Source organism: Ruegeria sp. HKCCA4008 (assembly GCF_013033125.1).
GTDB lineage: Bacteria > Pseudomonadota > Alphaproteobacteria > Rhodobacterales > Rhodobacteraceae > Ruegeria.
In genome coordinates this window covers 1-56,218 of sequence record NZ_WQDM01000006.1, presented here as the reverse complement: position 1 = coordinate 56,218, position 56,218 = coordinate 1, and the positions used below count along the sequence as shown (strand labels likewise).

The 56,218-nt window shown below is 59.0% G+C and carries 55 protein-coding genes and 1 tRNA gene (1 of these 56 cut by a window edge); 30 read left to right on the top strand and 26 right to left on the bottom strand.

Annotated elements, in window-relative coordinates:
* The 4 genes in view from mrdA to GOW60_RS13920 are tightly spaced (at most 58 nt apart) and all read right to left on the bottom strand, a layout consistent with a single transcriptional unit that may run on beyond the window.
* On the bottom strand, positions 1-1,883 hold the 5' portion of the coding sequence (gene mrdA / locus GOW60_RS13935) for a penicillin-binding protein 2 (RefSeq protein WP_171229744.1). 67 nt of this gene lie to the left of the window's left edge; only the first 1,883 of its 1,950 coding nucleotides appear in the window; its start codon is at positions 1,881-1,883; its stop codon lies off the left edge, out of view.
* Complete coding sequence (locus tag GOW60_RS13930; RefSeq protein ID WP_171119657.1) at positions 1,880-2,416, bottom strand: rod shape-determining protein MreD; 537 nt, start codon at positions 2,414-2,416, stop codon at positions 1,880-1,882. Before GOW60_RS13930 ends, mrdA begins: the two co-directional genes overlap by 4 nt.
* A complete protein-coding gene (gene mreC / locus GOW60_RS13925) occupies positions 2,409-3,311 on the bottom strand; it encodes a rod shape-determining protein MreC (protein WP_152456889.1) in 903 nt (300 codons plus the stop codon). Before mreC ends, GOW60_RS13930 begins: the two co-directional genes overlap by 8 nt.
* Positions 3,312-3,369: 58 nt before the next feature.
* A complete protein-coding gene (locus tag GOW60_RS13920; RefSeq protein ID WP_039523195.1) occupies positions 3,370-4,416 on the bottom strand; it encodes a rod shape-determining protein in 1,047 nt (348 codons plus the stop codon).
* Positions 4,417-4,570: 154 nt separating this feature from the next.
* Here GOW60_RS13920 and GOW60_RS13915 point away from each other — a divergent pair, with 154 nt between their 5' ends.
* Positions 4,571-5,356 (top strand): 23S rRNA (adenine(2030)-N(6))-methyltransferase RlmJ, encoded by a 786-nt coding sequence (locus GOW60_RS13915; RefSeq protein ID WP_171229743.1) that lies wholly within the window; start codon positions 4,571-4,573, stop codon positions 5,354-5,356.
* Between the two features lie 177 nt (positions 5,357-5,533).
* Here GOW60_RS13915 and GOW60_RS13910 read toward each other — a convergent pair whose 3' ends face one another.
* Entirely contained in the window at positions 5,534-7,102 is a 1,569-nt protein-coding gene (locus tag GOW60_RS13910) for a 2-isopropylmalate synthase (RefSeq protein WP_171229742.1), read from the bottom strand.
* A gap of 289 nt (positions 7,103-7,391) precedes the next feature.
* Between GOW60_RS13910 and GOW60_RS13905 the strand changes: the two genes are divergently transcribed.
* Positions 7,392-8,057, top strand: a complete 666-nt coding sequence (locus GOW60_RS13905; RefSeq protein WP_171229741.1) for an SDR family NAD(P)-dependent oxidoreductase — start codon at positions 7,392-7,394, stop codon at positions 8,055-8,057.
* Positions 8,058-8,061: 4 nt separating this feature from the next.
* On the opposite strand, the gene GOW60_RS13900 is transcribed toward GOW60_RS13905, so the two are convergent.
* Positions 8,062-9,543 (bottom strand): 2-isopropylmalate synthase, encoded by a 1,482-nt coding sequence (locus tag GOW60_RS13900; protein WP_171229740.1) that lies wholly within the window; start codon positions 9,541-9,543, stop codon positions 8,062-8,064.
* Positions 9,544-9,696: 153 nt separating this feature from the next.
* Between GOW60_RS13900 and GOW60_RS13895 the strand changes: the two genes are divergently transcribed.
* From GOW60_RS13895 to GOW60_RS13885, 3 genes are all read left to right on the top strand, one after another.
* The gene (locus GOW60_RS13895) at positions 9,697-11,355 is read left to right on the top strand and encodes an NAD+ synthase (protein WP_171229739.1); all 1,659 of its coding nucleotides are present in this window, start codon (positions 9,697-9,699) and stop codon (positions 11,353-11,355) included.
* Between the two features lie 188 nt (positions 11,356-11,543).
* Positions 11,544-11,891, top strand: a complete 348-nt coding sequence (locus tag GOW60_RS13890) for a hypothetical protein (protein ID WP_254443963.1) — start codon at positions 11,544-11,546, stop codon at positions 11,889-11,891.
* Between the two features lie 136 nt (positions 11,892-12,027).
* Positions 12,028-13,359 carry an FAD-binding oxidoreductase gene (locus tag GOW60_RS13885; RefSeq protein ID WP_171229738.1) on the top strand — a complete coding sequence of 444 codons (1,332 nt, stop codon included), beginning with the start codon at positions 12,028-12,030 and terminating at the stop codon, positions 13,357-13,359.
* A 4-nt stretch (positions 13,360-13,363) separates the two neighbouring features.
* Here the strand turns inward: GOW60_RS13885 and GOW60_RS13880 are convergent, their stop codons facing one another.
* A complete protein-coding gene (locus tag GOW60_RS13880; RefSeq protein WP_171229737.1) occupies positions 13,364-14,296 on the bottom strand; it encodes an MBL fold metallo-hydrolase in 933 nt (310 codons plus the stop codon).
* A 116-nt stretch (positions 14,297-14,412) separates the two neighbouring features.
* Between GOW60_RS13880 and GOW60_RS13875 the strand changes: the two genes are divergently transcribed.
* The gene (locus GOW60_RS13875; RefSeq protein ID WP_171229736.1) at positions 14,413-14,847 is read left to right on the top strand and encodes a DUF1801 domain-containing protein; all 435 of its coding nucleotides are present in this window, start codon (positions 14,413-14,415) and stop codon (positions 14,845-14,847) included.
* 75 nt (positions 14,848-14,922) lie between these two features.
* On the top strand, positions 14,923-16,248 hold the full coding sequence (gltX, locus tag GOW60_RS13870; RefSeq protein WP_171229735.1) for a glutamate--tRNA ligase: 1,326 nt from the start codon (positions 14,923-14,925) through the stop codon (positions 16,246-16,248).
* Positions 16,249-16,301: 53 nt separating this feature from the next.
* Here the strand turns inward: gltX and GOW60_RS13865 are convergent, their stop codons facing one another.
* Positions 16,302-16,871 carry a gamma-glutamylcyclotransferase family protein gene (locus tag GOW60_RS13865; protein WP_170346429.1) on the bottom strand — a complete coding sequence of 190 codons (570 nt, stop codon included), beginning with the start codon at positions 16,869-16,871 and terminating at the stop codon, positions 16,302-16,304.
* Between the two features lie 93 nt (positions 16,872-16,964).
* Between GOW60_RS13865 and GOW60_RS13860 the strand changes: the two genes are divergently transcribed.
* Positions 16,965-17,411: an Rrf2 family transcriptional regulator gene (locus GOW60_RS13860; RefSeq protein ID WP_170346430.1), complete on the top strand. Its 447-nt coding sequence runs from the start codon at positions 16,965-16,967 to the stop codon at positions 17,409-17,411.
* 2 nt (positions 17,412-17,413) lie between these two features.
* Here GOW60_RS13860 and GOW60_RS13855 read toward each other — a convergent pair whose 3' ends face one another.
* Positions 17,414-19,942 carry an ABC transporter permease gene (locus GOW60_RS13855; RefSeq protein ID WP_171229734.1) on the bottom strand — a complete coding sequence of 843 codons (2,529 nt, stop codon included), beginning with the start codon at positions 19,940-19,942 and terminating at the stop codon, positions 17,414-17,416.
* Positions 19,939-20,634, bottom strand: coding sequence for an ABC transporter ATP-binding protein (locus tag GOW60_RS13850; protein ID WP_171229733.1), 696 nt, complete (start codon positions 20,632-20,634; stop codon positions 19,939-19,941). Before GOW60_RS13850 ends, GOW60_RS13855 begins: the two co-directional genes overlap by 4 nt.
* A 66-nt stretch (positions 20,635-20,700) precedes the next feature.
* Between GOW60_RS13850 and GOW60_RS13845 the strand changes: the two genes are divergently transcribed.
* Complete coding sequence (locus GOW60_RS13845; protein ID WP_171229885.1) at positions 20,701-21,327, top strand: arylesterase; 627 nt, start codon at positions 20,701-20,703, stop codon at positions 21,325-21,327.
* Positions 21,328-21,345: 18 nt separating this feature from the next.
* Here GOW60_RS13845 and GOW60_RS13840 read toward each other — a convergent pair whose 3' ends face one another.
* From GOW60_RS13840 to GOW60_RS13830, 3 genes are all read right to left on the bottom strand, one after another.
* Positions 21,346-21,900: a L,D-transpeptidase gene (locus GOW60_RS13840; RefSeq protein WP_171229732.1), complete on the bottom strand. Its 555-nt coding sequence runs from the start codon at positions 21,898-21,900 to the stop codon at positions 21,346-21,348.
* Between the two features lie 163 nt (positions 21,901-22,063).
* On the bottom strand, positions 22,064-22,270 hold the full coding sequence (locus tag GOW60_RS13835) for a cold-shock protein (RefSeq protein WP_152456904.1): 207 nt from the start codon (positions 22,268-22,270) through the stop codon (positions 22,064-22,066).
* Positions 22,271-22,884: 614 nt separating this feature from the next.
* Positions 22,885-23,919, bottom strand: a complete 1,035-nt coding sequence (locus GOW60_RS13830) for a fatty acid desaturase (protein WP_171229731.1) — start codon at positions 23,917-23,919, stop codon at positions 22,885-22,887.
* 310 nt (positions 23,920-24,229) lie between these two features.
* On the opposite strand from GOW60_RS13830, the gene rplO reads away from it, so the two are divergent.
* The 17 genes from rplO to GOW60_RS13745 all read left to right on the top strand — a co-directional run bounded on the left by rplO (position 24,230) and on the right by GOW60_RS13745 (position 40,471).
* Positions 24,230-24,703, top strand: coding sequence for a 50S ribosomal protein L15 (gene rplO, locus GOW60_RS13825; protein ID WP_171229730.1), 474 nt, complete (start codon positions 24,230-24,232; stop codon positions 24,701-24,703).
* Between the two features lie 109 nt (positions 24,704-24,812).
* Positions 24,813-26,177 carry a preprotein translocase subunit SecY gene (gene secY / locus GOW60_RS13820; RefSeq protein WP_152456907.1) on the top strand — a complete coding sequence of 455 codons (1,365 nt, stop codon included), beginning with the start codon at positions 24,813-24,815 and terminating at the stop codon, positions 26,175-26,177.
* Complete coding sequence (locus GOW60_RS13815; RefSeq protein WP_152456908.1) at positions 26,174-26,818, top strand: adenylate kinase; 645 nt, start codon at positions 26,174-26,176, stop codon at positions 26,816-26,818. The genes secY and GOW60_RS13815 overlap by 4 nt, the downstream gene beginning before the upstream one ends.
* 200 nt (positions 26,819-27,018) lie before the next feature.
* Positions 27,019-27,387, top strand: a complete 369-nt coding sequence (rpsM, locus tag GOW60_RS13810) for a 30S ribosomal protein S13 (RefSeq protein WP_008757392.1) — start codon at positions 27,019-27,021, stop codon at positions 27,385-27,387.
* A gap of 15 nt (positions 27,388-27,402) precedes the next feature.
* Positions 27,403-27,792 carry a 30S ribosomal protein S11 gene (gene rpsK, locus GOW60_RS13805; protein ID WP_008757289.1) on the top strand — a complete coding sequence of 130 codons (390 nt, stop codon included), beginning with the start codon at positions 27,403-27,405 and terminating at the stop codon, positions 27,790-27,792.
* A 114-nt stretch (positions 27,793-27,906) separates the two neighbouring features.
* Positions 27,907-28,923: a DNA-directed RNA polymerase subunit alpha gene (locus GOW60_RS13800; RefSeq protein WP_117870179.1), complete on the top strand. Its 1,017-nt coding sequence runs from the start codon at positions 27,907-27,909 to the stop codon at positions 28,921-28,923.
* Positions 28,924-29,053: 130 nt separating this feature from the next.
* Positions 29,054-29,476 (top strand): 50S ribosomal protein L17, encoded by a 423-nt coding sequence (rplQ, locus tag GOW60_RS13795; RefSeq protein ID WP_152456909.1) that lies wholly within the window; start codon positions 29,054-29,056, stop codon positions 29,474-29,476.
* A gap of 160 nt (positions 29,477-29,636) precedes the next feature.
* Complete coding sequence (locus GOW60_RS13790) at positions 29,637-31,022, top strand: trypsin-like peptidase domain-containing protein (protein WP_171229729.1); 1,386 nt, start codon at positions 29,637-29,639, stop codon at positions 31,020-31,022.
* A 3-nt stretch (positions 31,023-31,025) separates the two neighbouring features.
* Positions 31,026-32,336: a replication-associated recombination protein A gene (locus GOW60_RS13785; RefSeq protein WP_171229728.1), complete on the top strand. Its 1,311-nt coding sequence runs from the start codon at positions 31,026-31,028 to the stop codon at positions 32,334-32,336.
* A 98-nt stretch (positions 32,337-32,434) separates the two neighbouring features.
* Positions 32,435-33,241 carry a crotonase/enoyl-CoA hydratase family protein gene (locus GOW60_RS13780; protein ID WP_152456912.1) on the top strand — a complete coding sequence of 269 codons (807 nt, stop codon included), beginning with the start codon at positions 32,435-32,437 and terminating at the stop codon, positions 33,239-33,241.
* 120 nt (positions 33,242-33,361) lie between these two features.
* On the top strand, positions 33,362-34,405 hold the full coding sequence (locus GOW60_RS13775) for an RluA family pseudouridine synthase (RefSeq protein ID WP_171229727.1): 1,044 nt from the start codon (positions 33,362-33,364) through the stop codon (positions 34,403-34,405).
* Positions 34,402-35,073, top strand: coding sequence for an HAD-IA family hydrolase (locus tag GOW60_RS13770; RefSeq protein ID WP_171229726.1), 672 nt, complete (start codon positions 34,402-34,404; stop codon positions 35,071-35,073). Before GOW60_RS13775 ends, GOW60_RS13770 begins: the two co-directional genes overlap by 4 nt.
* A 3-nt stretch (positions 35,074-35,076) precedes the next feature.
* Positions 35,077-35,784 (top strand): ATP12 family chaperone protein, encoded by a 708-nt coding sequence (locus GOW60_RS13765; protein ID WP_171229725.1) that lies wholly within the window; start codon positions 35,077-35,079, stop codon positions 35,782-35,784.
* A 205-nt stretch (positions 35,785-35,989) separates the two neighbouring features.
* Complete coding sequence (locus tag GOW60_RS13760; RefSeq protein ID WP_152456916.1) at positions 35,990-37,006, top strand: amino acid ABC transporter substrate-binding protein; 1,017 nt, start codon at positions 35,990-35,992, stop codon at positions 37,004-37,006.
* A 126-nt stretch (positions 37,007-37,132) separates the two neighbouring features.
* A complete protein-coding gene (locus GOW60_RS13755; RefSeq protein WP_152456917.1) occupies positions 37,133-38,365 on the top strand; it encodes an amino acid ABC transporter permease in 1,233 nt (410 codons plus the stop codon).
* 3 nt (positions 38,366-38,368) lie between these two features.
* Positions 38,369-39,667: an amino acid ABC transporter permease gene (locus tag GOW60_RS13750; RefSeq protein ID WP_171119635.1), complete on the top strand. Its 1,299-nt coding sequence runs from the start codon at positions 38,369-38,371 to the stop codon at positions 39,665-39,667.
* Between the two features lie 12 nt (positions 39,668-39,679).
* Positions 39,680-40,471, top strand: a complete 792-nt coding sequence (locus tag GOW60_RS13745; protein ID WP_171119634.1) for an amino acid ABC transporter ATP-binding protein — start codon at positions 39,680-39,682, stop codon at positions 40,469-40,471.
* Between the two features lie 226 nt (positions 40,472-40,697).
* Here GOW60_RS13745 and GOW60_RS13740 read toward each other — a convergent pair whose 3' ends face one another.
* The 13 genes from GOW60_RS13740 to rpmH form a co-directional block, all read right to left on the bottom strand.
* Positions 40,698-41,057 carry a hypothetical protein gene (locus GOW60_RS13740; protein ID WP_217355577.1) on the bottom strand — a complete coding sequence of 120 codons (360 nt, stop codon included), beginning with the start codon at positions 41,055-41,057 and terminating at the stop codon, positions 40,698-40,700.
* Positions 41,058-41,405: 348 nt separating this feature from the next.
* Positions 41,406-41,903, bottom strand: a complete 498-nt coding sequence (locus GOW60_RS13735; protein WP_171229723.1) for a histidine phosphatase family protein — start codon at positions 41,901-41,903, stop codon at positions 41,406-41,408.
* A complete protein-coding gene (locus tag GOW60_RS13730; RefSeq protein WP_171229722.1) occupies positions 41,900-42,586 on the bottom strand; it encodes a ferredoxin in 687 nt (228 codons plus the stop codon). Before GOW60_RS13730 ends, GOW60_RS13735 begins: the two co-directional genes overlap by 4 nt.
* Positions 42,587-42,611: 25 nt before the next feature.
* Entirely contained in the window at positions 42,612-43,475 is an 864-nt protein-coding gene (argB, locus tag GOW60_RS13725; protein ID WP_171119631.1) for an acetylglutamate kinase, read from the bottom strand.
* Positions 43,476-43,535: 60 nt separating this feature from the next.
* Positions 43,536-44,189 carry a ribosome biogenesis GTP-binding protein YihA/YsxC gene (gene yihA / locus GOW60_RS13720; protein ID WP_171229721.1) on the bottom strand — a complete coding sequence of 218 codons (654 nt, stop codon included), beginning with the start codon at positions 44,187-44,189 and terminating at the stop codon, positions 43,536-43,538.
* Complete coding sequence (locus GOW60_RS13715; protein WP_171229720.1) at positions 44,186-44,923, bottom strand: MOSC domain-containing protein; 738 nt, start codon at positions 44,921-44,923, stop codon at positions 44,186-44,188. Before GOW60_RS13715 ends, yihA begins: the two co-directional genes overlap by 4 nt.
* Complete coding sequence (yidC, locus tag GOW60_RS13710) at positions 44,920-46,749, bottom strand: membrane protein insertase YidC (RefSeq protein ID WP_171229719.1); 1,830 nt, start codon at positions 46,747-46,749, stop codon at positions 44,920-44,922. The genes GOW60_RS13715 and yidC overlap by 4 nt, the downstream gene beginning before the upstream one ends.
* A 126-nt stretch (positions 46,750-46,875) precedes the next feature.
* Positions 46,876-48,408: a bifunctional diguanylate cyclase/phosphodiesterase gene (locus GOW60_RS13705; RefSeq protein ID WP_171229718.1), complete on the bottom strand. Its 1,533-nt coding sequence runs from the start codon at positions 48,406-48,408 to the stop codon at positions 46,876-46,878.
* Between the two features lie 61 nt (positions 48,409-48,469).
* Positions 48,470-49,363: a tRNA 2-thiocytidine(32) synthetase TtcA gene (gene ttcA / locus GOW60_RS13700; RefSeq protein WP_171229717.1), complete on the bottom strand. Its 894-nt coding sequence runs from the start codon at positions 49,361-49,363 to the stop codon at positions 48,470-48,472.
* Positions 49,364-49,406: 43 nt separating this feature from the next.
* Positions 49,407-51,023, bottom strand: a complete 1,617-nt coding sequence (locus tag GOW60_RS13695) for an acyl-CoA dehydrogenase family protein (protein ID WP_171229716.1) — start codon at positions 51,021-51,023, stop codon at positions 49,407-49,409.
* A gap of 67 nt (positions 51,024-51,090) precedes the next feature.
* Positions 51,091-51,336 carry a membrane protein insertion efficiency factor YidD gene (yidD, locus tag GOW60_RS13690; RefSeq protein WP_152456928.1) on the bottom strand — a complete coding sequence of 82 codons (246 nt, stop codon included), beginning with the start codon at positions 51,334-51,336 and terminating at the stop codon, positions 51,091-51,093.
* Complete coding sequence (gene rnpA, locus GOW60_RS13685; RefSeq protein WP_171229715.1) at positions 51,333-51,758, bottom strand: ribonuclease P protein component; 426 nt, start codon at positions 51,756-51,758, stop codon at positions 51,333-51,335. The genes yidD and rnpA overlap by 4 nt, the downstream gene beginning before the upstream one ends.
* Positions 51,759-51,783: 25 nt before the next feature.
* Positions 51,784-51,918, bottom strand: coding sequence for a 50S ribosomal protein L34 (gene rpmH, locus GOW60_RS13680; protein WP_005980833.1), 135 nt, complete (start codon positions 51,916-51,918; stop codon positions 51,784-51,786).
* Between the two features lie 295 nt (positions 51,919-52,213).
* Here rpmH and GOW60_RS13675 point away from each other — a divergent pair, with 295 nt between their 5' ends.
* The 4 genes from GOW60_RS13675 to GOW60_RS13660 all read left to right on the top strand — a co-directional run bounded on the left by GOW60_RS13675 (position 52,214) and on the right by GOW60_RS13660 (position 55,909).
* A complete protein-coding gene (locus GOW60_RS13675; protein WP_171229714.1) occupies positions 52,214-52,945 on the top strand; it encodes a TVP38/TMEM64 family protein in 732 nt (243 codons plus the stop codon).
* A gap of 3 nt (positions 52,946-52,948) precedes the next feature.
* Positions 52,949-54,367 (top strand): NAD(P)/FAD-dependent oxidoreductase, encoded by a 1,419-nt coding sequence (locus GOW60_RS13670; protein WP_171229713.1) that lies wholly within the window; start codon positions 52,949-52,951, stop codon positions 54,365-54,367.
* A gap of 18 nt (positions 54,368-54,385) precedes the next feature.
* Positions 54,386-55,768 carry a sensor histidine kinase gene (locus GOW60_RS13665; protein ID WP_254443960.1) on the top strand — a complete coding sequence of 461 codons (1,383 nt, stop codon included), beginning with the start codon at positions 54,386-54,388 and terminating at the stop codon, positions 55,766-55,768.
* Between the two features lie 64 nt (positions 55,769-55,832).
* A tRNA-Arg gene (locus GOW60_RS13660) sits at positions 55,833-55,909 on the top strand.
* Positions 55,910-56,218 lie beyond the last annotated feature (309 nt).

Sequence of the window (56,218 nt, the reverse complement as noted above, 5' to 3'; positions counted from 1 at the left end):
TCCTTGATGCGCTCGCGGTCGGCAACCGGATATGCTTCAAGCGGCGGAGTACCGTTATAGAGCGCCTGAAGCATGATATCGCGGGCGACCGGTGCCGCCGCCTTGGACCCGCCGCCGCCATGTTCAACGACCACGGCAACCGCGTATTTCGGATTGTCATAGGGCGCGAAGCAGACGAACAAGGCGTGGTCGCGACGTTCCCATGGCAGGTCTTCGTTGCGGATCACGCCGGCGGCACGCTCGGCCTTAGTGATGTTGCGGACCTGGCTGGTGCCGGTTTTGCCGGCCATGCGGAACTCGTCTGCGATGATGCGACTGCGATAGGCCGTCCCCCGCCGATCGTTCGAGACCGAGTACATGGCCTTGCGCACCTGTTCCAGATTGTAGGCGTTGATGTCCAGCGGTTCCCCTGCGCCCGAAGGCTGCTCGACACCGTCGATCGATCGTACAAGGCGCGGTGTCACCGATCGGCCGGTGGCTATACGAGCCGCCATGACGGCCAGTTGAAGCGGTGATGCCAGCATGAACCCTTGCCCGATGGACGCGTTGGCCGTGTCGCCCACCAGCCAATCCTGACCGTGTGTCCGCTGCTTCCATTCCTGATTGGGGGCAAGTCCAGCGGCAACCGCCGACATCGGAATATCGTGCTTGACGCCCAGCCCCAATGTACGGGCCATTTCGGATATCTTGTCGATGCCCACCCGTAATGCCACGTCGTAGTAATAGACGTCGCAGCTGCGTTTAAGCGACAGGTTCAGATCGACCGTGCCATGCCCGCCGCGCTTCCAGCAGTGGAACCTGCGGCTGCCGACCTTCAGATGTCCGGGGCAATACACTGTGTTTCCAGGGCCTATTACGCCGGCCTCCAGCGCCGCCAATGCAGTGACCATCTTGAACGTCGACCCCGGAGGATAAGTGCCTTGTACGGACTTGTTGGCCAGAGGGCGATACTTGTCCCCCGTCAATGCCCGATAATCAGCGACCGAGATACCGCGCACAAACAGATTAGGATCGAAACTGGGTGTAGAGCTAACAGCGCGCAGGTCCCCGGTTTCGCAATCCAGAACAATTGCAGCCGCGCTTTCACCTGCCAGCCGCGCTTGCGCATATTGTTGCAGGTCGGCATCGATCGCCAATTGCAAGTCCGCACCCGGCTGACCTTCCTGCCGGTCCAGCTCGCGCATGACGCGCCCTGTGGCATTGACTTCGACACGCTTTGCGCCGGCTTTGCCACGCAGGGCTGTTTCCTGCTTGGCTTCCAACCCGACCTTGCCAATCTGAAACCGGGGAATTCGCAAAACCGGCTCGGGGTCTTCGAGCTTGCTGAGATCGTAGTCGCTGACCGGGCCGACATAGCCGACGATATGGGCGAAATCCTCATAGCGTGGGTATTGCCGTGTCAGGCCGACCTCGGGCGTCACACCCGGAAGGGCCGGAGCATTGACCGCGACTTTCGAGATGTCTTCCCAAGTGACCTGATCCGCCAGAGTGACCGGCAGGAACGGCGCTGATCGGCGCATTTCGGTCCGGGCGCGTTCGATCTCATCGTCGTTCAGCGGGATGAGTTCCGACAATTTGGCAATCACCTTGTCGACGTCTCCCGCATCCTCACGCACGATAACGATGCGATAGGATGGTGAGTTCTGACCGATGATCTGACCATTGCGGTCATAGATACGTCCACGGGTTGGCGGGATCAGTCGAATGTTGATGCGGTTTTCTTCGGCCAGCAGGCGGTATTCGTCGGCCTGATCCACCTGCATGAAACGCATCCGTGCGGCCAGCCCGCCGATAAAAGCCGCCTGCAAACCGCCCAGCAGCAGCGCCCGGCGTGGCAGGCGTTTATAGGCAAGGCCCTGCGACTTGGGTTTGCGTTGTTTCATGTTCCGCCCCCTACGGCTCCGGCATCCGCAGCAGACAGGCGGTGGACGCCAAATACGCTTTGGCTCAACAGCACGATGAACGGGTAGAAGGCGATTGTCAGCACAAGTTGCATCACGACTGGCCACAAAGCGGCCTGCTGCACCGACAAGATCGACAAAACGACTCTGTTCGTCAAAAACACCATGGCAATCACCACACCGACGGACATCCATTCTCCGACAAATCCAGTGTCCTTCATACCCGGAGCGGCAGAGCGCAGATAGGCTGTGCCAAACACCACCAGCGCAGCCAGAAGGCCGGGCGGGCGTTGCAGCAAAAGATCCGCCATCAGCATGACAAACGCGACCAACAGGGTGGGCACATAATCGGGGCGCCGCAATACCCAGGCAAAGGTCAGCGCAACCAATACATCAGGAAAAGGCCAGCGATCCGGTTGCGCATCGAGCGGCAGCAAGTGCATGAACAGCACGACAAAGGCCAGCGCAACGTAAAGGCCGCGCATGGCCCAGTTGTATGAGGCGGGCCTATCCATCGCTGACCTCATCCGGTACAAGCGCAGTTTCGGGCCGAGTTGGCCCGACGATCCCACCCGGATCCTGAATCGGTGGGGGCGAATGGAAGCGCAGAACGCGAAGAAACTCGAGCCGTTCAAAATCCGCTGAAAGGCGAACGCGCAGACGGCCGCCCGGATCCGCGGCGATCTGGCCGATCAAAAGGCCTGCCGGAAAAACGCCTCCGTCGCCGGATGTGATCACCCGATCACCGGGGCGGACCAGCTCTCGGTTTTCCAGGAATTCGACCACTGGGGCCGGAGTATTGTCTCCTTTGATCAACGCGGTCTGGCCAGAAGGCTGAATCGTTGCCGGAATGGCACTGGTGGCATCCGTCACCAGGATCACCCGAGCCGTATCTGGCCCGACGCCGGAAATTCGGCCAACCAGCCCGATGCCATCCATCGTGGCCCAGCCATCAACGATCCCGTCGCGTTCCCCCACATTCAACAGGACGGACTGCCGGAAGGGTGACCCGCTGTCGGCCATCACAACACCCGTGATGTATGTCAGGCGCGGGTCGAGGCGGACATTGTTCAGATCCAACAGCCGCGCATTTTCCTGCTCCAATTGCAGTGCGGCCTCTTTCCAGGCACGCATCAGGCGCAGTTCGCTGCGCAGCTCGCGGTTTTGCTCGCTCAGACGCTGGTAGCTTTGGAAATCACGCACAAGGTTCACAGCGGCAGTCACGGGCACCATGGCCCAATCCATCGACGGTACGACCGCGTCCACCACCTGCGCGCGGAACCGCTCGACGCGTGGGCTGTCGATCCGCCAAACCAGAAAGATACCCAGCAAGCACAGGATGATGATCCCCAGCAACAAGCGGCGCAGAGGGGTCGTGTAGTCATCGCGCTGTGATCGGTCTTTTGCCACAGGTTACCTTCCCGTGCTGCTCGTGCCGAATTCAGACTGCCCCTAAAAGGTGCGCGCCTCAGCTTTCGTAGTCAATCGCATGGCGCAGCTGTTTTTCGTATTCTAGCGCCTTGCCGGTGCCCAAAGCCACACAATTCAGGCTTTCGTCGGCAATCGACACGGCCAGGCCGGTCTGTTCGCGCAGGGCCAGATCCAGATCACCCAGCAATGCACCACCGCCTGTCAGCATGACGCCGCGATCCACGATATCGGCGGCCAGATCGGGCGGAGTGGTTTCCAGCGCAGTCATCACCGCTTCGCAGATCTGCTGGACGGGTTCCGACAGCGCCTCGGCGACCTGGGCCTGGCTGATCTCGATTTCCTTGGGTACGCCGTTCAACAGGTCACGACCCCGGATATGCATTGACTGGCCGCGGCCATCATCAGGCATCCGCGCCGTGCCAATTGTCGTCTTGATGCGTTCCGCAGTGGATTCACCGACCAGCAGGTTCTGCTGACGGCGCAGGTATGAGATGATGGCTTCATCCATGCGGTCGCCACCTACGCGGACCGAGCGGGCATAGACGATGTCGCCCAGCGACAGAACCGCCACTTCGGTTGTACCACCGCCGATGTCGACGACCATGTTGCCGGTCGGGTCGGTGATCGGCATGCCCGCGCCGATGGCGGCGGCGATCGGTTCGGCGATCAGGCCGGCGCGGCGGGCACCAGCGGACAGAACCGACTGACGGATCGCCCGCTTTTCAACGGGTGTCGCGCCATGGGGGACGCAGACGATGATTTTGGGTTTCGAGAAAGTCGAACGCTTGTGAACCTTGCGGATGAAGTGCTTGATCATTTCTTCGGCTGTATCGAAGTCAGCAATCACACCTTCGCGCATGGGGCGGATGGCTTCGATCGAACCGGGCGTCCGGCCCAGCATCAGCTTGGCATCTTCGCCGACAGCCAGAACTTTCTTCACGCCGTCCTTGACGTGATAGGCAACCACGGAAGGCTCAGACAGGATGACACCGCGCCCCTTGACGTAAACCAGCGTGTTTGCCGTTCCAAGGTCGATGGCCATGTCCGCTGTGAACAGGCCGCCCAGATTGCCAAAGATCCCCATGTTTCCCCTGATCCTGTATGTCGGTTTTCTACTGCCCGCGACTCGACGGTTCCGGGACGGATGACTTATAGGGTGCCATCACGCCCGGTAAAAGGGCTGATTCCGCGACAATCAGCACCTTTCCGCCTTATTGAATGGGACTTTAGAAGGCAAAATGCTCTCTTATCAACATATTTACCACGCCGGGAATCTGGCTGATGTCCAAAAGCACGCATTGCTGGCCTGGGTGCTGAATTATTTGACGCAGAAGGACAAGCCGCTCAGCTATGTCGAAACGCATTCCGGGCGGGGGCTGTACCAGTTGGACGCGGACGAATCCATGCGGACGGGCGAGGCGGCAGCGGGAATCGAGCGCGCGAAACGAGAAGGGTGGTTCGGCCCCGGACATCCGATGGCGCGGGTTCTGAAAAACATACAGGCCCGGCACGGCGACGCGGCCTATCCGGGATCGCCGATGATTGCAGCACATCTGTTGAGGGATCAGGACAGTCTGCATTTTGCCGAGCTGCACCCCCAGGAACATGCCGCGCTGTCCTTGGCAATGTCACCGTTCGGGGCGAAGGTGTATCGGCAGGACGGGTTTGAACTGGTGCAATCCCTGCTGCCTCCGACGCCGCGACGGGGGCTTTTGCTGATAGACCCAAGCTATGAGGTGAAGACCGATTACGATCGACTGCCCGGAGTGATTGCCAAACTGCACCGGAAATGGAATGTCGGGGTGATCGCGCTGTGGTACCCGGTTCTGTCGGACAAACGCCACGCCCGGATGATCGCGACGCTTGAAGCGCAAAACTTCCCCAAAGCCATTTGTCATGAGGTGACATTTCCACCGGTGCGCGAAGGGCATCGGATGGTGGGATCAGGGATGTTCATTCTGAACGCACCATTCGGCATCGAGGAAGAAACGACACGCCTGTCGCAGCTATTTGCAGGTCTCTGAGGCCAGCCAAAGAAATGCAACCGATACTCCCGCCCTGTTTGCCTGCATCAGAGATGCCGTCAAACATGTTGGGCCCGGCAGCGCGCCGCAGGCGCGCTGCCGGGCCCAAAGCTGCAAGGGTGCTCGGCGCAGCTGGGCAACCGCAGATGCGGGAGCCCCTCACCGCGCCACTTTGGATCAGGTCAAGTCTTTGTAACTGATTTCGCGGGCATCCGCGCCCGGGCCGGTCTTTTCCCGGCGCACGATCAGGCGGTTCAGCGCGTGGATATAGGCTTTGGCCGAAGCCACGACGGTATCCGTGTTCGCCGACTGACCCGTGGCGATCATACCATCTTCTTCCAGCCTGACCGAAACCGTGGCCTGCGCATCGGTGCCTTCGGTCACCGCATGAACCTGATACAGCTGCAAACGGGCCGTGTTGGGGTGAATCGCACGGATTGCCTTGAAGGTCGCGTCTACCGGCCCGTCGCCATGTTCAGTTGCGATGACGTCCTTGCCGTCGACTTCCAGCTCAACCGTCGATTCCGCCTGCCCGCCGGTGCCGCAGGTGACTTTCATCGACACCAATTGCAGATAGTCGTCCGCCTCGTCCAACGTCATCAGCGCAATGAGATCGTCGTCGAACACTTCTTTCTTGCGATCCGCCAGATCCTTGAACCGCACGAAGATGTCTTTGAGTTGATTGTCGCCAACTTCAAAGCCCAGCGTTTCCAGTTTGTCGCGCAGAGCCGCGCGGCCCGAGTGCTTGCCCAGAGGCAGGGATGTGCCCGACAGGCCGATATCTTCGGGGCGCATGATCTCGAAATTGTCGCGGTTCTTGAGCATGCCGTCCTGATGGATGCCGCTTTCGTGGGCAAACGCGTTCTTGCCGACGATGGCCTTGTTGAACTGCACGTTGAAGCCCGACACCGTAGCGACCCGGCGCGAGATATGCATGATCTTGGTCGTGTCGATCCCGGTGTGGAAGGGCATGATGTCATTGCGCGTGCGCATAGCCATTACGACCTCTTCCAGGGCGGTGTTGCCGGCGCGTTCGCCCAGGCCGTTGATGGTGCATTCGATCTGGCGTGCGCCACCGATGACCGCCGCCAGCGAATTCGCTGTCGCCATGCCGAGGTCGTTGTGACAATGGGTGGCGAAGATCACCTCATCTGCGCCCGGAACCGTTTCGATCAGGCGTTTGATCAGGTCAGCGGATTCCAGAGGCGCAGTATATCCCACGGTGTCGGGGATGTTGATGGTGGTTGCCCCGGCCTTGATCGCGATTTCGATGACGCGGCACAGGTAATCCCATTCGGTCCGGGTCGCGTCCATCGGCGACCACTGCACGTTTTCGCACAGGTTGCGCGCGTGGCTGACCGTTTCGTGAATTTTGTCAGCCATCTCGTCCTGTGTCAGGTTCGGAATGGCGCGGTGCAGCGGAGAGGTGCCGATGAAGGTGTGAATGCGGTTCTGTTCCGCGTGTTTGACCGCCTCCCAGCAGCGGTCGATATCAGCGAAATTGGCGCGGGCCAGACCGCAGATACGGGCGTTCTTGGCGTTCTTGGCGATCTCGGACACCGCTTTGAAGTCACCTTCGGATGCGATCGGAAAACCGGCTTCGATGATGTCGACGCCCATGTCATCCAACAGTTCGGCAATCTCGAGCTTTTCGTCATGGGTCATGGTCGCGCCGGGGCTCTGCTCGCCGTCGCGCAAAGTGGTATCAAAGATCAAGACGCGGTCTTGGTCGGTCACGTTGGTCATGGGAATCTCTTTCTTGTCTGTCCTAAAGCCTTTTGGCGCGCTGGCGTCCTCCTCTGAGCGGGCGCGCCGGATGGCACGCTCAGAGGCGGATTAGGATCAGTAGGCCACGCAGAACCGCGCCGCGAGGGGCGGCTTTGGCAAAAGGGATATCTGCGCAGTTGATCATGGGTTTGAGGTTATACAGACGCCGCCGGGAATGAAAAGAACCAATTTTCGACAAGTTGCGGTGTAGGGGGTTGGAAATTCCCTGTCCCTTGATTGATCCGTCCTTGCCGCTAGCTGGTCACAGATGGATACTGCTTTGATCATTGGTGCGTCCGGCGGGATTGGTGCGGCCGTACGCGAGCAATTGGAGGCGCAGGGCGTTGCGGTGACGTGCCTCTCGCGCTCTGTCGAGGGGTTCGATCTGATTGAGCCAGATCGAGCAAGCCGGATGCTTGATCGCCTATCGGGCCCGTTCGATCTTGTTCTTGTCGCGTCCGGGGCGCTGGAAATTTCAGGCAATGCGCCCGAAAAGACCATTCGGTCTGTTTCGGCAAGGGCAATGATGGACCAGTTTGCTCTGAACGCTGTTGGTCCGGCGTTGGTGCTAAGCCGGGCCCATCAGTTGTTGCCGCGACAGCGGCGTTCGGTATTTGCTGTATTGTCCGCGCGGGTCGGGTCCATTGGCGACAATCGGATGGGCGGCTGGATCAGCTACCGCGCGGCCAAGGCCGCGGTCAATCAAATCGTCCATACTTCGGCAATTGAATTGGCCCGGACCCATAAACAGGCGATATGTGTTGCGCTGCATCCCGGCACGGTCAAAACAGAGTTTACTCGGAAATATCTGGGCCGGCATCCCGCCGTTGAACCCGGTGAAGCCGCGCGCAACCTGATGTCCGTGATCGGCGGGTTGCGCCCGGCGGATACCGGTGGGTTCTTTGACTGGGCCGGAAAACCTGTTCCCTGGTGAACGATCATTCGCCAGACGGATCTGGTTGTGCCGTCTCTGAATCCGGGTCTATCTGCTGTGCCGGAGCGTCTGCGTCGCCCTGCTGGTCCTGGGTTTGATTTGGCAAAACCCCGTTTTCCCAGATACCGGTTTCTTCTTGCCCGTTGGCATAGCGCATGGTTCCGCTGCCCTGCCTTTTGTTGTCGACAAAGTTGCCCTCATAGACGTCGCCGTTCGAATAGGTCGCTATGCCTTCGCCGTTGATTTTGCCTTCGGACCAGTCGCCGACATACTTGAACCCGGCAGGGGTCACGATTTCTCCTTTGCCGTGGCGCTTACCGTTCACGAAATCCCCGGTGTATACCGTGCCGTCAGAGTAGGTCGCCTTGCCTTTTCCCTGACGAACCCCGTTGACCCAGTCTCCGTCATAGATCGAACCGTCCGCGCGGGTCATCACACCCTTGCCGTGGCTTTGCGCGTTTTTGAACTGGCCCTTGTAGATCATGCCGGTGGCATAGGTCGCCGTACCCTGGCCTTCGATGACGCCAGCGATCCACTCACCCTCGTAAGTGGAGCCGTCGGGATAGGTGATGCGGCCGTTTCCTTCCGCCAGATCGGCCACGAAATCGCCCACGTAAACCGAACCGTCGGGATAGGTCAGCTCACCCAGGCCTTCTATCTGACCCTGGTTCCAGTCGCCGGTGTACACAAATCCATCGGTTCCGGTGAACGTGCCTTTGCCATGGCGGCGATCATCGACAAAGTCGCCCTCATAGACGTCCCCTGACGCGTGAGTTACTTTGCCTTTGCCCTGACGGCGCCCCTGCACAAGCTCGCCTTCATACACATCACCATTGGCATAGGTCAGGCGACCTGTCCCGGTGATCTGGTCCTGCGTCCATTCGCCTTCGTATACCATTCCGTCAGGCATCGTCTGGGTGCCCGTGCCATCGCGCAAGCCGGCGTTGACATCGCCTTCGTAAACGCTGCCATCGGCATAGGTGATCGTGGCCTTGCCTTGCCGCTGACCGTCCACCCAGTCGCCATCGTATACATATCCGTCGGGAAAGGTCAGTTTGCCCTTGCCGTGCCTTTGTGCGTTCCTGAACTCACCCTCATAGCGCGAGCCATTGGCAAATTCAGCGATGCCCGTGCCATTGATGGATCCGTTGGACCATTCTCCATCATAGCTGCTGCCATTGGCGTAAACGATCTTGCCGCGTCCTTCCGGCTGACCTTTGACGAACGCGCCTTCATAAACCGATCCATCCGGGTACTTGGTGACGCCTTGGCCTTGAATCTCGCCTTCCACCCACTGGCCGGTGTATTCGAACCCGTTGGGCAGCCGATACGTACCCGTCCCGTGGCGCAGGCCATTCTCATAAGTGCCCTCGTAGACGCCGCCCACTTCGTCATCCTTGACGATAATCGTGCCGTCCTGCGCAAAAGCGGTCGCAGCTGCCAGGCTCATGGCCACAGCCCCAATTGAGTTTCGGATCACGTTCATTTTGGTCCTGCCTGCCGGATCATCGTTGGTTGCATCCCTGGGCGCAAAACTAGGGTACCGTCGCGGGCAGGGCAACGGGTTTTGCCGCATTGGCCTTTTACTCGCGCGATGATCTGCTAAATGGCAATAGGACTGACGAGGCAAGAGGGCAGCATGGCCGACCGTTTCCGCATCACTCTGGCGCAACTGAACCCGACCTTAGGGGATATCGACGGCAATGCGGCCAAGGTCGTTTCCGCGTGGGAACAGGGCAAGGCGGCGGGGGCCGATCTGGTGGCGTTCCCCGAGATGTTCATCACCGGATACAACACGCAGGATCTGGTGCTGAAGCCGGTATTTCATCGCGCGGCCATGGATGCGGTCGAGTCTCTGGCCGCGACATGCGCCGATGGGCCCGCGATTGCCCTGGGTGGCCCGTGGGTCGATGATGGCAAGTTGTACAATGCCTATCTGATCCTGAAGGGGGCGCGGATCACCAGCAAGGTTCTGAAGCACCACTTGCCGAATGAGACTGTTTTCGACGAAGTGCGCCTGTATGATGCGGGTCCTCTGGGCGGGCCGTATTCGGTTGGCAACTTCCGGATCGGCAGCCCCATCTGCGAGGATGGCTGGCACCCGGATGTGGCGGAAACGCTTGAGGAAACCGGTGCCGAGTTTCTGCTGATCCCCAATGGGTCGCCCTATTTCCGGAACAAATACGATGTACGTCTGAACCATATGGTCGCGCGCGTGGTCGAAACGGGCCTGCCGCTGATCTACCTGAACATGGTCGGCGGGCAGGACGATCAGGTCTTTGACGGCGCCAGCTTCGGTCTCAACCCGGGCGGAGAGCTGGCCTTCCGGATGCCGGTATTCGACGAAGTGGTTTCTCAGGTGGATCTTGAGCGCGGCGATCATGGCTGGCGCATTGTGCCGGCAGAAATCGTGCCCCAGCCGGATGTGTGGGAGCAGGATTACCGCGCGATGGTGCAGTCCCTGCGGGACTATATGGGCAAGACCGGTTTCAAAAAGGCAGTTCTGGGACTGTCCGGAGGGATCGATTCCGCCTTGGTGGCGACCATCGCGGTGGATGCCATCGGGGCCGACAATGTTCGCTGTGTGATGTTGCCGTCGGAATATACCAGCCAAGCGTCATTGGACGATGCCGAGGCCGTCGCCAAGGCGCTGGGTGTGCACTATGACCATGTGCCGATTTCGGAAAGCCGGGCTGCCGTCACCAACACGCTCGCTCCGCTATTTGCGGGGTTGGATGAAGGCTTGACCGAGGAAAACATTCAGTCGCGCCTGCGCGGGCTTTTGCTGATGGCGATTTCGAACAAATTCGGCGAAATGCTGTTGACCACCGGCAACAAGTCCGAGGTCGCGGTGGGCTATGCCACGATCTATGGCGACATGAATGGCGGGTACAACCCGATCAAGGATCTGTACAAGACCCGCGTGTTCGAAACCTGCCGCTGGCGCAACGCCAACCATCGAGACTGGATGATGGGGCCTGACGGAGAGGTCATTCGCCCGTCCGTCATCGACAAACCCCCCAGCGCCGAACTGCGCGAAGATCAGAAGGACAGTGACAGCCTGCCGGACTATCCCGTGCTGGACGCGATACTTGACATTCTGGTCGATCAGGATGGCTCCATCGCGGATTGCGTCGCCGCCGGATTTGACGAGGCGGACGCGCGAAAGGTCGAGCACCTGATCTATATGAGCGAGTACAAACGGTTCCAGTCCGCTCCGGGCACGCGCTTGAGTAAGCGGGCATTCTGGCTGGACCGGCGGTACCCGATCGTAAATCGCTGGCGTGATCGTCGCTGAAATCGAAGCCAAGCCCGCCAGATCGGAAACAGTGAAGTTTCCGTGTTGTACATTGTTCCCTGATCGAAGGGCAAAGCCCGTGCAACCGGGCGAAAAAGGCCATCCCTGGCTTGCTTGGGTGACATTTTTCTGACACATTTTTGCTTGGAAGTTGCCCAATGTGGGGCGGATGCGACGCATTGCCGTTGATGGCGAAGGCCGAATGTGGCGAACGCAGCGTATCCGGGGTTGGATGTCTGAGTGAATGGTTTGGTGTTAAAATGTACGAGGATTATGAAAAATCGCTTCATGCGCCTTTGAAATGGCGCACAATGGAATCTCCGCCGCAAGAATTGGATGAAAAAAAGCTGGATACAGCAATTGCCGATCTGTTGAATGAGCAGCGGCAGTCGGAAGATCAGAAAGCGGCCATGTTGCGGCCAGAGTTTCCGCAATTGCTTCCTCAGGAAGACGTATCCGCGCAAGCGGCGCTGAAGGAAAACCGGTTGTCCGCGATCTTGCGCCAGAAATGGGCGGAACTGTCCGGCGCAGCGTAACCTTCGGCCCGCGCTTTAAACCTCAGGCGTCTGGGTCACAGATGCCGAAAATCGTATGTTGCGGTGGCAGTTTGTATTGCCCATGCTTTGTCTTTTGGTCTCCATAGCGGTCCAAGCGACAGAGTAAGGCCTATTGATGACCGCGCCCAAACCGACTCCTGTAGAACCTGATCTTGCCCTGCCCAAAACCGTTGATGTCGTGGTCATCGGCGGCGGAATCATCGGCGTTTCAACCGCGTTGGAACTGGCAGAGAGGGGCGCTTCGGTTCTTGTGTGCGAAAAAGGGCAGATTGCAGCCGAACAAAGTTCACGCAATTGGGGTTGGGTCCGTCTTGGGATGCGGGACCCAAGAGAGATACCCCTGATGCAGGAATCGTTGCGCATCTGGCAGACGCTCGATGACCGGCTGGACCGCAAGACAGGTTACACCCGCTCCGGTATCCTTTTTGGCGCATCCGGCAGGCGGGATGCCGGCAACATGGAACGTTGGCTGCACCATGTCGAAGGAATGCAGACCGGCGCGCGGATGGTTTCGGGCGGAGAGTTGGCAGACCTTTTGCACGGCAACCAATCGGGCTTTGAATCCGGTTTGTACATGCCGCAGGACGGTCGTGCCGAACCTCAATGGACAGCCCCCGCTATCGCCGAAGCCGCGCGGGCTCGGGGCGCAGTGATCATGACGAATTGCGCCGTGCGCAGTGTGGACGTTCAGGCTGGACGTGTCGCCGGTGTTTTCACCGAGCGCGGCAAAGTTGCCAGCGGCCGCGTCGTTCTGGCCGGGGGTGCGTGGTCGCGCCTGTTTGCAGGCAATGCGGGGATCGAACTGCCGCAGCTGAAGGTTCTGAATACGGTCCTGCGCACATCCCCCATCGCAGAGGGGCCCGAGACGTCGTTGTGGTCGGATGACTTTGCGATCCGAAAACGGGCCGATGGCGGTTACACAATTGCATCCGGCCATGAGAATACCGTGGACATCGTGCCGGACAGTTTTCGATTGGCGATGCAGTTTCTGCCGGCTTTTGTGCAGGAGTGGAAATCTCTTCGCTTTCGCCTGTCCAAACGCTGGACGATCGAAGCACAACAACACCGGAGATGGCTGCCAACCGATGTGACCCCGTTCGAAAAGTGCCGGATCCTGGACCCTGAGCCGTCTCAAAAAACGTTGCGACGCGCCTGGGCCAGTGCATGCAAGGGATACCCCGCTGTGCAAACAGGCGAGATCGTACAAAGTTGGGCAGGTATGATCGATGTGACGCCGGATGCCATTCCCGTCATCTCGGGCGTGGATGATCTGCCGGGAATGTACATTGCCACGGGGTTTTCAGGCCATGGCTTTGGAATCGGCCCCGGGGCGGGGCAGCTGATGGCTGATCTGGTTGCCGAAACAACGCCTTGCGTCGACCCGGCCGCCTTTCGCCTGTCGCGGTTCAGCGACGGTTCAAAAGTGCGACCGGATCCGGGGTACTGACAGCCTAACCCATCATCTGGTAGCTGACCGGGACAAAGCGGAAGCCTTCTCCGCGCGCCTCAACATAGCCTGCACCGGGGAAAGGCATGTGATAGCCGACCATGGGCACTTTGTCGGCAGCCAGCATGCCAAGGACATTGCGACGCGCGGCAGTTGCTGCGGCCTTGTCCATGTCAAACCGGACTTCCCATTCGGGATGAGCGAAAGACCAGACATAGTGGTTGGCCAGATCCGCCGTCAGCACCAGACGTTGCCCGTTGCTTTCCAGATGATAGACCGTGTGGCCCGGTGTATGGCCATAAGCGGCAACCGCGGTAATGCCCGAGGCGACCTCGCCCCCGTCTTCGACAAAGGTCATTTTCTCGGCCAGTGGTGTGACTTTTTCAGCGACCAGATCGCCCACGCGATTGCCTGCGTCCTGCGCAGCCCAGAAATCATATTCCGGAGAAGCCGTCACGTAGCGCGCATTGGCGAAGGTGGGCGCGCCTTCGGTCGTCATGCCACCGATATGGTCAGGGTGCATATGCGTTATCACGACCACATCGATCTGATCCGGGGTTACACCCGCATCTGCCAGCGCGGCCTGTATGCCACCTTGCCCCAGACCGGTATCAAACAGAACCAGCTCTGAGCCTGTATTGACCAGCGAGGGGGTAAAGAAAAACTGTGCGACGTCTGCGGGAATGAAGTTCTCAGCCGAAACCTTGGCGAATTCTTCGTCCGTCGCTCCGCCCCCAAAAATCTCTTTGGCTCCGTCGCGTGGAAAACTGCCATCCAGCAGGGTCGTGACCGTGAAGTCGCCAACATGAAATGACTTGGCGATGGTCGAGTTTGCTTTGGTTTCCGGGCTTGCGGCCAGAACCGGTGCGGCTGCGGTTGCAAACGGCAAGGCGGCGGCAGTTCCCAAAGCGGCGCGGCGCGTAAGTTTTATTGTCATCTTCGTTCTCCCTGTCAGGACATCATTGTTGCAGTTAGGGCGTCGAGAGTCTGTTGCCAGTGTATACGCCATTCAGATGGGGTGCATGGATGAATAATACGTGTTAATTTTTGTTCATGGCGCGATCAGACAACAAGACAGTTCCGACGGATCAAAGCGTCGAGCATTTCCTGACAACGGTTCAACCTGCGCGCCGTGCCGAAGACGCGCACCAGCTTGAAAAGCTGTTCCGCGCCACCACCGGGTTTGAACCGCTGATGTGGGGGCCGTCGATCGTCGGGTATGGCCGCTACCACTATCGCTATAAATCGGGTCGGGAAGGGGACTTTCTGGCAACCGGTTTTTCGCCGCGCAAATCAGCTTTGGTGATTTACATCATGCCGGGTTACGCAGATTTTGCGGATCTCATGGCCAGATTGGGAAAGCACAAACTGGGCAAGTCCTGTCTTTACGTCAACAAACTGGCGGATATCGATACGGGCGTTTTGGGCGAACTCATTCGCGCCGGATTGGACGACCTCGACAGGGTGTGGCCGGTGAAACCATTCTGAATCACCTGATGGATCAAGCGGCGGCTGGACAAAAACGCCCCCATGTGACAAGAGCCGCGCCAACAGGAGACACCCATGACAACCACCCGTTTCGCCCCGTCGCCCACCGGTTACATCCATGTGGGCAACCTGCGCACCGCCCTGATGAACTATCTGATTGCCCGCAAGGCAGGAGGTACGTTCATCCTGCGCATCGATGATACCGACCCCGAACGGTCGAAAGAAGAATATGTCGATGCCATCAAGCAGGACCTGGAATGGCTGGGTTTGCATTGGGACCGGGTCGAGCGTCAGTCGGACCGTCTGGACCGCTATGCCGAAGCGGCCGACAAGCTGCGCGCGATGGGTCGTTTGTACGAAGCGTTCGAAACGCCGACCGAACTGGATCTGAAACGCAAGAAGCAACTGAACATGGGCAAGCCGCCGGTCTATGACCGCGCTGCGCTGAACCTGTCGGAGGCCGAAAAAGAAGCCTTGCGCGCCGAACGTGGCAACGGCGTCTGGCGCTTCAAGCTGGATCATGAACGTATCGAATGGAATGACGGCATTCTTGGCGACATCTCGATTGATGCGGCTTCGGTTTCCGATCCGGTTCTGATCCGTGGCGATGGTCAGGTTCTCTATACGATTGCGTCGGTTGTGGATGATACTGAAATGGGCGTAACTGATGTCGTACGGGGTTCGGACCATGTGACCAACACGGCGACGCAGATCCAGATCATCGAGGCGCTGGGCGGGCGTTGTCCGCGTTTTGCCCACCATTCTCTGCTGACTGGTCCGCAGGGTGAGGCATTGTCGAAACGGCTGGGCACGCTGGCTTTGCGCGATCTTCGCGAACAGGGTGTGCAACCGATGGCGTTGCTGAGCCTGATGGCGCGTCTGGGCTCGTCTGATCCGGTTGAGCTGCGCTCGGAAATGGCCGAGCTGATCGACGGATTTGATGTGAACCGGTTTGGTGCCGCGCCGACCAAGTTCGATGTACAGGACCTGTTCCCGCTGACCGCCAGGTATTTGCAATCGCTGCCGCTGTCCGATGTGGCCGGTGCCGTTGCGGATGCCGGTGTTCCCGATGAATTGGCAGAACCTTTCTGGGCCATGGCCCGTGAAAACATCACCACCCTGGCCGATCTCAAGGGCTGGTGGGAACTGTGCCGTGACGGGGCAGATCCCCTGATCGCCGATGAAGATCAGGAATTCATTGCCCAGGCGATGGCTTTGCTGCCCGAAGGTCCGTTCGACGGTGAGACCTGGAGCACCTGGACCAAAGCCGTGAAAGAAGCAACCGGTCGCAAGGGTAAAGGCCTGTTCATGCCGCTGCGCAAAGCGCTGACCGGCAAGGAGCGCGGCCCGGAAATGGCAGCGCTGATGCCGTTGCTACAGGTGATCCGCGCGCGCGGCTAACGTGGTGGCACATCAGATTTCTGGGCCACGTCTTTGGCGTGGCCCTTTTTTGTTTACGCTGGTTGCACAAATCGAACCGACAAACTGGTCAGGCGGTCATCGACAAAATCACGTTCGACAGGTTTGAGTTGCTGGTGGCGTGGATAACGCGGTTCGGCGCGATCATTCAGGATCGGGGCATCCCATCCGGTTGTCGTCTCAAAGAATCGATCCGCGCCGTCCTCGCCGAATGCCCGCAAGTAACCCTGCACGACAACGTCGATATAGCTGAGCAGCAATGGATGGTGATTGCTGGGCTCGCTGTGCCGATCCTGAGGGACGGCGTAGACAGCTATTTCGACATCGTGCGTCAGGGGATGCGAAACCGACTGCGTTGCAGGAATTCGGTCATACGCCCATTCCCGTTCATCCAGCGCGGCCCAGTCATTTTTTGGAACATGCGCAATCATGCCTTCGATCTCTGACTCCGGGTCGGGCACGGCAGTCAGAAACGCCACGGGTCGCAGATCGGTATGCCGCCAGGCCCGCCGCCAACCCTTCAGTCGCGCGGGGCGCGGATCGGGGAAATCATGCGTCGCGAGGTTCACGAGGCTGCCATAGCCAAAGAAATAGGGGTCGGCCATCCAAGAAGTGTCCTTTGGGTCGATTGATGTATGTCAAACCGCTTTTTTCCCGGACATGCAATAAGGTTGCATCTTGTATTTAGGGAGGCCCTCATGCGGATTACCAAAAGGACGAATATCGCTGTGCGCCTGTTGATGTATTGCGCAGCTCACCCGGACAGGCTGGTCACGAAATCCGAAATCGCCGAAGTGTGCAACATTTCGGAAAACCATCTGGCGCAGGTGATCAATCAGCTGAGCCAGCTGAACTATCTGAGCACGCAGCGCGGTCGAAACGGTGGCATGTCGCTGGCGCGCCCGGCGGATCAGATCCGCATCGGTGCGGTGTTCCGGCATGTTGAAGGGGCTTTGCCCATTGCCGAGTGTTTCGCCGATGCAGACAACACGTGCCCTCTTACGGATGCCTGCCGGCTGAGGCTTGCGCTTCAGGACGCGGCAGAGGTGTTCTATGCGTCCCTGGACGATGTTACCCTGGATGCGCTGGTATGTGACAACGATCCGCTGCTGAGGCTCTTGCAGCCCGTGGCCTGCGTGCGCTGATTTCAATCGCTCGCACGCAATATACGCGCCGGACGCACCGCAAGCGGACGCAGGGCAAATGCCAGCCCAGCGCATAACGTGACGCCTATCCCGGCCAGTACGATGCCGAAGGCCGATGACCAGATGACCGTGAACTCTGTGTCGAAGATGTAGGTGGCAACGGCCCATCCGCCCAGAATACCAACGAACAGCGCGACGCAACCCGCAGCGGCCCCAAGCAAAACGGATCGCAGGCCAAAGCTGCGCAGGATACTGCCACGATCTGCACCCAATGTCCTGAGGATCGCTGCTTCGTATCTGCGGGCAGGTTCGCCCGCCGCCGCTGCGCCGATCAGAACCAAAAATCCTGTCAGCAGCGATACTCCTGCACCGTACGAGGTCGCTGCGGCGATGCCTGCCAGCAGGCCCGAGACGCGATCAATGGCGTCGCGCACCCGGATGGCCGTGATATTGGGGAACTGGCCGGCAAGATCCCGCAGGATGGCCGCCTCGGCCTGTTCTTCGGCATAGACCGTCGCGATAAAGCTGTGCGGCGCACCAGCCAGCGCAGAGGGGTTCATCGACATGACAAAGCCGATTCCCGCGGTAGAGAAATCCACCTCGCGCAGTGACGTCAGCTCTGCCGTGATGTCACGTCCCAGGATATTGACGGTCAGTTGGTCGCCCAGGTTCAGGCCCATCTCTTCGGCTTCTTCGGCGGCAAAGCTGACCTGCGGCGCACCTGCGTAATCTTCGGCCCACCACTCCCCTGCGGTCAGGCGTGCGTTCGGCGGCGGTTGAACCGAATAGGTCACGCCGCGATCCCCTTCCAGCACCCAGTGATCTCCGGCCACGTCCCGAGCGGGCTGGCCGTTGATCTGCGTGATGATCCCGCGCAACATCGGCGCGCTTTCAATGCGGCTGACCGCGGGGTCGCTTTGCAGGCGTTCGGTAAAGCCGGGCATTTGATCTTTCTGGATGTCTACAAAGAAGTACGACGGCGCAACATCCGGCAGGTTGCCCGAAATGGCGTTGCGCAGGGTCCCGTCGATCTGCCCGACCGCAGCCAGCACCGACAGGCCCAGTCCCAGTGACAGAACCACAGATCCTGCACCTTCGCGTGGGTCCGAGATGGCCGACAACGCCCATCTGACCGTGGGTCGCCCGCGGGCCAACGAAGTCCCAGCCCGGGCCAGTTTGCGAATGGCATAAGCGGCGAGGGCCAACAGCGCCAGTGCACCGACAAGCCCGCCGCCGGTCCAGACAGTAAGCCGCGTCGAGCCGCTGAACCATGATGCCAGGGCGATCAGCAACAACAGCCCGGCACCGGTTGCCACGACGTAAATCAGACGTGGAAAGGGGCGGGCCGAGCTTAACGCGTCGCGAAACAACGTCGCGGCGCGCACATCCTCGGTGCGGGCCAACGGCCAAAGGGTGAACAGGAACGCTGTGAGCAGACCGTATATTGCTGCCTCGATCAGCGGCTGTGGATAAAGGGAAAACACTGCTGGAACCGGCAATTGACTTTCCAGCAGCGGGGCCAGAACAAGCGGCGCCAATCCACCCAGCGTCAGGCCGATCACGATCCCGAAGACGGACAGAACGCCAATTTGAATCATGTAGGTTTGAAAAATGGTGGCGCGATCGGCCCCCAAGGTACGCAGAGTCGCAACGGTTTCCGTCTTCTGCGCCAGATAAGCACGCACGGCGGCAGAAACCCCGATGCCTCCGACGGCAAGCCCGGACAGCCCGACAAGGACAAGAAATGCACTCAGGCGATTGACGAACTCGGATATCCCGGGGGCACCGTTGCGTGCATCCGTCCAGCGCATTCCCGTGCCTTCGAATGCCGCGTCAGCCCTTGCGGATACCTCTGAAAGATCTGCGTTCCGGGGCAGGATCATCCTGTATTTTGTCGTAAACAGCGTTCCGGGTTCCAGCAGACCGGACGCCTGCAACGCCTGGGTTCGCACCAGAGTGCGCGGCCCAAGGCCAAACCCATCCGCCGCGCTGTCGGGCTCGTCCAGCAAGGCAGCCGTCAGGATGAACTCTTGCGTCCCAAGTGAAAACCGATCACCGACGGACAACCCAAGCCGGTCCATCAGCACAGGTTCCATCACGGCCCCGGGCAAGCCGAAACTGCCGTTCAGGGCGTCTTCCAGCGGGATTTCGGGTTCCAGCCGTACCGAGCCGACAAGTGGGTACGCGTTGTCGACCGACTTGACCTGAGTCAGCGCTCGTTCCGGACCTGTCGCGCCGGGCACAACGGCCATCGAGCGGAAATCGACAACCTCGGACATCTGGACGGATGTCTGTTGCATCCAGTCGCGCTCGGCCTCATCGGCAAAACGATAGGTGAATTCAAGTTCGGCATCGCCCCCCAGCAGTGAGGCCCCTTCTTGCGCAAGCCCAGCCTGTATGGCCTGCCGCACCGACCCGACGGCCGCGATGGCTGCGACCCCCAACGCCAAACAGGCCAGAAAGATCCGAAAACCACTCAGGCCTCCGCGCAGCTCGCGGCGGGCGAGCCGCCCGGCCATCCGCAGGCTCATTCCGCAGCCTCCTGCCGGGTCTCTTCGGCGATCCTGCCGTCACGCAACCGAACGACCCGATCACATTTTTCGGCCAATGAATGGCTGTGTGTCACCAGAACCAGGGTTGCATCGTATTTCCGGCGCAGACCAAACAGCAAATCAACAATTGCGGCCCCGTTGGTTTCGTCCAGGTTCCCGGTCGGTTCATCAGCCAACAGGATTTTGGGGCGCGGCGCAGATGCTCGTGCCAAGGCAACACGCTGTTGTTCTCCGCCCGACAGTTGCGCCGGGTAATGATCGCGACGGTGCGACAGGCCAACGGCGTCCAGCTCTTGCTCGGCCCGGTCGAACGCATCCTTGTGCCCTGCAAGTTCCAGTGGGGTTGCCACGTTTTCAAGCGCGGTCATCGTCGGGATCAGGTGGAAGTTCTGAAACACCACCCCCATACTGTCGCGTCGAAACCGGGCCAGAGCGTCCTCATCCATGTCGGTCAGGTCCTGACCCAGCGCCATGATTTGACCGTGCGTCGCCTGTTCCAACCCCGCCATCAACATCAGCAGCGAAGACTTGCCCGAGCCAGAAGGCCCGATCAGCCCCAGCGTCTCGCCCTTGTTCACAGTCAACGTAATGTCATGCAGAATATCGACCCGCCCGGCATTGCCATCCAGGGACAAAGAGGCATCTTGGAGGGCGAGAACAGCAGTCGTCATGGGTCTACCCGAAAAAGGAGCGGTCTTTTGGGATATGGAGCGATCACCACGTTGCGCAAGGCTTTGATGGCAGGCCTTTTCACGTGGTGCGGTTTTGCGGCCACAGCCGAACAAGTGGTGATTGCGGCATTGGGGGACTCGCTGACTCAGGGTTATGGGCTGGTGGAGGAAAGCGGGTTTGTTCCGCAGCTTGAACGCTGGTTGCAGACGCAGGGCGCGGATGTCCGCGTCATCAACGCAGGTGTTTCGGGTGACACGACGGCGGGCGGGGCCGCGCGTGTGGACTGGACCCTGACACCGGATGTGGATGGCATGATCGTTGCCCTTGGCGGCAACGACCTGCTGCGGGGGATCGACCCTGCAGTATCAAAGGCCAATCTGCGCAGGATCCTGGACGTGGCGCGGAGCGCGAATGTACCGGTTCTGCTGATCGGTATGCAGGCGCCGGGCAACTACGGGGCCGATTACAAGCAAGCTTTCGACGGAATGTACCCAGACATTGCGAAGGAGTTCGACGTCCTCTTCGCCGCCAGTTTCTTTGAAGGGCTTGCGGCCGAGGGCGACCCCGGTGCGGTATCGCAGTTCATGCAGCCGGACGGAATACATCCAAACGCGGATGGGGTGGCAAAGATCGTTGAATCACTGGGGCCGTCCGTTCTGAAGCTTGTTGATCAGGCGGGGCAAGCGGAATAGGCGCCCATCCATGGGCGCCTAGACGACCGTGACAACTGTTCCGATCGGGACCCGGTTGTACAAATCGATCACATGCTCGTTCAGCATTCTTATGCACCCGTTGGACACTGCCCGGCCGATGGTCTGCGGCTGCGTCGTGCCGTGGATGCGGAAATACGTATCGACACCGTTCTGGAACAGATACAGCGCGCGCGCGCCCAGCGGGTTATCTCCGCCGCCGGGTTGGACATAGTCGTTGTCCTTGAATTTGGCGTAAGCGACGGGATCACGTTCGATCATCTCATCGGTCGGGCGCCAGGTCGGCCATTCCTTTTTCACATCGATGGTGGCCGTGCCGGTAAACTCCAACCCCGCTTTGCCGACGCCGCATCCATAGCGGATCGCCTTGCGAGGTTCCGTGACGTAGTAAAGGTAGAACGACCGGGGCGCGACCAGCAGCTGACCAGGTACGAACTGTTTCTTGATGCGCACGAATTGCGGTGCCGGATCATACTCGACCGCCTTTTTGGCGCTGGCGATGCCTGGCAACATGCTTGCTGCTGTTCCGGCCAGAAAAATACGGCGTGTAAACATCGAAACCCTCGTCGAATGACCAATGAAACTGAAACCAATTTCATCATGATACGATATTTGGTCAATTCTAGGGCAGACATCACGTGGACGTGATGTGTCCTGCCTGCCACCCGAGGTGGTGGCGGGAAAGGGGCGAGGGGGATCCCCTCACCCGAAATCAAGCTCAGGCCAGCTGGATGCTGTCGGCGCTTTCGCGGCCGTCACGACCGGCGCGCAGCTCGTACGTGACTTTCTGGTTGTCGGCTAGGCCGGTCAGGCCCGAACGTTCGACAGCCGAGATGTGTACGAATACATCTTTGCCGCCCTCTTCCGGTGCGATGAAGCCGAAGCCTTTGGTGGTGTTGAACCATTTTACGGTGCCTGCTGGCATATCCGTGTCTCCTGTTTGAGTGCTGCCCACGGAGTTGCGGCAGCCTGGCGTCGTCGGTCTGTATCGATAGACTGACTGCCGATGAAGGAGACAGTAGGTCGAATAGAAAAACGTAAGCACTTTGCATATGGCATCGGGGCGGGGGTGTGACAAGGGATTTTGTTTGATTTGTGCAGGGGCATGAGGGATTTCCGCCGTGCCCACAGCCCCGGGGAGGCTAGTTTTCTTTCACGGTGCCGCAGCCTTGCCCAGCATCGACGAACAGGTTGAACGGTCAATCCTAGTTATCACTGATGTCGTGCAGAGTGGTGTTCATGTCACCAGATGGTCACCGCCTTTTTCACTGCAATGCAGGGCGCGATGCGGCTTGCGTCAATCGCGATCGCTTTCCCGTCCAGGCGCGGGCGATCAAGCCAGCCAAGATCCGGATGAAGGCACCTTAGTCGCGCCTGCGTTTGCACCGGTTGAATACCGGTTTGTGACGCGCGCATTCTTTGTCAAAATCGCGCCCGAGAAAGTCGTCGTGATGGATAGAGGCTATCCCGCGCCACACGCCTGCCGTTGACGCAAGGCATGCGCTGCGATTCCAGAAACGAAAGCGCCGGGCATGCCCGTTACCCATAAAGTGCGCGGGCCTCGGCGAAGGACAACAGACGACGGTTCTTCTCGTCCCACAGGTGAAGCCGCGCATTGGCGAGGCTTTCCCGGATGGTCATCCGGTTGCTGTTTGCCAGTTCTTCATGATCGCGCAGCACCTCGGTCAGGCGGTAGAACGGAATGCGGCTGTAGAGGTGGTGTACATGGTGGATGCCGATATTGGCGCTGAACCATTGCAACACTGAGGGCAGGATATAGTGCGAACTTCCGTGCAGCGCTGCTTCATGCAGTTGCCAGTCTGCATCGGCGTCCCAATGCGTGTTCTCGAACTGGTGTTGTACATAAAACAGCCAAACTCCGGCCGTTGCGGCAATCAGAGTCGACGGCAGAAAGATCAGCAACATCGGCATCAGCCCGCCAAAATAGTAGATGGCCACAAGGGCAATCAGAATGGCAAGATTGGTCGCCATCGCGCTGACCCAGAACCTGACGCTGTTTGTCAGGCCCAGCGGAAGGCGGTTTTGAAACAGAAACAGATAACCGGGGCCAAGCACGAACAGAGTGATCGGGTTCCGGTACACGCGGTACCAGAACCTGTTCAGTGGTGTTTTGGCGCGGTATTCCGCCACGGTCAGGGTGTGGACATCGCCCATCCCGCGCTTGTCCAGGTTGCCGGAACTGTTGTGATGCGTGGAATGCGTGCGGCGCCAGACATCATATGGTGTCAGTGTCAGAACTCCGATGCCGCGCCCGATCCAGTCGCTGACGGCCCGGTTTTTGAAGAATGCGCCGTGCCCGCAATCATGCTGGATGGCAAACAAGCGCAACAGAAAGGCCGCATTGAGGGCGGAAATCACAAAGGCCAGCCAATAGCTGACTGAAAGTGACATCCAGGACAATGCCCACAGTCCGATAAAGGGGATAATGCTTACACCCAGCTCAAAAGCGCTGCGCATTTGGTCCGGTTCGCGATATTTGGCAAGCGTTGTTACCCAGTCACGTGCGGCGGTGGTCTCCGGCTTGTCGCGGAGCGAGAGAGAGGGTTCAGTCATACGCCTGCCAGTCTAGTGTTTGTAGGCCACCGGATAGACGACCACCCCGACATAGCAAGCGGTTTTTCTTAAAGGCGCTGCATTTCACGGTCACTTTTCGGTCAAAGGCCGGCAGAGGTGCCCTTTGCGTAACACCTGGCTCAAGACCTCATGCCGGCGTCCCGGGGCGCAGGGCAATCTACAGGCTTGTCAAGTGCGGTTATCGGGCCTATACGCCTGCGGTGGCTTTCCGCCACGAGAATCAAAAACCAAGAAATGCCGTGTTTGGCCCATCACGCTTCGGGGTCATATCCGGCTTAGGAGAAGCGACATGAAACTGAACGAACTGCGCGACAATCCAGGCGCCAGCCCGAAACGCACCCGCGTTGGCCGTGGTCCGGGTTCCGGCAAAGGTAAAATGGGTGGCCGTGGTATCAAAGGCCAGAAATCCCGTTCGGGTGTGGCCATCAACGGCTACGAAGGCGGTCAGATGCCATTGTACCAGCGTCTGCCAAAGCGTGGCTTCAGCAAGCCGAACCGCAAAGCATTCGCCGTTGTTAACTTGGGCCTGATCCAGAAATTTGTCGAAGCCGGCAAGCTGGATGCTTCGGCTGCGATCACCGAAGACGCTCTGGTTGCGTCCGGTCTGGTCCGCCGCAAGCTGGACGGTATCCGCGTTCTGGCCAAAGGCGAAATCAGCGCCAAAGTGAACCTGGAAGTAACCGGTGCTTCGAAGTCTGCCGTTGAGGCAGTTGAAAAAGCGGGCGGTTCACTGAAGGTCACAAAAGCTGCTGCGGCAGAGTAATCGCTTGTGAGCGGGCAAAGACCCGCTTACATAGACCTCAGAGTTTTCCAAGACGCCGTCCGAGCCGGAAAACGGTTCCGGGCGGCGTTTGCATAAGAGAGACCGATTTATGGTATCAGCAGCAGAACAAATGGCAGCCAACACAAGCTGGGCTGCTTTGGGCAAGGCCACCGATCTGCGCAACCGCATCCTGTTTACGCTGGGTTTGCTGATCGTCTATCGTCTGGGCACCTTTATTCCGGTGCCGGGGATTGACGGAGCGGCTTTGCGCGAATTCATGGAGCAGGCGGGGCAGGGCATCGGCGGCATGATTTCGATGTTCACCGGCGGGGCGCTGGGGCGGATGGGCATCTTTGCCCTCGGCATCATGCCTTACATCTCGGCCTCGATCATCGTTCAACTGCTGACATCCATGGTTCCCGCGCTCGAACAGCTCAAGAAAGAGGGCGAGCAGGGGCGCAAGAAGATCAACCAGTACACCCGGTTCGGCACCGTGGCTCTGGCCACCGTTCAGGCTTATGGTCTGGCCGTTTCGCTGGAATCGGGCGATCTGGCGACTGATCCGGGGCTCTATTTCCGCATGTCGACCATGATAACGCTGGTTGGCGGTACCATGTTCCTGATGTGGCTGGGTGAGCAGATCACTGCACGCGGGATCGGCAACGGTATCTCTTTGATCATCTTCGTCGGCATCATTGCCGAAGTTCCGGCTGCTCTGGCGCAGTTCTTTGCAAGCGGCCGCAGCGGTGCGATCAGCCCTGCCGTGATCGTTGGCGTGATCGTCATGGTGATCGCCGTGATCACCTTCGTGGTGTTCATGGAGCGCGCCCTGCGCAAGATCCACATTCAGTACCCGCGTCGTCAGGCCGGTATGAAAGTCTACGAAGGCGGCTCAAGCCACCTGCCGGTCAAGGTCAACCCTGCGGGTGTCATTCCGGCGATCTTCGCCAGCTCGCTGCTGCTGCTGCCGGTCACGATCTCGACCTTCTCGTCCGGTGCTGCCAACGGGCCGGTCATGTCGTGGCTGCTGGCCAATTTCGGCCCCGGACAGCCGCTTTACCTTCTGTTCTTTGCCTCGATGATCGTGTTCTTCGCCTATTTCTATACGTTCAACGTGTCGTTCAAACCGGATGATGTGGCGGACAACCTGAAAAAGCAGAACGGTTTTGTGCCCGGCATCCGGCCCGGCAAGAAAACCGCCGAGTATCTGGAATACGTGGTCAACCGCGTGCTGGTTCTGGGTTCGGCCTATCTGGCGGCGGTCTGTCTGCTGCCCGAAATTCTGCGGGGCCAGTTTGCCATTCCGTTCTATTTCGGTGGCACCTCGGTTCTGATTATCGTCTCTGTGACCATGGACACGATCCAGCAGGTCCAGAGCCACCTGTTGGCGCATCAATACGAAGGGCTTATCGAAAAGTCCCAGCTGCGCGGCAAAGGCAAGAAACGCGGCAGAAAGGGAGCTGCTCGCCGATGAACATCATTCTTCTGGGCCCCCCGGGGGCAGGCAAGGGAACGCAGGCGCGTCACCTGGTAGAGACCCGCGGGATGGTGCAGCTCAGCACCGGGGATATGCTGCGCGAGGCCAAGACCAGCGGAACCGAAATGGGCCAGAAGGTTGCCGCGATCATGGACGCGGGCAAGCTGGTCACCGATGAGATCGTGATCGGCCTGATTGAGGAAAAACTGACCACCGAAAAAGGCGCCGGTTTCATCTTTGACGGCTTCCCCCGCACTTTGGCACAGGCCGACGCGCTGTCGGCTCTGCTGACCAAGCTGGGCCAGTCCCTGCATACCGTGATCGAGATGCGCGTGGATGACGATGCTCTGGTGGAGCGGATTACCGCGCGGTCAACCTGCGGCGGATGTGGTGAGGTCTATAACGACAAGACCAAGCCGATCCCGGCTGACGGCAAGTGCACCAATTGCGGCAAGGAAAATGACTTCGTTCGTCGCGCCGACGATAACGAAGACAGTCTGCGCACTCGGTTGATGGAATACTACAAGAAGACCTCACCGCTGATTGGCTATTACTACGCCAAGGGCGATCTGCGCCCCGTGAACGGGCTGGCGGACATCAAGGAAGTCACAGCGTCGATCGAGGCCATTCTCGGCTGATTTCAATATGGGCTTGACGGCACCGCCAAAAGCCCATATCGACCCCCATCCCTAAAGGGAATCAAGACCGCGTGCGGGATTCGTCCCAACCGCCCCGACCACCTCGAATAATGCTGAACCCTCTGGCCACACTGCCACGGTAAAGCGTTGTGAAAAAAGGTTCTGGAGTTACGGAACCGCAACGAAAAGGAAAGTGACACGTGGCACGTATTGCCGGCGTAAACATCCCGACTGCAAAGCGGGTACCTATCGCCCTCACATATATCACCGGTATCGGAAACACCTCGGCCAAAGCGATCTGCGAAGCCGTGGGCATTGAAGCGCACCGTCGCGTCAACGAACTGTCCGACGCCGAAGTTCTGGCCATCCGCGAGCACATCGACGCAAATTTCACCGTTGAAGGTGACCTGCGTCGTGAAGTTCAGATGAACGTCAAGCGCCTGATGGACCTGGGCTGCTATCGCGGTCTGCGTCACCGCCGCAACCTGCCGGTTCGCGGGCAGCGTACCCACACCAACGCTCGTACCCGCAAAGGCCCCGCAAAGGCCATCGCTGGTAAGAAGAAATAAGGGAGGGTCTGACCGATGGCACGTGACAAGACTCGCGTTAAGCGCAAAGAGCGTAAGAACATCGCATCGGGCGTTGCCCATGTGAATTCGACCTTCAACAACACCAAGATCCTGATCTCGGACGTACAGGGCAACGCCATCTCGTGGTCGTCTGCCGGTACCATGGGCTTCAAGGGATCGCGGAAATCGACCCCCTACGCCGCTCAGATGGCTGCGGAAGACGCAGGCAAGAAGGCGCAGGAACATGGCGTCAAGACGCTGGAAGTCGAAGTTCAGGGCCCCGGTTCGGGCCGTGAATCGGCACTGCGCGCGCTGGCTGCCGTGGGCTTCAACATCACGTCGATCCGCGACGTGACACCGATTGCTCACAACGGCTGCCGCCCGCCGAAACGTCGTCGCGTCTAAGCGATTTTGAATTGAGCTGGGGCTGTGTTTCTGCACGGCCCCAGCACGTCATTTTGAACCTCGGGCGTCTGCACCTTGTTGGTCATGGGGCGCGGACAGGAATGGAGGGATTACATGATCCACAAGAATTGGGCAGAATTGATCAAGCCGACCCAGCTGGAAGCCAAGCCGGGCAATGATCCTGCACGTCAAGCCACCCTGGTTGCCGAACCGCTGGAGCGTGGCTTTGGTCTGACCTTGGGCAACGCCCTGCGCCGCGTCCTGATGAGCTCGCTGCAAGGTGCGGCCATCACCAGCGTCCAGATCGACAACGTCCTGCACGAGTTTTCGAGCGTGGCAGGCGTTCGTGAAGACGTCACTGACATCATCCTGAACCTCAAGCAGGTTGCCCTGCGCATGGAAGTCGAAGGCCCCAAGCGCCTGTCGATCAATGCCAAAGGCCCCGCGGTTGTCACTGCGGGTGACATCAGCGAAAGCGCCGGCATCGAGGTTCTGAACCGCGATCACGTCATCTGCCACCTCGACGATGGCGCTGACCTGTTCATGGAGCTGACCGTCAACACCGGCAAGGGCTATGTCTCGGCCGAGAAGAACAAGCCCGAAGACGCACCCATCGGCCTGATTCCGATTGATGCGATCTATTCGCCGGTCAAAAAGGTCGCTTATGACGTTCAGCCGACCCGTGAAGGTCAGGTTCTGGACTATGACAAACTGACCCTGAAGATCGAAACCGATGGTTCGATCACGCCGGAAGACGCACTGGCCTTTGCCGCTCGTATCCTTCAGGATCAGCTGTCGATCTTCGTCAACTTCGACGAGCCGGAATCGGCAAGCCGTCAGGACGAGGACGATGGTCTGGAGTTCAACCCGCTGCTGCTGAAGAAGGTGGACGAGCTGGAACTGTCGGTCCGTTCGGCAAACTGCCTGAAGAACGACAACATCGTCTATATCGGCGACCTGATCCAAAAGACCGAAGCCGAGATGCTGCGCACCCCGAACTTCGGCCGCAAGTCGCTGAACGAGATCAAGGAAGTGCTGTCCGGCATGGGCCTGCACCTGGGCATGGATGTCGAGGATTGGCCGCCGGACAACATCGAAGATTTGGCCAAGAAATTCGAAGACGCGTTCTAAGCGCGTCTTCCCCAATGCCCGGCCCAAAGTGGGAATATCCGGGGACCATATGGGCATTCCCGCCCCAAGGAGAGCCGGTGACACGCATCGCCGGCCAGACAAAGCAAAACGCAAAAGAAGGAACTAGAAAATGCGTCACGCACGTGGTTATCGCCGCCTGAACCGTACTCATGAGCACCGCAAGGCGCTGTTTGCGAACATGGCTGGCTCGCTCATCGAGCATGAGCAAATCAAAACAACTCTGCCCAAGGCAAAAGAACTGCGCCCGATCGTTGAAAAACTGATCACTCTGGGCAAGCGCGGCGACCTGCACGCCCGCCGTCAGGCCGCAGCACAGCTGAAGGAAGACAAAGACGTCGCCAAGCTGTTCGAAGTTCTGGGCCCCCGCTACGCCGAGCGTCAGGGCGGTTATGTCCGCATTCTGAAAGCTGGCTTCCGCTATGGCGATATGGCCCCGATGGCGATCATCGAATTCGTTGATCGTGATCTGGACGCCAAAGGTGCGGCTGACAAAGCCCGCGTTGCCGCCGAAGAGGCAGCAGACGAAGAATAAGATCTGACCCAAGGTCACGGTCGAACCTCCGTTCGGGAAACCGGACGGAGGTTTTTTCGTTATGGCATGTCCGACATGTTGCGGGGCATACCCGACCGCCGACTTGCAATTCAGATTTTGTGTCAGCATATCTGGGCCAATCGCAAAAAACGGAGCCACCATGATCCGCGTAATGCTGACCCTTGTTGCCTTGACCTGCGCGACGCAAGGAATGGCCGAAACGAAAGTTCCGCAGTCACAGGCCGAGATTTCGTTGGGATTTGCCCCGGTCGTGAAACAGGCATCGCCGGCGGTTGTGAACATCTATGCCAAGATCGTCCGGCAGGGCCGGGCAAGCCCGTTTTTCTCGGACCCGTTCTTTCAGGATTTCTTTGGCCGGGGGTTTGGCGAACCACGTCAGCGGGTTCAAAACTCGTTGGGTTCCGGGGTTATCCTGTCTGACGATGGGTATGTTGTTTCCAACTATCACGTGGTCGGGTCCGCGACCGAGATCCGGGTTGTCACCACGGATCGGCGCGAGTTCTCGGCCGAGGTTGTGCTGGGCCATGAGGAAAGCGATATCGCGATCCTGCGTTTGAAGGAGGCCGAAGACCTGCCCTATCTGACCCTTCGCGATTCCGATCAGGTCGAGGTTGGAGAGCTGGCCCTGGCCATCGGAAACCCGTTCGGGGTGGGGCAGACGGTGTCGTCCGGAATCATCTCGGGGCTGGCGCGCACGGGCACGGCAACCGGGAATGGTCGCGGGTATTTCATCCAGACGGATGCGGCAATCAATCCGGGCAACTCCGGCGGGGCGCTGATCGATGTGAATAGCCAACTGATCGGGATCAATACCTCGATTCTGACCCGATCGGGTGGGTCAAACGGAATAGGCTTTGCCATCCCCGCCAATCTGGTGGCGCAATTCCTCAAGCAGGCGCAGCAGGGAAACGAAACCTTCGTCAGCCCGTGGGCGGGAATGTCGGGTCAACACATGAGCGCGGATATCGCGGAATCCCTTGGTCTGGCCATCCCGTTGGGCGTTGTGATCTCTGATCTGCATGAGCTCAGCCCTTTGCGCGACGCAGGGTTCAGAGTGGGAGACGTGGTAACCCATGTGGACGGGGATGAGGTCAATTCACCCGCCGAGATGAAGTTTCGGATGTCGGTCGCCGGAGTGGGCGGAACCTCGGTTCTGACCCGTCTGCGCGGCGACCAAAGTGAAGATGTCGAGGTGGCGCTTATCAAAGCCCCCGATGTTCCGGCCGCCGAAGAAACGACGTTGAATGACAGAACCGTTCTTCCGGGGTTGGTGGTGTCCCGGGTCAATCCCGCGGTGATCACCAGGATGGGATTGTCGCTGTCGCTGACCGGTGTCATCGTGGTGGATCCCGGCCCGTATGGCGGAAGGGCGGGATTGCGAACCGGTGATATTCTTGAAAGCATCAATGCCGATGAGATCCAGCGCCCTCGGGACGTTGAGACCGCGCTGACCGATCCGGGCCGTTACGTGCAGATAGGTCTGGTGCGCGGGGGGCGGTCCGTCTCTTTGCGGTTCCGGCTGTGACCTGTGAGTGATCTGTTCGATACCGGGGCGGCAGAACCTGCCGCTTCTCCTCGCCGGCCTCTGGCTGACCGGTTGCGGCCTCGATCCCTGGCCGAGGTGATCGGGCAGGAGCAGGTGCTGGGCCCCGAGGCCCCTCTGGGTGTCATGCTGGCGGCAGGCAGTTTGTCCAGCCTGATCTTCTGGGGCCCACCCGGAGTTGGAAAGACCACGATTGCACGGCTGTTGGCACAGGAAACCGATCTGCATTTCGTTCAGATCAGTGCGATCTTCACCGGTGTGCCGGATCTGAAGAAAGTCTTCGAGGCCGCGAAGATACGCCGCGAGAACGGGCAGGGCACCTTGTTGTTCGTGGACGAGATTCACCGCTTCAACAAGGCTCAGCAAGATGGGTTTCTGCCCCATATGGAAGACGGGACCATCCTGTTGGTCGGCGCAACCACCGAGAACCCGTCATTCGAGTTGAATGCCGCTGTGCTCAGCCGGTCGCAGGTGCTGGTGCTGGAACGGTTGAGCCTTGCCGATCTGGAGCGTCTGACCCAGCGGGCCGAGAAAGAGTTGGGCCGCGCGTTGCCATTGACGCCTGCCGCCCGCGATGCGTTGCAAGAGATGGCCGACGGCGACGGTCGGGCTTTGCTGAACCTGATCGAACAGGTTTCGGCGTGGAAGGTGGACGCGCCGCTGGCCCCCGACGCGCTGTCAACGCGTTTGATGCGGCGAGCTGCAAAATACGACAAATCCGGTGATGAGCATTACAACCTGATCTCGGCCCTGCACAAATCGGTGCGCGGATCTGACCCCGATGCGGCCTTGTATTGGTTCGCGCGCATGCTGACCGGGGGCGAAGATCCGCGGTATCTTGCGCGCAGGATCACACGCATGGCGGTCGAGGACATAGGCCTGGCCGATCCGCAGGCGCAGGCCATTTGTTTGCAATCGTGGGAAACCTACGAACGTCTGGGTTCACCCGAGGGCGAGTTGGCGCTTGCTCAAGCGCTGGTCTATCTTGCCCTGGCGCCAAAATCCAACGGCGCCTATGTCGGCTACAAGGCGGCAATGCGGCTGGCCAAGCAATCCGGCAGCGAGCCACCGCCCAAGCATATCCTGAACGCGCCGACCTCTTTGATGAAGGATCAGGGTTACGGCGCGGGCTATGCCTATGACCATGATGCCGAGGACGGGTTTTCCGGTCAGAACTACTTCCCCGAGACGATGAAACGCCCGGTTTTGTATCAGCCGGTCGAGCGCGGTTTCGAGCGTGAACTAAAGAAACGCCTCGATTATTTTGCCAAGCTGCGGACACAGCGGAACAGCTAGTAACGTAGGGTCAGTCGTAAAGGTTCCGCCGCGTCACAGGCGACAGGATTGAAATTGGACGCTTCCCTTGGGTCAACGCTTGCAGGGGAGGGCTTGATATGCCGGTTTCAATCGAAAAATCCGAAGATGTCTGGACCGTCATTCATGACAGGCCGGATGCGCGGAACGCCGTTGATACGAAACATGCCGAGGCTCTGGTTGAGGCATTTCTGAGTTTCGAGGCCAGTTCGGCCAAGGCTGCGGTATTCTGGGGCAAAGGTGGCAATTTCTGTGCAGGGTGGGATCTGAAACTTGCCGCATCGCTGGCCGATCCCGAACGGCGCGAGGCGTATTTCGACAAACATGGCTTTCCCATCGGTTCGGCCCCGTCAACGCTGGGGCCCATGGGGCCGTCGCGGCTGGAGCTTTCGAAACCTGTCATCGGCGCGATAGAAGGCGCGGCAGTGGCCGGAGGAATGGAGCTTGCCTTGTGGTGCGATATCCGGGTCATGGCGGAAACGGCTTACTTGGGTGTGTTTTGCCGCCGCTGGGGGATTACCCTGATGGATGGTGGTTCGGTCAGGTTGCCGCGTCTGGTGGGGCAGGGCAAGGCGTTGGAGATTGCTCTGACCGGTCGCAAGGTCGAGGCGGAGGAGTGTTACAGGATTGGGCTGGCGGAAAAGGTCGTTCCGCATGGCGCAGCACGAAAGGCGGCTGAAGACATGGCACATGATATCGCCCGTTTCCCGCAAGAGGCCGTTCGGGCAGACCGCCGGTCGATCATCGAAACCCGTGGAATGCCGGTTCGTGACGCGCTGAAGGTTGAATGGGCCAACGGGTTGGATGCCATTCGCCGCGAAGGAACCGCTGGTGCGGCCCGTTTTCGGGATGGAGCGGGGCGGCACGGCGACTTCTCGAACATCTGAGATCCAGAGCCTGATACCTTGACTCTTGCCGCGTTGCGCGCGACAGACGCCCATGATTTCTGGGACACGGATAAACACGCAATCCGGGCGGATCACCCGCGCGGAAAAAGGGGTAACGGCATGAGTGGCGTGCAGATGATTACAGTCGCCGAAGGGGATGGGGACCAGCGCGTGGATCGCTGGCTGCGCCGCCTGTTTCCGCATGTCAGCCAGGGGCGCATTGAAAAGATGTGCCGCAAGGGAGAATTGCGTGTTGACGGTAGCCGTGCCAAGGCCTCGACCCGGTTGGAGGCAGGGCAGGTTGTTCGCGTGCCGCCTTTGCCGGACGCTGATCACAAACCGGCTGAGGTCAAGCATCACATCTCGGATGCGGATGCCAAGATGATCCAATCCTGCGTGATCTACCGCGACGATCACATTCTGGCGCTGAACAAGCCGCATGGTCTGCCGGTGCAGGGCGGCAGCGGGCAGACAAGGCATGTTGACAGCTTGTCCGAAGCGCTGCGGTTCGGCTATGACGAGAACCCTCGGCTGGTTCATAGATTGGACAAGGACACGTCAGGTGTTCTGCTGCTGGCACGCACGCGTGAGGCCGCCAAGGGTCTGACGGCCGCTTTCCGTCACCGTGATACGCGCAAGATCTACTGGGCGCTGGTTGCCGGTGTTCCAACGCCGTACCTGGGTGAGATCAAGACCGGCCTTGTCAAGGCGCCCGGTCATGGCAAGCACGGCGAGGGTGAAAAGATGATCCCCGTGCATATGAACGAAATTGACAGCACTCCGGGCGCAAAACGCGCGCATACGCATTATGCAACACTCTATCGAGTTGCCGGCCGCGCCGCCTGGGTCGCGATGGAGCCGATCACCGGACGTACGCACCAATTGAGGGCGCATATGGCCGCAATCGGACATCCGATTATCGGCGACGGAAAATACGGCGGTTCGGGTCAGGAAAACCTTGGCGACGGATGGGGCGCGCAACTGGGTGGGATCATCAGCAAAAAGCTGCATCTGCACGCACGGCGGCTGTCCTTCCTGCATCCGGTGACGCGGAAACCAGTGACCGTGACGGCGCCCTTGCCCGAGCATATGAAGCATAGCTGGGACACGTTCGGATGGAGCGAGGATCTGGCGGCTGACGACCCGTTTGAGGCGCTGCAATGAGCGCACCCTTGCGGCTGGTCCTGTTCGACGTCGACGGCACTCTGGTCGACAGTCAGGGCAGTATCGTTCATTGCATGACCGCCAGCTTTCAGGCCGCCTCCGTGCCGGTTCCGACGCGAAAGGCGATCCTGTCCATCGTCGGCTTGTCGCTGCCGCATGCCATCGCCCGGTTGGCGCCGGAACAGCCTCTTTCGGTACAGAACGATCTGGTCGATGGGTATAAAGAGGCCTATCACGCCCATCGTCTTGAATTGGGCGCGGCAAGTTCGCCGCTGTACCCCGGTGCGCGCGAGGCGATTGAAGCGTTGCATGCCGTGCCCGAAGTGCTTCTTGGCGTGGCAACCGGCAAGTCGCAGCGCGGGTTGGACGCATTGATCGAAGCCCACCGGCTGGAACCGTATTTCGTGACCCGGCAGGTCGCGGATCACCACCCGTCAAAGCCGCATCCGTCCATGGTGCAGACCGCATTGGCGGAAACCGGGGTCGATCCGGCCTGCGCAGTGATGATCGGCGACACGAGCTTTGACATGGATATGGCTGCGGCCGCCGGTGTTCGCGGCATCGGCGTCATCTGGGGCTATCATGACCGATCGGCTCTGACCGCAGCTTCTTGCATTATCGAAACCTTTGACCAGTTGCCCAATGCGCTGGCTGGGATGTGGAATTGAAAGATGAGTGACTGGAAACCGAAACGCTTCTGGAAGGACAGCACCGTTGCCGCGGTTGATGGCGGCTTCACCGTCGAACTGGATGGCCGCAGGGTCAAAACACCCGCCAAAGCAGACCTGATCTTGCCAACCCGCCCCATGGCCGAAGCGGTGGCAGGGGAATGGGACGCACAGGAAAAAGAAGTTGATCCTGCCGTGATGCCGTTCACCCGTTCTGCAAATGCAGCGATTGACAAAGTCCGCATCCAGCACGGGGAAGTAGCCGACATGCTGGCCGATTACGGCGATTCCGATTTATTGTGTTATCGCGCAACCCACCCGCAGGAGTTGCAGGATCGTCAGAGCGCCGAATGGGACCCCGCCCTGGATTGGGCCGAGACCGCGCTGTCTGCCCGTCTGGTTCCGGTTGCGGGCGTCTTGCATCAACCGCAGCCGGAATCCGCCCTGGCGAAATTGCGTTCTCGGGTGCACGGGCTGGATGCGTTCCAACTGGCCGCTTTTCACGATCTTGTCAGCTTGTCGGGGTCATTGATTCTTGGCTTTGCGGCTGCCATGAATTGGCGCAATCCGGACGAAATATGGCGCATTTCAAGATTGGATGAAACCTGGCAAATTGAACAATGGGGCCATGACGAAGAAGCCCATCAGGTTGCCGAGGCCAAGAAAGCAGCCTTTATGCATGCCAAACGCTTCTTTGAATTATCGGTTTGATCCTAAATTCCGGTTTTTTGAGCAAATCTGTAAACAGCTTGGGGCCTGATCCATCGATTTCGATGATCCGGCCCTTGACGTTTGTTTATGAATACGCCCAAACTCAGTGCCACTAAAGGGGAGACACCTTTGGGGTAACCTATCCGGCATCCACTTGCCGGGCAGAGCCGTCTCGGACGAGGCGGAAAATCAGGAAGAGGTAAAAATGAAAAAATCCGTAATCTTGGGCGCGGCAACGATTGCCGGTCTTGCTGCTGGCGCAGCCATGGCAGGGACCGTTGACGACGTTAAAGCACGCGGCAAGCTGAATTGTGGTGTGACCACCGGTCTGGTTGGTTTTGCTGCGCCCGACGCAAATGGCGAATGGCAAGGCTTTGACGTATCGCTGTGCCGCGCCGTTGCTGCTGCCGTTCTGGGTGACGCCAACGCCGTTGAATTCGTTCCGACCACTGGTAAGACACGTTTTACCGCTCTGGCCTCGGGCGAGATCGACATGCTGGCAAGAAACACCACCTGGACCTTCAGCCGCGACGTCGACCTGAAGTTCGAATTCACCGGTGTGAACTATTATGACGGTCAGGGCTTCATGGTTCCCAAGGCGCTGGGCGTCAGCTCGGCCAAGGAACTGGACGGCGCCCGTGTCTGCATCCAGACCGGCACCACCACCGAGCTGAACCTGGCCGATTTCTTCCGTGCCAACAACATCAGCTACGAGCCGGTTCCGATCGAAACCAACGCCGAAGCGCAGCAGCAGTACCTGGCTGGTGCATGTGACGTTTACACCACTGATGCATCGGGCCTGGCCGCAACCCGCGCAACCTTCGAAGCGCCGGACGAGCACATCCTGCTGCCCGAAATCATCTCGAAAGAGCCGCTGGGCCCGCTGGTCCGTCATGGCGACCACGAGTGGGGCGACGTTGTCCGCTGGACCCTGAACGCACTGATTTCGGCTGAAGAGCTGGGCGTGACCTCGGCAAATATCGACGAGCTGAGCGCCGGCACCGACAACCCGGAAATCAACCGCCTGCTGGGTACAGAAGGCACTCTGGGTGAAATGCTGGGTCTGGACGCCGACTGGGCGGCCAAAGCGATCAAAGCTGGCGGCAACTATGGTGAAATCTTCGCCAAGAACATCGGTGAAGAAACACCGATCGGCCTGGCGCGCGGCCTGAACGCACAGTGGACCGAAGGCGGCCTGCTGTACTCGCCACCGTTCCGTTAAGGCATCAATGGAAGAGGGCGTGGGGCAACCTGCGCCCTCTTCTACAATAAATTGCTGCGGGCAGATGCAGAGCGGGGAAAACCTCGCCGAAATGAAACAGCTCGCAAGCCACGGGGATCCCAAAATATGTCGACTATGACTGACCCACCGAAAGCTGATTTTCGGTTGTCTATGCTCATAAACGATACCCGCTATCGCTCTCTTACATTTCAGGTGATTGCGGCCATCGTCATTGCGCTTTCCATTTGGTATCTGGGCAACAACCTGATCCAGAACCTCAGGGCCGCAGGGCTCAATATTTCCTATGCTTTCCTCGGCGATTCCGCCGGGTACGACATCAACCAGCGTCTTGTTGAATATGACAGTCAGTCATCGCATGCACGCGCGGCACTTGTCGGTTTGCTGAACACACTGCTCGTGGCCTTCCTGGCCTGTATCACCGCAACGGTTTTCGGTGTGATCGCGGGTGTTCTGAGACTGTCGAACAACTGGCTCGTGTCGAAGCTGATGGCAGTATATGTCGAGATCTTCCGGAACATCCCGGTTCTGATCTGGATCATCATCATCTTCACGATCATGACGGCCGTGTTGCCGGCGCCCAGCGCGTTCCGGGGGGAAAACCCGACGTCTTCAATGCTGTTTGGGTCCTTTGCCTTTACCAATCGAGGCATCTATTTTCCCCGTCCCGAGTTCGCCAATGGCCTGTTTGCATCGACAGCCCTGAACTGGTTGCTGGTCATCGCCGTCCTGATCGGATCGTGGTTCGTCAGTGGCGAAGTCGAAAAACGCGCGACCAAGAAGCAGGAAGAAACCGGCGAGCGCCCCGCGACGCTGTTGCCCAAACTGGCAATCTGGCTGGTGCCTTTTGTGCTGTTGATGATCATCATGGGCCTGACCTGGGATGTCCCCGAGCTGAAGCGCTTTAACTTCAGCGGTGGACTGAATGCCGGTGGTCCTTTGATTGCGCTGTGGTTTGCCCTGTCGATCTATACGGGTGCCTTTATCGCGGAAAACGTGCGTGCGGGCATTCAGGCGATCAGCAAAGGTCAGACCGAGGCGGCCGCCGCGTTGGGCCTGCGTCAGGGACGGATCATGAAACTGGTCATCCTGCCCCAGGCATTGCGGGTCATCATCCCGCCGCTGATCTCGCAGTATCTGAATATCACCAAGAACTCGTCTCTCGCGATTGCCGTTGGCTATGCGGATATCACCGCAACACTGGGTGGTATTACCCTGAACCAGACCGGCCGGGCGATTGAATGCGTTCTGCTGCTGATGTTGTTCTACCTCACGGCCTCGCTGCTGATTTCGACGGGGATGAACATCTACAACGCTTCCGTCAAGCTGAAGGAGCGCTGAGCCATGAGTGATCAAGCAACAAACCCGATCGCCTTCGTGGCCGAAGGCACCATCCCGCCCTCACCGCCGCCGGCAAATGAGACCGGCGTCATCAAATGGCTGCGCGAGAATCTGTTTTCAGGGGTCGTCAATTCGATCCTGACAGTTCTGTCGCTGATCCTGATCTACATTCTTCTCAAGAATACCTTGCCATGGATTCTGAACGGTGTGTGGAATGCCAACTCGCTCGCGGAATGCCGCGAGATTCTGGGGGACAAGACCGGAGCCTGTTTCGCGGTTCTGACGGAACGCTGGCCGCAGCTGATCTATGGGTTCAAGTACCCCGTCGATGCCTATTGGCGGCCGAACCTGGCCTTTGTGCTGATGCTGGTGGCGATTGCTCCGGTGCTGTTCTTTGACTTGCCTCGCAAGATGCTGTTGTTCACTGCGGTCTATCCCTTCCTGGCTTTCTGGCTGATCTGGGGTGGCACGATCCTCGTGCCTCTGGTTGCACTAGTTGGCTGCATAGCCGCCGGTGGTGTCTTCCAGAAGCTGGGCAACAACAACTTTGCCGCCGGGTTCTTCGGAGCAATTGTAACGGCACTTGTGATCTGGAACGTCGGAGGGGCCCTGATCCCGGAAGGCGCATCAGAGAATGCGTGGCTGACGGCCGTTCCCAGCCGTGACCTGGGCGGTTTCATGCTGAACATGATGCTGGGTGTAACCTGTGTGTCGCTGTCGGTACCACTTGGGATCGCACTGGCCTTGGGGCGACAGTCGAACATGCCGCTGATCAAGTGGGTCTGCGTCATCTTCATCGAGTTCATCCGCGGCGTGCCTCTGATCACGCTGCTGTTCGTGGCTTCGGTGATGCTGGCCTATTTCTTCCCGCCTGACAGCACGGTCGACCTGTTCCTGCGCGTGGTGATCATGATCACCATGTTCTCGTCCGCCTATATCGCCGAGGTGATCCGCGGCGGTCTGGCAGCGCTTCCGCGCGGGCAGTACGAGGCGGCAGACAGCTTGGGCCTTGATTATCCGCAGGCGATGCGGCTGATCATCCTGCCGCAGGCGCTGAAGATCTCGATCCCTGGAATCGTGAACGTGGCCGTGGGCCTGTTCAAGGATACGACACTGGTTTCGGTCATTTCGATGTTCGATCTGGTGGGCATGATCCGGGGACCCATCCTGGCGTCGACCGAATGGAACGGCGTCTACTGGGAGCTTCTGGGCTTTGCCGCTCTTCTGTTCTTCGTCGTCTGTTACGGCATCTCTCAATATTCTCAGTGGCTCGAGCGTCGCCTTGCCACAGATCATCGTTAAGGAGTTCAACACATGTCTGAACTTGCAATCGACCGCGAAATCGACCGCTCCAAGATGCAGGTGAGCGACGAGGTCGCCATCGAAATCAACCAAATGAACAAGTGGTACGGGTCCTTCCACGTGCTGCGCGACATCAATCTGACCGTCAATCAGGGCGAGCGGATCGTGATCGCGGGCCCGTCGGGTTCGGGCAAGTCCACCCTGATCCGCTGCCTGAACGCGCTGGAAGAACACCAGCAAGGCAAGATCGTGGTGGACGGTATCGAGCTGTCGAATGACCTGAAGAACATCGACAAGATTCGCTCCGAGGTCGGAATGGTGTTCCAGCACTTCAACCTGTTCCCGCATCTGACCATTCTGGAAAACTGTACGCTGGCCCCAATCTGGGTGCGCAAGACGCCCAAGAAAGAGGCCGAAGAGCGGGCGATGCATTTCCTTGAAAAGGTGAAAATCCCCGAGCAGGCTGACAAGTTTCCCGGTCAGCTTTCCGGCGGTCAGCAGCAGCGTGTGGCGATTGCCCGCTCGCTCTGCATGATGCCACGGATCATGTTGTTCGATGAACCGACATCGGCGCTGGACCCCGAGATGATCAAAGAGGTGCTCGACACCATGATCGAACTGGCCGAGGAAGGCATGACCATGCTGTGCGTGACGCACGAGATGGGTTTTGCCCGTCAGGTCGCCAACCGCGTGATCTTCATGGATGCCGGTCAGATCGTGGAACAGAACGAACCCGAAGAGTTCTTCAACAACCCGCAAAGCGAGCGGACCAAACTGTTCCTGAGCCAGATTCTGGGTCACTGACCCCTTTGATTGAGACACGGCGGGGGCCAGGTCACTAACCCGCTGCCCAATATCGAGATGAGCGAGCCGCGCCTAAATGGCGGCTCGCTTTTTTTTTGGGGCCTCAGAGGTTTGGTAAACACCTGATGATTTTAGGCTGACGGAACCTCGGTGATTTGATCGGTCGTGTTGCCAGACAAAGGAGTTTTCGCACAAACCCGATCAAGCCCAGTTTACAAAAGTTTGCCTACTTGAGCTTCCAGGTGTTTTTCATCGGTTGTCCGCCTTCGTATATTCGGAATTCGTTTGAACCGATCCGTTCAATGCTCCAACACTTCTGGCCCCAATCCCCTTTTTCACACCATTGGTCATCTTTGACGAACCAGTCTCCGGAATATTTGTCTTTTCCGTTCCAAAGGCCGTTGAGTTTGCCATTCTTCTTACGTGTCGCCTTGCTGTAGGCTTGCACCCACGGGGTCTTTCCGTCGTTGTTGGAAATGCCTGAAAACTGGTTGCCGGGTATTGTGGCAAGAAGCTCTTCTTGCGTCATGAATTCCTGTGCAAATGACATTGTTGGCGCCATGGCCCCAAAGGCCGCGGCAGCCACTACCCCGCATATGACAGGGCGCACATTTTTCAGCTGAAAGATACGAAACCCGTAAGACATGAAGCAAATCCTTTCCAGTAAATCTATAATCGTAGTAATAATTCCCGCAATGAAATGCTGCGAGTGCTCAACGGCCAGATAATAGCATAGAGCCTATTAATCACCAAAATCCCGACCAGAAGGCATACGGTGGACGCAATTCAGATCCCCCACAGGGAGGTTGCGCGCAGTTGTCAAAGACGGGTGATCTTTGCCGTCATTGGCACAAAAGATCGGAAATTGGTGTGAAGGCAATCGAATTCTTAGCCTGAATGTGCTGCAAAACCGAGGCCGCCGATCCGCCTTTTTCTATTCGATCAACTCACGCGGGATGGTGAACCCAAGCACCGTCCCGGTTTGCCATCGGACCTCGGCCCAGCTGTTTATGTCGAATGACATGACGGTTGTTGCACAGGTTGGATAATCGAAAAAGCGTGTATGATTTGGCGGTTGTCGCACCAGACGGTTGGCAAAATCGGCGATCCCGGGATTGTGGCCCAGCATCAATACCGCCGGTTCCGTAGCACCTGAAAGCTCTCGCAGCATGACCTTTGAACCAGCGTGGTAGAGAGCGCTGTGAAAGCTGACTTTTTCGGCCTGTAAACCCATGCGATCCCATGTCTCGCGGGTGCGGGTTGATGTAGAGCTTAGGACTTCATCCGGCAACCAACCGTGGTGACGCAACCAAGCAGCGATGGCCGGGGCTGACTTTCGTCCACGCTTGTTCAGCGGGCGGTCATGATCGCTAAGACCCGGGCTATCCCAGCTGGATTTCGCATGACGTGTCAGGATCAGAATTCGGGTCATGACGGATGAAAGGCTTTCATGTGATGGGCCGATTGTTCCGGGTCGCGTCCTGCGCCCGCGCTCAGAGGGCAGGCTAGGCGGGCCAGACACCCGCCCGCCATACAGGTTTGACCTTCAGCGGTGCCCAGATGGTCGTGGCATGCAGCGACGTCATAGAACTCCTGCGCGTTCAGCGCGCTGACCGGGCAGGTCGTCGTGCAAGGCGCGGCGCAGCTTTCGCAAGGCGACACGCCGGAAGGGGCCGGGATGGCGAACTCTTCGGCAAAATGCAGTGCGCCCCGATAGGAAATCATCATCCCAACGGTATCATGCACCAATGCCCCGACCGGGCTGCTGAACGTCCGCCCAGATTTGAGCGCCCAGTCAATGAATGGCGTGTACGGAGGGCCGCCGAACGGGAAATACGCCTGTGCGCCCAGCCTTTCGGCCATCTGACCGACGATCCTTTGCGACCATCGGTCAACGGGGTCGGCCTGGTGCCATTCCGGTGAGGCCTTTAGTACGGGCCAGAATTCCGGCCCGGCCCCCAACAGGATCAGCGTACCGGTTTCGAGGTCTTTGGCTGCAACGTGGCGAGGATGCAGCGCGCCCATGACCAACAATCCAGCATCACGGCCGGCGTTTTCAACCTGTTCATAAGGCGTCGCGTCAGGATCAGAGGAAGGCTGTGCAAGATGTGTCATGTCTCCTCCTCCTATCTTGCGGGGATCAGTCCGGGCGTATCAGCGACCCGGCCCCATGTTCGGTGAACAGCTCCAGCAGCACGGCATTGGGTGCGCGCCCATCAAGTATGACGACAGCCCGAACGCCGCTGTGCAGGGCGTCCAGTGCGGTTTCTGTCTTGGGTATCATACCGCCTGCAATGGTGCCTTCGCGGGTCATTTCCCTTATCTGACCGGCCTTGAGTTCGGTCACGACATCGCCCGCCGCGTTCTTGACACCGGAAACATCCGTCAGCAGCAACAGACGGTCTGCCTTGAGCGAAGAAGCGATTGCTCCGGCTGCCGTGTCACCATTGACGTTGAATGTTTCACCGTCGCGGCCTGCACCAAGCGGGGCGATGACCGGGATTACGTCATGTGAAAACAGATCATGCAGGATCTTCGGATTCATCTCGGCAGGGGTGCCGACAAAGCCCAGCGACGCATCCGTTTGATCGCAGACCATCAGGCCTGCGTCCTTGCCAGACAGGCCCACGGCTGATCCGCCCTGATCATTGATCGCCTGTACGATGCGCTTGTTTACAAGCCCGGACAGAACCATTTCGACCACTTCAACCGTGGCCTTGTCGGTCACTCGTTTTCCGTTCACGAATTCGGATTGAATATCCAACTTGCCCAGCATTGCATTGATCATCGGACCACCGCCGTGAACGACCACCGGGTTCACACCCACCTGGCGCATCAGAACCACGTCCCGGGCAAAGCTTTCCATCGCCTCGTCGCTGCCCATGGCGTGTCCGCCAAGTTTGATGACGACGATGGCTCCGTCATAGCGCTGCAGATAGGGCAGGGCGCTGTTGAGTGTGGCTGCGGTGGCGATCCAGTCCCGGTTCATATCTCGTGTCTTCATAGCTAAAGTCCTTCTGGAAAACCGTGTTAGGACCTTTGCCCCACGCTGCCAAGGGCGAAGCTATTCAAGGTGCGCAATGATGGACCGCAGGGTCGCGATGCCGTCACCCTTTTCGGATGAGGTAAGCACAATTTCCGGAAAAGCCGCGGGATGTTTGGACAACGCGGCCCGGGTTTGCTCCAGCACCTTCTCGCGATCCTTGGCTTTGACCTTGTCTGCCTTGGTCAGAACGCATTGAAATGTCACGGCGCTGGTGTCCAGCAACTTCATGATTTCGTCATCGACCGGTTTTACCCCGTGGCGCGAGTCGATCAGGACAAAGGCACGGCGCAGTGTCTGGCGCCCGCTGAGATATTGTTTCAGCAGCTTCTGCCACTTCTCGACCACTTTCACCGGGGCGTTTGCATAGCCATAGCCCGGCAGGTCCACGAGATAGAGTTCAGGGCCCTGGGTGAAAAAGTTGATCTCTTGCGTGCGGCCGGGCGTGTTGGATGCGCGGGCCAGACCCTTCGTGCCGGTCAAGGCATTGATCAGGCTGGATTTGCCCACGTTCGAACGCCCCGCAAAACAGACTTCCAACCGGTCAGGGGCGGGAAGGCCATTCATGGCGACAACGCCTTTGACGAACTCGGACGGGCCTGCAAACAGTTTGCGGCCTCGCTCCTGGGCGAATTCATCCGGGTCTTCGGCCAGGGGGAAGGGAAGCGCGGTCATAGCAGCTGCACCTCATCGTTGACGCGGATTTCGCCACCCTGGACGACCTCGGCGTAAACGCCGAAATCCTGATGCTCCCAGCTGTTCAGGGCGCGCAGGGTGTCTGCATCCCTCTCACCGGTTTCGGGATTGGCGGTGGTGGCCATACATCGCGTGATCCGCTCGCGGACGCGAAGCACGGCTTCGCCAATGCGCACGTCACGACCCAGCCAGTCAAACTCATCCCATAACGGCAGACCTTCGAACCAGATATTGCCGCGCCACCGAACAATGGACAGAGTCTGGCCCAGCTTCTGTTCGACTGCGCGATGCGATGCCATGTTGCACAGGCTGATCGATGGAAAGTCGCTGTCCGTCATACCGCGCCCCGGAACCCGAACGATCCGCGCAGATGCAGCGCGGTCCGCCGGCATAATCGGTTTCACCCAGTCCAGAAAAGCCTCTTGTTCGGTGTCCGGCGCAAAACTGAGATCCGGTCGCTGTGGGTGACGCAATGTAACCCGGTCGTCCTGCAATTCGGCCGAAATGGCCATCAACTGAGGCGCTTTTGAACCGCGGCTGAAATTGAAACAAGGTGCCCATTCCGAACCATCGGTTTTGGCGCCCTCATGAGCGACCGCCCAAACGCGATCCCCGGGCATGGTGTGCCCGGGGATGAGTGTGACGTGGCTCAGGGCTTCTCGACCATGGCTTTTGATCGGGTGGCGCCAAAGGCTTGAGACCGTTCCGCTCATTTGTTGTCCGTTTTTGGCGTCCGCTTGAAACCGGACTTTATGTTTCCGAATACATCCGGCTTATAGCCCTGGCTGCGCATGATCAGATATTGCTGTGTGAACGTGATCGTGTTGTTCGCGATCCAGTACACGACCAGACCACTGGCGAAACCACCCAGCATGAACATGAAGACCCAAGGCATCCAGGCAAAGATCATGGCCTGCGTCGGATCGGTTGGCGCCGGGTTCAGTTTCTGCTGCAACCACATCGAAATACCCAGCAGCAGTGGCAGAATACCGATGAAGATCAGCGCCATCAGGCTTTCGGGTGCAGGTGCGGCCCAAGGCAGCAAGCCAAAGAAGTTGAAGATCGACGTCGGATCCGGCGCGCTCAGGTCCTGGAACGGGCCGAACCATGGGGCTTGACGCAGCTCGATCGTCACGAAAATCACCTTGTACAGCGAGAAGAAGATCGGAATCTGCAACAGAATTGGCAAGCAGCCTGCGGCAGGGTTCACCTTTTCCTTTTTGTACAGCTCCATCATGCCCTGCTGCATTTTCTGGCGATCATCGCCTGCGGCTTCTTTCAGGGCTTCCATTTGCGGCTGCAATTCCTTCATCTTCGCCATCGAGACGTAGGACTTGAAGGCGAGCGGGAACAGGATGGCCTTGATGATCAGCGTCAGGCCGATGATTGACCAGCCCATGTTTCCAATCAGGGCGTTGATGTTGTGCAGCAGCCAGAAGATCGGCTTGGTCAGAAAGTAGAACCAACCCCAGTCGATGCTGTCGATGAACTTCTGAACACCTTCTGCCTGATACTCCCGGATGGTTTCCCATTCCTTGGCACCGGCGAACAGTCTGGTCGTGACCTCTTCCGTCGTACCGGGCGCGACTGTCAGCGTCGGCAGAACCGTTTCCGTCTGGTAGATCTTGCGACGTGAATCGTATTTGGCAGCGGCCTTGAACGCTGCACCCTCGGCCGGGATCAGGGTGGTCATCCAGTAGTGATCCGTGAACCCGATCCAGCCGCCTTCTTTGACCTGATAGACCTCGGCCTGTGCGCGTTCATTGGGGTCGATATCGAAATCGCGTACATCGCCATAGTCGATCTCATCCAGAACGCCGTCAGCCATAACCATGACGCCTTCGTGAAGAATAAAGAAGTTCTTCAGGCCCGGCAGGTCACCGTCTTCGCCTATACCGTGGCGTGCCAGAATGCCGTAGGGGGCCATGCCGACCTCGGCGTCCGTGGTGTTCTCGACCGATTGGGTGACCGAGAACATATAGTCTTCATCCACGGCAATGGTGCGGCGGAAGGTGAGGCCGTTTCCATTGTCCCAGGCCAGCGTGATCGGAGTGTCAACACCCAGAGTTTCGCCCTGCTCAAGCGTCCAAAGAGTGTTCGGGCCGGGAACGTCCGTGACCGACAGGCCCGCGCCGGGGGCCCACCCATAAAGGGCATAATAGGCAGAGTCACTTCCAACCGGGGACAGAAGTTCGACGATCGGAGAATCCTCGGCCAGTGAAACCTTGTAATCCTTCAGCGACAACTCATCAATTCGGCCACCGGCAAGCGACAGGCTGCCCGTCAGGCGGGGCGTGTCGATGCTGACGCGGGGCGCCTCGGGTTCGGCTTCGGCTTCAGTGGCGCTTGCGGTTGCTTCGCCGACCGTACCGGTATCGGCGGCGCTGGGCGTCTGAACCTCATTCCCTTCGATGCCGGCGATTTCAGCCTGTTCCGTGGTTGGTGTGGGTTCCGGCGGGGGGAACAGCACGAACCAGACCAGGATCACGAGAAAGCTGAGCGCGGTTGCGAGGATGAGATTCTTGTTCTGATCGTCCATCTGGGACAGCCACCTTGAGCAGTGAAAGACACCCGCAGGGTTCAACAGAGTGCAGGCCCAAAGGTCAAGCGGAATCGCTCGTCATTTCGTCACGGATTGGTCTTCTGTGGCGCAGTTTCCGGTTCTTCAGCCGGTTTGCCGCCCGATTTTGGGCATTCCGTCGATCTTGTTGCGATGAGACGTGATCCAGCCCTTGGTTTTTTCGAAAGGCATGGGCTTGCCGATGCCGAACCCCTGAACATGGTCACATCCCAATTGCGCCATCAAGGCGTGCTCCCCGGGTGTCTCGACCCCTTCAGCAAGGGATTCCAGGTTCAGCCGTTCTGCCATGGTCAGAATTGCGCTAGCCAACTGTTGCTGGCTTGGGTCCTGGTCCGCCTTTGTCACGAAAGAGCGGTCGATTTTGATCCGGGACACGTTGAACCGCTTGATTGACGCGATCGAGGCATGCCCTGTGCCGAAATCGTCCAGATCGATACAACACCCCATCGCGGCCAAGCCCGTGACATTGCGGGTGATTACGTCATCCGGCCCTCTGGAAAACACGGTCTCCAATACTTCGACCGCCAATCTGTCCGGGGTCAGATCGCATTGATCCAATTCCCATTTCAGGCGGTCGATCAGCCCCGGGTCGCGCAATTCGTCCGACGAAAAGTTGATGCCGATGCGTGGTACGGTCAGACCGGCGCGATCCCATTCACGCATTGCGCAAAAAGCGTGATGCCGCATCGCCTGCCCCAGTTTGCCCATCAACTCGGCCTGTTCGGCAAAGGGCAGAAAGACGTTGGGACCCAGCACTCCTTTTTTCGGGTGTTCCCAGCGGGCCAGAGCCTCGAACCCGGACACGCGACCGGTATCCGTCGAGATCTGCGGTTGAAACCATGGTCGAATTTCACCGCTTTCCAGCGCCGCATCAAATTCCTTGCGCAGATTGGTTCTGACTTGAGCCCGGCGACGTGTTTCGGACGAAAAGGCACGAATCGTCGACGGCCCGTTTTGCTGTGCTTCTTGCAGCGCGTTGTTTGCAGCGTTGCACCAATCCGTCGCGGTGCCGTCGGGGACATTGCTGCTGAGGCAGAAACCGATTGAGCAGGACATGTAAACTCCGGTTCCGTTCAGCATGATGGGGTCTTCGACCGCGGATTGCATTCGTCCCGACATCTGAATGCAGGTTTCCAGATCAAGCTGTTGCGCCGGGTGCAGAACAACCATCATCTTGTTTCCATCGATCCGGGTCGCGGAGTCACTGGCGCGGATCATGGACATGACACGAGAGCAGAATTGCTGTGCCACATGGTTTGCTGCTGCTTGGCCATGCAGATCGAGCATTTGCATATAGTCGTCCAGGATCACAGCGAAACAGGCCGACGTTTCACGGCTGCGGCGACTATCCGAGAGCACCTCTGCCAGAACGGTTTCGAACTGGTCATTCGGCAGCAGGCCACCTTGTTGCCGTTTCCTGTCTGCCGGGTTGGGGGCCACTGCAGCTACGCCGGCAAACATCAGGGGCAAACCCAGGGCCACCGCGACCAAAGCGCGTTCACCGCCAAGCCAGAACGCCCCCAGGCTTGTTGCCGGAACAAAGGCAAGAACGGCTGGGCCGTATGCCACATTTCTCAAAGCTTCAATAATACGGTCGACGAAAGGATGATTCCGCATCGGGTCCTGACCTTGGGCATGAATGGTATGCCGAGCCTAGGAAACCAGTCTGAGTCAGTCGTTAACGCAGCAGCGGTATTTCTTCCAAATTTTCCGATTTTTCGCCGGAGTTTACGGAAAGATTAACAAAATCAAAGAGCTTTGCGTCCAAAAGGTGCGACGGGCGCGCATTTGTTAACGCGCGGAACATAACCTGACGCCGACCCGGACTGTTCGATTCCCATTGATCGAGAATCTGTTTGACCTGCTGCCGTTGCAACCCGTCCTGACTGCCGCACAAATCGCAGGGGATGATCGGATACTGCATGGCCTTTGCAAATTTCTCGCAGTCGGCTTCGGCGACGTGGGCAAGCGGGCGGAAGACAAAAAGATCTCCCTCTTCATTCACCAGTTTCGGTGGCATGGTGGCCAGACGGCCTCCGTGGAAGAGGTTCATGAAAAACGTCTCGAGAATATCGTCGCGGTGGTGGCCCAGCACGACGGCGGAACAGCCTTCTTCCCGGGCAATGCGATACAGGTTGCCGCGGCGCAGTCGCGAGCACAGGGCGCAATATGTTCGGCCCTGCGGGACCTTGTCCATCACAACAGAGTATGTGTCCTGATACTCGATCCTGTGTGGCACACCCATGCGGTCCAGAAACTCTGGCAGAACCGTTGCCGGAAATCCGGGTTGTCCCTGATCCAGATTGCAAGCCAGAAGATCGACGGGCAGCAATCCGCGCCATTTGAGTTCGTAGAGGACGGCCAGCAGCGTATAACTGTCCTTGCCGCCCGACAGGCAGACAAGCCAGCGTGGCGGTTTGCCGTCCTTGTCGTGGGCGGAGGGGTCCACCATCCCGTATTGCTCGATCGCTTCGCGGGTCTGGCGCACGATGCGTTTGCGCAGTTTCTTGAACTCGGTGCTCGAGGGCGCGCCGGCAAAGAGCGGGTGGATATCGTCTGCATCATCAAACATGCGCTGCCCCTACAGCAGATGGCGCAACCGGGCAAGTGGCGGGTCAGCCAAGCCGCGCCAGCAGGGCGCTGGTATCCAACCCGGCTACTGCTCCGGGAATGTGACCGCTGTCACCGGAAAGACGTGTGGCAACAAAGCCGTCAGCCACAGCGCCGGGTGCATGGCGCAGCAATTGCGAGGCTGTCAGCAGCAGAGCCGTACGTTCAGCGTACCAGCGCGCTTCGGCCTCGGGCGGCAGACCGGGCCAGCGGCTGCGATACGCGGTCAGAGCTGCGTCATACCTTCTGTCCGTGCCTCTCACCGCATCCAATTCGGCCCCCAGAACCTCGGCGGCCAGCGGCTGACGCGTCAGGGTGCGCAGGATATCGAGGCAGATCACATTGCCTGACCCCTCCCAGATGCTGTTCAGGGGCGCTTCACGATAGATCAGGGGCAAGGGCGTGTCTTCGACGTACCCCATGCCGCCCAGCACTTCCATCGCCTCGACGACGACGACCGGGCAGCGCTTGTTGTTCAGGAACTTGGCCAATGCGACGCCGATCCGGGCAAAGGCCTTGTCTTCGGGTGTCTGGCCGTCAGATGCCTGCGCGACACGCATTCCCAGGGTCACTGCGCCTTCCCAGTCCAGAACAAGGTCGGACAGGACCGCTCGCATCAGCGGTTGATCAATCAATCGGCGCTGAAATGCGCTGCGGTGTTCCACCCAATGATGCGCTGCGCTGAGCGCGGCCCGCATCAGCCCGGCCGGCGCCATGGCTGTATCAAGCCGCGTGTGGTGCACCATTTCCAGTATGGTGCGCACGCCCGCGCCTTCTTCGCCCAACTGATAGGCCAGCGCGTCATGATACTCGATTTCCGAGGATGCGTTGGATTTGTTGCCCAGCTTGTCCTTCAGACGCATCAGGTGGATCGCATTGCGTTCGCTCTCGAGCCAGCGGGGCACCAGAAAACAGGTCAACCCGCCGGGCGCCTGCGCCAGTGTCAGGAACCCATCCGACATTGGCGCGGAACAGAACCACTTGTGCCCGCGCAAGTGCCAATGATCCCCGTCGCGTGTCGCAATGGTCGTATTGGCGCGTATGTCCGAACCGCCCTGTTTCTCGGTCATCGCCATCCCTAGCGTCGCGCTGGTCTTTTGACCGATCGGTTCCTTCGAAGGATCATAGTGGCGGGCCATGAGTTTTGGCTGCCAGAGCGAGGCAATGTGTTCATTGGCGGCCAGTGCAGGGATTGCTGCATAGGTCATGGTCATCGGGCAGCAATGCCCGGGTTCGACCTGTCCGGCCAAATAGACCATCGCCGCATGGGTCGCGTGCCCTCCGGGCTGTCCATCCCAGGCCAGTGCGGCATAGCCCGCCGATTGGCTGATCTGCATCATCTGATGATAGGCCGGGTGAAAGCGCACCTCGTCCAGGCGCCTACCGCCGGGATCGAACAGCCGCAGCTCTGGAGGATGCCGGTTGGCTTCCCGCCCCAGTTCCCGCGTTTCTTCGGTTCCGAGTGTTTTGCCATATGCCGCCAGTTCCAAAGCGCGCGCGCCCGCTGTCTTTGCTGCGTCTTGCAGGACCGGATCGGACAGCCAAAGATCGATGCCGCCGCGCGCGGGCGGTTGGTTCAGGACATCGTGGGTTGGCAGGGTGTCGCGCGCTGGGGATTTCATCGGGACCTCGGGTTGTGCTGGTCCAACTGTTCAGGCGCGGCACTAGCCGGTCAAGTCTGACGAGGGGTCAGGACGAAGGGTCATTATGCTTGTCGTCAGGTACCGGATCATATCCGTCGCCGCCCCAAGGGTGGCAACGGCAGATCCGATGAGCGGCCAGGTAGGATCCTTTGACCGCCCCGTGTTTCTCCAGCGCCTCAAGCGCATAGGCGGAACAGGTGGGTTGGTAGCGACAGTTGAAACCGACCCATGGGCTGAAGATCAGCCGATACGCCCGAACAGGCAGGGCGACGATATGGGACAGGAAGGTCATTTTTCGGCCGCATGCATCTTGCGGAGCGCATAGCGCAGGTCGTCCAACAATGCGTCATAGGGGCGGTTGGCGGTAACTTCGGCACCGCCGATCAGAACGTAATCCCACCCGTCGCGGCCGGCTTCGGGCAACACGGCCCGTGCGGCTTCGCGCAGACGGCGCTTTGCGCGGTTGCGGGCCACGGCATTGCCCACTTTTTTCGAGCAGGTGAACCCCACGCGAATCCCATTGGCCTCGCCGGGCGCGCGCTTGCGGGCCTGAACCATCATCGACGACGTGCCTTGTCGGCGGGCACGCGCCGCTTTCAGAAAGTCGGACCGTTTCTTGAGAACGGTCAGGGGTGCAGATGCACAAACGGACGCCGCCGGGGGCTTGTTCCCGGGGTGGTTCCTACCAACCTCAGGGGCCTCCGGCGGCGTCATGTTCATAACCTGATCGGTGAGCGATTTACGCGCTCAGCGATTTGCGGCCGCGTGCGCGACGTGCATTCAGGATCTTGCGGCCGGCCTTAGTGGCCATGCGTGCACGGAAACCGTGGCGGCGTTTGCGAACCAGGTTCGAAGGCTGATAGGTGCGTTTCATCGCTCCGTCTCCAATCTATGCGGTCGGGTGCGGCGCGGATTCGCCTGCCCGTGGTGTTCGAAGCCCGTCCTCTACTGCCAAGCGGGGGGTAAGTCAAACCCCAACGGCCAGGTTTTCGCAGCTTTTGCAACAATTCTGTAACCGGCAACGGCAAAAGGTTTCAAATTACCCGTTTATCGCCGAAATCCCTCACATTCGGTGCCACACAGATCAAGGCCCCGTGATCCCCCTGTTGCCGGCCCGTCAGTCAGCGCATCTTGGGCATAAGATGAAGCACAAAGAACCGGAAAATCTGATGTCCGACACAAGCCAGGCGCCGCGCAATGGTTTCGCGCGCCACATTCCGTTGCTTGTAATCCTGAGCGTTGCCGTTGTCGGCTTTTTCACACTTGGGGATTACCTGACTTTCGAGACCTTGCGGGACAATCGCGAGGCGCTTCTGGCGTGGCGGGACGGTCACTATTGGGTCATGGCAGCCGCTTTTGTCGCCATTTATATCGTCATAGTGGCCTTTTCACTGCCCGGTGCCGCGGTGGCTTCGATGACGGGGGGGTTTCTTTTCGGTCTTTTTGCGGGAACCGTTTTCAATGTCGTGTCCGCCACCATCGGTGCGTCGGCGATCTTTCTGGCGGCGCGCTGGGGCTTGGGCGAAGCCCTGACGTCGCGCCTGGAATCATCAGAAGGCACGGTCAGGAAACTGAAGGACGGTCTGCGGGAAAACGAAATCTCGGTGTTGTTTCTGCTGCGACTGGTGCCGGTCGTGCCGTTCTTTGTTGCCAATCTCGTGCCGGCTTTGGTCGGTGTGAAGTTCCGCAATTTTCTTTTGACGACCGCGCTGGGCATCATTCCCGGAGGTATCGTGTACACGTGGATCGGGGTCGGTCTGGGCGGTGTATTCGACCGTGGGGGAACGCCTGATGTTTCGTTGCTGTGGGAACCGTTCGTGATCGGGCCGATTATCGGGTTGTGTATATTGGCCGCCTTGCCCATCGTTTTCAAAGCACTGCGCGCGAAAAGAGGCACCTGAACCATGAAAGAGTTGAAAACCGATCTCCTGGTCATTGGCGCCGGGTCCGGAGGATTGTCCGTCGCCGCGGGTGCCAGCCAGATGGGCGCGGATGTTGTCCTGCTGGAAGGGCACAAGATGGGTGGGGATTGCCTGAATTTCGGCTGTGTCCCGTCGAAGGCGCTGATCGCAAGTGGCAAAGCGGCCCACGCTCAGGCGCATTCCGTTCGTTTTGGCGTCGCTGATACAATCCCTCAGATCGACTACGCCGCAGTAAAGGATCATGTTCATGATGTGATCGCGCAGATCGAACCGATGGACAGTCAGCAGCGGTTCGAAGGCTTCGGCGTGAAGGTCATCCGCGAATATGGCATGTTCATATCCCCTGAAAAGGTGCAGGCCGGGGATCATGTCATCTGTGCGCGTCGCATCGTCATCGCGACCGGTTCATCACCGCTGGTGCCGCCGATTCCGGGGTTGGACACAGTGCCCTATTACACGAACGAAACCATCTTTGACTTGAGAGAGCGGCCAGATCACCTGCTGATCATCGGGGGCGGCCCGATCGGGATGGAGATGGCGCAGGCCCATATACGCCTCGGCAGCAAGGTGACGGTCGTCGAACGGCTCAGAGCCTTGGGCAAAGACGATCCCGAGGCCGCGTCCGTGGTGCTGGATACCCTGCGCAGTGAAGGCGTGGACATCCGGCAAAACGCCATGATCGCGCTGGTGCGCGGAACAGAGGGCGCTGTGGAAGTCGTTGCCGAAAACGGTGAAATTCACCGGGGCTCTCACCTTTTGATCGCTGCCGGTCGCAAAGCCAATATCGAGCGTCTGAACCTGGAAGCAGCCGGAATTGAACGCACGAAAACCGGCATCAGAACGGATGACGCGCTGCGCACGACCAATCGCCGCGTCTATGCGATCGGAGATGTGGCGGGTGGCCTGCAATTCACCCATGTTGCAGGGTATCATGCAGGTGTCATCATTCGTTCGGCCCTGTTCGGTCTGCCGTCCAGGGCGAAAACGGCACATATACCTTGGGCCACCTATACGGACCCGGAGCTGGCGCAGGTCGGACTGACCGAAGCGCAGGCCCGCGAGGCGCATGGTGAAAAGCTCGAAATCGCACGCTTTGACTATCACCACAATGACCGGGCGATTGCCGAGCGCAAAACCAAAGGCTTCGTCAAGGTCATGGTCGTGAAAGGCCGACCCGTCGGCGCCACAATCGTCGGGCATCAGGCGGGTGAGTTGATCAACTTGTGGTCGTTGGCTTTGGCCAATAACCTGAAGATGGGGCAGATCGCCGCCATGGTTTCACCCTATCCGACGATCGGAGAGCTTAACAAACGTGTGGCGGGTGCTTATTTCTCGCCAAGGCTGTTTGAGAATCAGACAGTTAAACGAGTGGTCAGGTTCGTCCAGCGCTGGATTCCCTGACCTGAGGAGGGGCGCAAATTGAACTCGCTGTCGGGCCGATTTCTGATCCTGACGACGGTCTTCGTCATGTTGGCCGAGGTTCTGATCTTTGTCCCGTCGATCGCCCGGTTCCGCGAGGACTTTCTGCTGAACAGGCTCGAACGCGCGCAGATCGCCTCGCTGGCTTTGCTGGCGGATGATATGCTGGCCGAAGATCTTGAGGCGGAACTGCTGGCAAACGCAGGCGTCTACAATGTCGTATTGCGACGGGATGAGGTTCGGCAACTGATGCTGTCGTCACCGATTCCCGATCCAATCGCCGACACGTTCGATTTGCGGGATGCAAGCCCCTGGGTTCTGATCCGGGATGCGCTCAGCCGCTTTCTCAAACCCGAAAACGAAGTCATCCGGGTCATCGGAGAACCGGTCAAGGGGGCAGGCCTTTTGATCGAAGTCACCATGGACAGCATGCCGTTGCGAACGGCGATGATTGACTACGGGTTGCGTATTCTCGGTCTGTCCTTTGTGATCTCCATCATCACGGCGTTTTTTCTGTTTCTCGCCGTGCGCGTCGTACTTGTGCGGCCCATCAAAAGCGTCGTCGGCTACATGCAGCGCTATGCCAGTGCGCCAGAGGATGCGCGTGGCATAATCTCGCCGAATTCGAAGGTGACGGAGCTGCGCGAGGCCGAGGAGGCACTGAAGATGCTGCAAACGGACCTGACCCAGGCGCTCAAACAGCGGGAAAGGCTGGCGCAGCTTGGGGGGGCCGTCGCCAAAGTCAGCCATGACTTGCGCAATATCCTGACGTCGGCGCAGCTGTTTACCGATCGGATCGAGGCCAGCGATGATCCGCTGGTGCGGCGGATGGCGCCGAAACTGGTGAATTCAATCACCCGAGCCGTGTCCCTTTGTGAAAGCACATTGGCCTTCGGCCGCGCGGAAGAGCCCGCGCCCACCCTGACAATGGTTCCGATCCGCGCAATCGCGGCGGATGTCGCGGCCAGCGAACAACTCGCCGTCGCCGATGCCTGTGTCGAGATCGTGAACGAAGTGCCGGACGCGCTTGTGGCACGCGCCGACCCCGAACAATTGTACCGCGTCATCATGAACCTCGTGCGCAACGCAAGACAGGCTCTGGTTGCCTCTGGAAAACCTGGCCGGGTCACGATTGCGGGGTGTGAATACGACGACGCTTGGTGCATCGAAATCCGCGACACGGGGCCGGGTCTTCCCCCCAAGGCGCGCGAAAACCTGTTCACGCCTTTCCAGGGCGGCGTCCGAAAGGGTGGCTCGGGTCTGGGGCTGGCAATCTCGCAGGAGCTGGTGCGCGGCCATGGCGGGGATCTAGTTTTGAAAGAGACCGGACCCGAGGGAACAGTCTTTGAAATCAGCCTTCCGCGCGGGGACATGACTTTTTGATTTTTTTTTGAAGAATCGGCTTGCACGTCTCGGGCAGCAGGTCTAAACACCGCCTCACCAACGCGGACCGATAGCTCAGCTGGATAGAGTACTTGACTACGAATCAAGGGGTCGGGGGTTCGAATCCTCCTCGGTCCGCCACTTTCCCTTGAAACTATTGGGAAACTTGGCGGTTTTGATTAGCTACTCTCCAACATGCCCGCCAAAGTGGTGGCTAGTTTCGAATGGCCTGTAGACATCGACGGATTGATACCGGGAAATAACTCGTCAGTTCAAACTGACTATGAGTTACCTGATCGGGTTCAGCCAAATATTCTATCCGTTTACTGTTTTTTTGCTGGGCGACAGACTTCCATACAAGTTCTAAGTTAACCCCTAGGCTCAGGATGCATTGTTTTTAGCTGCGCTGCGTGACTCACGGCTCCCAGAACGGAGGGGAGACAAGAGCGA

Excerpts from the sequence above, each read along its gene's own strand:
- GOW60_RS13730 (WP_171229722.1), bottom strand. The coding sequence starts at position 42,586 with ATGACACATCTTGCACAGCCTTCCTCTGATCCTGACGCGACGCCTTAT.
- gltX (WP_171229735.1), top strand. The coding sequence starts at position 14,923 with ATGACAACCACCCGTTTCGCCCCGTCGCCCACCGGTTACATCCATGTG.
- GOW60_RS13915 (WP_171229743.1), top strand. The coding sequence starts at position 4,571 with ATGCTCTCTTATCAACATATTTACCACGCCGGGAATCTGGCTGATGTC.
- GOW60_RS13760 (WP_152456916.1), top strand. The coding sequence starts at position 35,990 with ATGAAAAAATCCGTAATCTTGGGCGCGGCAACGATTGCCGGTCTTGCT.
- GOW60_RS13905 (WP_171229741.1), top strand. The coding sequence starts at position 7,392 with ATGGATACTGCTTTGATCATTGGTGCGTCCGGCGGGATTGGTGCGGCC.
- GOW60_RS13855 (WP_171229734.1), bottom strand. The coding sequence starts at position 19,942 with ATGAGCCTGCGGATGGCCGGGCGGCTCGCCCGCCGCGAGCTGCGCGGA.
- GOW60_RS13930 (WP_171119657.1), bottom strand. The coding sequence starts at position 2,416 with ATGGATAGGCCCGCCTCATACAACTGGGCCATGCGCGGCCTTTACGTT.
- GOW60_RS13875 (WP_171229736.1), top strand. The coding sequence starts at position 14,413 with ATGGCGCGATCAGACAACAAGACAGTTCCGACGGATCAAAGCGTCGAG.
- rpmH (WP_005980833.1), bottom strand. The coding sequence starts at position 51,918 with ATGAAACGCACCTATCAGCCTTCGAACCTGGTTCGCAAACGCCGCCAC.
- GOW60_RS13830 (WP_171229731.1), bottom strand. The coding sequence starts at position 23,919 with ATGACTGAACCCTCTCTCTCGCTCCGCGACAAGCCGGAGACCACCGCC.
- rplO (WP_171229730.1), top strand. The coding sequence starts at position 24,230 with ATGAAACTGAACGAACTGCGCGACAATCCAGGCGCCAGCCCGAAACGC.
- GOW60_RS13670 (WP_171229713.1), top strand. The coding sequence starts at position 52,949 with ATGAAAGAGTTGAAAACCGATCTCCTGGTCATTGGCGCCGGGTCCGGA.
- GOW60_RS13800 (WP_117870179.1), top strand. The coding sequence starts at position 27,907 with ATGATCCACAAGAATTGGGCAGAATTGATCAAGCCGACCCAGCTGGAA.
- GOW60_RS13675 (WP_171229714.1), top strand. The coding sequence starts at position 52,214 with ATGTCCGACACAAGCCAGGCGCCGCGCAATGGTTTCGCGCGCCACATT.
- secY (WP_152456907.1), top strand. The coding sequence starts at position 24,813 with ATGGTATCAGCAGCAGAACAAATGGCAGCCAACACAAGCTGGGCTGCT.
- GOW60_RS13705 (WP_171229718.1), bottom strand. The coding sequence starts at position 48,408 with ATGCGGAATCATCCTTTCGTCGACCGTATTATTGAAGCTTTGAGAAAT.
- GOW60_RS13750 (WP_171119635.1), top strand. The coding sequence starts at position 38,369 with ATGAGTGATCAAGCAACAAACCCGATCGCCTTCGTGGCCGAAGGCACC.
- GOW60_RS13840 (WP_171229732.1), bottom strand. The coding sequence starts at position 21,900 with ATGTTTACACGCCGTATTTTTCTGGCCGGAACAGCAGCAAGCATGTTG.
- GOW60_RS13895 (WP_171229739.1), top strand. The coding sequence starts at position 9,697 with ATGGCCGACCGTTTCCGCATCACTCTGGCGCAACTGAACCCGACCTTA.
- ttcA (WP_171229717.1), bottom strand. The coding sequence starts at position 49,363 with ATGTTTGATGATGCAGACGATATCCACCCGCTCTTTGCCGGCGCGCCC.
- GOW60_RS13880 (WP_171229737.1), bottom strand. The coding sequence starts at position 14,296 with ATGACAATAAAACTTACGCGCCGCGCCGCTTTGGGAACTGCCGCCGCC.
- GOW60_RS13755 (WP_152456917.1), top strand. The coding sequence starts at position 37,133 with ATGTCGACTATGACTGACCCACCGAAAGCTGATTTTCGGTTGTCTATG.
- GOW60_RS13845 (WP_171229885.1), top strand. The coding sequence starts at position 20,701 with ATGGCAGGCCTTTTCACGTGGTGCGGTTTTGCGGCCACAGCCGAACAA.
- yidD (WP_152456928.1), bottom strand. The coding sequence starts at position 51,336 with ATGACCTTCCTGTCCCATATCGTCGCCCTGCCTGTTCGGGCGTATCGG.
- GOW60_RS13900 (WP_171229740.1), bottom strand. The coding sequence starts at position 9,543 with ATGAACGTGATCCGAAACTCAATTGGGGCTGTGGCCATGAGCCTGGCA.
- GOW60_RS13775 (WP_171229727.1), top strand. The coding sequence starts at position 33,362 with ATGAGTGGCGTGCAGATGATTACAGTCGCCGAAGGGGATGGGGACCAG.
- rpsK (WP_008757289.1), top strand. The coding sequence starts at position 27,403 with ATGGCACGTGACAAGACTCGCGTTAAGCGCAAAGAGCGTAAGAACATC.
- GOW60_RS13745 (WP_171119634.1), top strand. The coding sequence starts at position 39,680 with ATGTCTGAACTTGCAATCGACCGCGAAATCGACCGCTCCAAGATGCAG.
- GOW60_RS13770 (WP_171229726.1), top strand. The coding sequence starts at position 34,402 with ATGAGCGCACCCTTGCGGCTGGTCCTGTTCGACGTCGACGGCACTCTG.
- GOW60_RS13910 (WP_171229742.1), bottom strand. The coding sequence starts at position 7,102 with ATGACCAACGTGACCGACCAAGACCGCGTCTTGATCTTTGATACCACT.
- GOW60_RS13865 (WP_170346429.1), bottom strand. The coding sequence starts at position 16,871 with ATGGCCGACCCCTATTTCTTTGGCTATGGCAGCCTCGTGAACCTCGCG.
- GOW60_RS13815 (WP_152456908.1), top strand. The coding sequence starts at position 26,174 with ATGAACATCATTCTTCTGGGCCCCCCGGGGGCAGGCAAGGGAACGCAG.
- GOW60_RS13835 (WP_152456904.1), bottom strand. The coding sequence starts at position 22,270 with ATGCCAGCAGGCACCGTAAAATGGTTCAACACCACCAAAGGCTTCGGC.
- yihA (WP_171229721.1), bottom strand. The coding sequence starts at position 44,189 with ATGACCGCGCTTCCCTTCCCCCTGGCCGAAGACCCGGATGAATTCGCC.
- rplQ (WP_152456909.1), top strand. The coding sequence starts at position 29,054 with ATGCGTCACGCACGTGGTTATCGCCGCCTGAACCGTACTCATGAGCAC.
- GOW60_RS13790 (WP_171229729.1), top strand. The coding sequence starts at position 29,637 with ATGATCCGCGTAATGCTGACCCTTGTTGCCTTGACCTGCGCGACGCAA.
- GOW60_RS13850 (WP_171229733.1), bottom strand. The coding sequence starts at position 20,634 with ATGACGACTGCTGTTCTCGCCCTCCAAGATGCCTCTTTGTCCCTGGAT.
- rnpA (WP_171229715.1), bottom strand. The coding sequence starts at position 51,758 with ATGACGCCGCCGGAGGCCCCTGAGGTTGGTAGGAACCACCCCGGGAAC.
- GOW60_RS13885 (WP_171229738.1), top strand. The coding sequence starts at position 12,028 with ATGACCGCGCCCAAACCGACTCCTGTAGAACCTGATCTTGCCCTGCCC.
- GOW60_RS13780 (WP_152456912.1), top strand. The coding sequence starts at position 32,435 with ATGCCGGTTTCAATCGAAAAATCCGAAGATGTCTGGACCGTCATTCAT.
- GOW60_RS13920 (WP_039523195.1), bottom strand. The coding sequence starts at position 4,416 with ATGGGGATCTTTGGCAATCTGGGCGGCCTGTTCACAGCGGACATGGCC.
- GOW60_RS13715 (WP_171229720.1), bottom strand. The coding sequence starts at position 44,923 with ATGAGCGGAACGGTCTCAAGCCTTTGGCGCCACCCGATCAAAAGCCAT.
- GOW60_RS13735 (WP_171229723.1), bottom strand. The coding sequence starts at position 41,903 with ATGACCCGAATTCTGATCCTGACACGTCATGCGAAATCCAGCTGGGAT.
- GOW60_RS13860 (WP_170346430.1), top strand. The coding sequence starts at position 16,965 with ATGCGGATTACCAAAAGGACGAATATCGCTGTGCGCCTGTTGATGTAT.
- GOW60_RS13695 (WP_171229716.1), bottom strand. The coding sequence starts at position 51,023 with ATGAAATCCCCAGCGCGCGACACCCTGCCAACCCACGATGTCCTGAAC.
- argB (WP_171119631.1), bottom strand. The coding sequence starts at position 43,475 with ATGAAGACACGAGATATGAACCGGGACTGGATCGCCACCGCAGCCACA.
- GOW60_RS13765 (WP_171229725.1), top strand. The coding sequence starts at position 35,077 with ATGAGTGACTGGAAACCGAAACGCTTCTGGAAGGACAGCACCGTTGCC.
- yidC (WP_171229719.1), bottom strand. The coding sequence starts at position 46,749 with ATGGACGATCAGAACAAGAATCTCATCCTCGCAACCGCGCTCAGCTTT.
- GOW60_RS13890 (WP_254443963.1), top strand. The coding sequence starts at position 11,544 with ATGGCGAAGGCCGAATGTGGCGAACGCAGCGTATCCGGGGTTGGATGT.